General features: G+C 64.6%; 51 protein-coding genes, 1 tRNA gene and 5 pseudogenes (2 of these 57 cut by a window edge). 29 read left to right on the top strand and 28 right to left on the bottom strand.

What is annotated here, in order from left to right; genetic code table 11:
- A protein-coding gene (locus tag EJ069_RS30320; protein ID WP_189476039.1) for a sensor domain-containing diguanylate cyclase crosses the window boundary here: on the bottom strand, positions 1–2100 show its 5' portion. The gene continues 138 nt to the left of window position 1, outside the view; only the first 2100 of its 2238 coding nucleotides appear in the window; the start codon lies at positions 2098–2100; its stop codon lies off the left edge, out of view.
- A gap of 112 nt (positions 2101–2212) precedes the next feature.
- Positions 2213–2365 (bottom strand): hypothetical protein, encoded by a 153-nt coding sequence (locus EJ069_RS32945; RefSeq protein ID WP_189476037.1) that lies wholly within the window; start codon positions 2363–2365, stop codon positions 2213–2215.
- Between the two features lie 356 nt (positions 2366–2721).
- Here EJ069_RS32945 and ubiG point away from each other — a divergent pair, with 356 nt between their 5' ends.
- A complete protein-coding gene (ubiG, locus tag EJ069_RS30310; protein ID WP_126064249.1) occupies positions 2722–3471 on the top strand; it encodes a bifunctional 2-polyprenyl-6-hydroxyphenol methylase/3-demethylubiquinol 3-O-methyltransferase UbiG in 750 nt (249 codons plus the stop codon).
- 12 nt (positions 3472–3483) lie between these two features.
- On the opposite strand, the gene EJ069_RS30305 is transcribed toward ubiG, so the two are convergent.
- Together EJ069_RS30305 and EJ069_RS30300 are read right to left on the bottom strand one after the other, a co-directional pair.
- A complete protein-coding gene (locus EJ069_RS30305) occupies positions 3484–3987 on the bottom strand; it encodes a flavin reductase family protein (RefSeq protein WP_126064248.1) in 504 nt (167 codons plus the stop codon).
- A gap of 146 nt (positions 3988–4133) precedes the next feature.
- Positions 4134–5066 carry a DMT family transporter gene (locus EJ069_RS30300; RefSeq protein WP_126064247.1) on the bottom strand — a complete coding sequence of 311 codons (933 nt, stop codon included), beginning with the start codon at positions 5064–5066 and terminating at the stop codon, positions 4134–4136.
- A 99-nt stretch (positions 5067–5165) separates the two neighbouring features.
- Here EJ069_RS30300 and EJ069_RS30295 point away from each other — a divergent pair, with 99 nt between their 5' ends.
- Positions 5166–5660: a MarR family transcriptional regulator gene (locus EJ069_RS30295; RefSeq protein WP_126064246.1), complete on the top strand. Its 495-nt coding sequence runs from the start codon at positions 5166–5168 to the stop codon at positions 5658–5660.
- On the opposite strand, the gene EJ069_RS30290 is transcribed toward EJ069_RS30295, so the two are convergent.
- From EJ069_RS30290 to EJ069_RS30275, 4 genes are all read right to left on the bottom strand, one after another.
- Positions 5657–6082: a DUF1178 family protein gene (locus EJ069_RS30290; RefSeq protein WP_042647698.1), complete on the bottom strand. Its 426-nt coding sequence runs from the start codon at positions 6080–6082 to the stop codon at positions 5657–5659. The two genes, EJ069_RS30295 and EJ069_RS30290, sit on opposite strands and share 4 nt — an antisense overlap.
- A complete protein-coding gene (locus tag EJ069_RS30285) occupies positions 6079–6945 on the bottom strand; it encodes a carbon-nitrogen hydrolase family protein (protein WP_126064245.1) in 867 nt (288 codons plus the stop codon). Before EJ069_RS30285 ends, EJ069_RS30290 begins: the two co-directional genes overlap by 4 nt.
- A 2-nt stretch (positions 6946–6947) precedes the next feature.
- Positions 6948–7211: a glutaredoxin 3 gene (gene grxC, locus EJ069_RS30280; protein WP_126064244.1), complete on the bottom strand. Its 264-nt coding sequence runs from the start codon at positions 7209–7211 to the stop codon at positions 6948–6950.
- A 75-nt stretch (positions 7212–7286) separates the two neighbouring features.
- Entirely contained in the window at positions 7287–8087 is an 801-nt protein-coding gene (locus EJ069_RS30275; RefSeq protein ID WP_126064243.1) for a ComF family protein, read from the bottom strand.
- Between the two features lie 65 nt (positions 8088–8152).
- Here EJ069_RS30275 and EJ069_RS30270 point away from each other — a divergent pair, with 65 nt between their 5' ends.
- The gene (locus EJ069_RS30270) at positions 8153–9025 is read left to right on the top strand and encodes a methyltransferase domain-containing protein (RefSeq protein ID WP_126064242.1); all 873 of its coding nucleotides are present in this window, start codon (positions 8153–8155) and stop codon (positions 9023–9025) included.
- Between the two features lie 29 nt (positions 9026–9054).
- On the opposite strand, the gene EJ069_RS30265 is transcribed toward EJ069_RS30270, so the two are convergent.
- The 5 genes from EJ069_RS30265 to argJ form a co-directional block, all read right to left on the bottom strand.
- Complete coding sequence (locus tag EJ069_RS30265; protein WP_126064241.1) at positions 9055–9240, bottom strand: Flp family type IVb pilin; 186 nt, start codon at positions 9238–9240, stop codon at positions 9055–9057.
- 104 nt (positions 9241–9344) lie between these two features.
- The gene (locus EJ069_RS30260) at positions 9345–9665 is read right to left on the bottom strand and encodes a hypothetical protein (protein WP_126064240.1); all 321 of its coding nucleotides are present in this window, start codon (positions 9663–9665) and stop codon (positions 9345–9347) included.
- 154 nt (positions 9666–9819) lie between these two features.
- Complete coding sequence (locus tag EJ069_RS30255; RefSeq protein ID WP_126064239.1) at positions 9820–10242, bottom strand: (deoxy)nucleoside triphosphate pyrophosphohydrolase; 423 nt, start codon at positions 10240–10242, stop codon at positions 9820–9822.
- Positions 10239–11018 (bottom strand): GNAT family N-acetyltransferase, encoded by a 780-nt coding sequence (locus EJ069_RS30250; protein WP_189342222.1) that lies wholly within the window; start codon positions 11016–11018, stop codon positions 10239–10241. Before EJ069_RS30250 ends, EJ069_RS30255 begins: the two co-directional genes overlap by 4 nt.
- Positions 11018–12259 (bottom strand): bifunctional glutamate N-acetyltransferase/amino-acid acetyltransferase ArgJ, encoded by a 1242-nt coding sequence (gene argJ, locus EJ069_RS30245; protein ID WP_126064238.1) that lies wholly within the window; start codon positions 12257–12259, stop codon positions 11018–11020. Before argJ ends, EJ069_RS30250 begins: the two co-directional genes overlap by 1 nt.
- 189 nt (positions 12260–12448) lie before the next feature.
- Between argJ and EJ069_RS30240 the strand changes: the two are divergent.
- Positions 12449–13031: pseudogene (locus EJ069_RS30240) on the top strand (TetR/AcrR family transcriptional regulator).
- Positions 13032–13097: 66 nt separating this feature from the next.
- Here the strand turns inward: EJ069_RS30240 and EJ069_RS30235 are convergent.
- A pseudogene (locus tag EJ069_RS30235) lies at positions 13098–14014 on the bottom strand (peptidylprolyl isomerase).
- Positions 14015–14276: 262 nt separating this feature from the next.
- Between EJ069_RS30235 and secA the strand changes: the two are divergent.
- A pseudogene (gene secA / locus EJ069_RS30230) lies at positions 14277–17008 on the top strand (preprotein translocase subunit SecA).
- A gap of 509 nt (positions 17009–17517) precedes the next feature.
- Here the strand turns inward: secA and EJ069_RS30225 are convergent.
- Complete coding sequence (locus EJ069_RS30225; RefSeq protein ID WP_126064919.1) at positions 17518–20103, bottom strand: LuxR family transcriptional regulator; 2586 nt, start codon at positions 20101–20103, stop codon at positions 17518–17520.
- Positions 20104–20428: 325 nt separating this feature from the next.
- Between EJ069_RS30225 and EJ069_RS30220 the strand changes: the two genes are divergently transcribed.
- The 6 genes from EJ069_RS30220 (at position 20429) to EJ069_RS30195 (ending at position 27303) form a co-directional block, all read left to right on the top strand.
- Positions 20429–20701: a DUF4242 domain-containing protein gene (locus tag EJ069_RS30220; RefSeq protein ID WP_126064237.1), complete on the top strand. Its 273-nt coding sequence runs from the start codon at positions 20429–20431 to the stop codon at positions 20699–20701.
- Between the two features lie 440 nt (positions 20702–21141).
- Entirely contained in the window at positions 21142–21588 is a 447-nt protein-coding gene (locus EJ069_RS30215; protein WP_245456726.1) for a hypothetical protein, read from the top strand.
- Between the two features lie 278 nt (positions 21589–21866).
- Positions 21867–23270: a lipopolysaccharide biosynthesis protein gene (locus EJ069_RS30210; protein WP_126064235.1), complete on the top strand. Its 1404-nt coding sequence runs from the start codon at positions 21867–21869 to the stop codon at positions 23268–23270.
- On the top strand, positions 23270–24550 hold the full coding sequence (locus tag EJ069_RS30205) for a GNAT family N-acetyltransferase (RefSeq protein ID WP_126064234.1): 1281 nt from the start codon (positions 23270–23272) through the stop codon (positions 24548–24550). Before EJ069_RS30210 ends, EJ069_RS30205 begins: the two co-directional genes overlap by 1 nt.
- Before the next feature lie 68 nt (positions 24551–24618).
- Positions 24619–25794, top strand: a complete 1176-nt coding sequence (locus tag EJ069_RS30200) for a YncE family protein (protein ID WP_126064233.1) — start codon at positions 24619–24621, stop codon at positions 25792–25794.
- A gap of 483 nt (positions 25795–26277) precedes the next feature.
- Complete coding sequence (locus tag EJ069_RS30195) at positions 26278–27303, top strand: ABC transporter transmembrane domain-containing protein (protein ID WP_126064232.1); 1026 nt, start codon at positions 26278–26280, stop codon at positions 27301–27303.
- Between the two features lie 153 nt (positions 27304–27456).
- On the opposite strand, the gene EJ069_RS30190 is transcribed toward EJ069_RS30195, so the two are convergent.
- Positions 27457–27541 (bottom strand) — tRNA-Leu (locus EJ069_RS30190).
- A gap of 334 nt (positions 27542–27875) precedes the next feature.
- On the opposite strand from EJ069_RS30190, the gene EJ069_RS30185 reads away from it, so the two are divergent.
- On the top strand, positions 27876–28463 hold the full coding sequence (locus EJ069_RS30185) for a YqaA family protein (protein ID WP_042641375.1): 588 nt from the start codon (positions 27876–27878) through the stop codon (positions 28461–28463).
- A gap of 25 nt (positions 28464–28488) precedes the next feature.
- Entirely contained in the window at positions 28489–29007 is a 519-nt protein-coding gene (locus tag EJ069_RS30180; RefSeq protein ID WP_126064231.1) for a disulfide bond formation protein B, read from the top strand.
- A 161-nt stretch (positions 29008–29168) separates the two neighbouring features.
- On the opposite strand, the gene EJ069_RS30175 is transcribed toward EJ069_RS30180, so the two are convergent.
- Positions 29169–29726: an HNH endonuclease gene (locus EJ069_RS30175; protein ID WP_027167440.1), complete on the bottom strand. Its 558-nt coding sequence runs from the start codon at positions 29724–29726 to the stop codon at positions 29169–29171.
- 110 nt (positions 29727–29836) lie between these two features.
- Positions 29837–30496, bottom strand: a complete 660-nt coding sequence (locus EJ069_RS30170; protein ID WP_126064230.1) for a DNA-3-methyladenine glycosylase — start codon at positions 30494–30496, stop codon at positions 29837–29839.
- A 91-nt stretch (positions 30497–30587) separates the two neighbouring features.
- Between EJ069_RS30170 and gluQRS the strand changes: the two genes are divergently transcribed.
- A complete protein-coding gene (gluQRS, locus tag EJ069_RS30165) occupies positions 30588–31460 on the top strand; it encodes a tRNA glutamyl-Q(34) synthetase GluQRS (RefSeq protein WP_126064918.1) in 873 nt (290 codons plus the stop codon).
- Here gluQRS and EJ069_RS30160 read toward each other — a convergent pair.
- Positions 31457–31870 (bottom strand): hypothetical protein, encoded by a 414-nt coding sequence (locus EJ069_RS30160; RefSeq protein ID WP_245456363.1) that lies wholly within the window; start codon positions 31868–31870, stop codon positions 31457–31459. The two genes, gluQRS and EJ069_RS30160, sit on opposite strands and share 4 nt — an antisense overlap.
- Before the next feature lie 29 nt (positions 31871–31899).
- Here EJ069_RS30160 and EJ069_RS30155 point away from each other — a divergent pair, with 29 nt between their 5' ends.
- Positions 31900–32790: a DMT family transporter gene (locus tag EJ069_RS30155; RefSeq protein ID WP_126064229.1), complete on the top strand. Its 891-nt coding sequence runs from the start codon at positions 31900–31902 to the stop codon at positions 32788–32790.
- Positions 32791–32975: 185 nt separating this feature from the next.
- Here the strand turns inward: EJ069_RS30155 and EJ069_RS30150 are convergent, their stop codons facing one another.
- On the bottom strand, positions 32976–33827 hold the full coding sequence (locus EJ069_RS30150) for a YihY/virulence factor BrkB family protein (RefSeq protein ID WP_126064228.1): 852 nt from the start codon (positions 33825–33827) through the stop codon (positions 32976–32978).
- 58 nt (positions 33828–33885) lie between these two features.
- On the opposite strand from EJ069_RS30150, the gene EJ069_RS30145 reads away from it, so the two are divergent.
- The 7 genes and pseudogenes from EJ069_RS30145 (at position 33886) to EJ069_RS30115 (ending at position 39355) form a co-directional block, all read left to right on the top strand.
- A complete protein-coding gene (locus tag EJ069_RS30145; RefSeq protein WP_126064227.1) occupies positions 33886–34752 on the top strand; it encodes an SDR family oxidoreductase in 867 nt (288 codons plus the stop codon).
- Positions 34753–34777: 25 nt separating this feature from the next.
- Positions 34778–34969 carry a twin transmembrane helix small protein gene (locus EJ069_RS30140; RefSeq protein ID WP_042641360.1) on the top strand — a complete coding sequence of 64 codons (192 nt, stop codon included), beginning with the start codon at positions 34778–34780 and terminating at the stop codon, positions 34967–34969.
- Between the two features lie 18 nt (positions 34970–34987).
- The gene (locus EJ069_RS30135) at positions 34988–35569 is read left to right on the top strand and encodes a cob(I)yrinic acid a,c-diamide adenosyltransferase (RefSeq protein WP_126064226.1); all 582 of its coding nucleotides are present in this window, start codon (positions 34988–34990) and stop codon (positions 35567–35569) included.
- Between the two features lie 33 nt (positions 35570–35602).
- Positions 35603–36412 (top strand): rhomboid family intramembrane serine protease, encoded by an 810-nt coding sequence (locus EJ069_RS30130; protein WP_126064225.1) that lies wholly within the window; start codon positions 35603–35605, stop codon positions 36410–36412.
- 162 nt (positions 36413–36574) lie between these two features.
- On the top strand, positions 36575–37324 hold the full coding sequence (locus EJ069_RS30125) for an electron transfer flavoprotein subunit beta/FixA family protein (protein WP_126064224.1): 750 nt from the start codon (positions 36575–36577) through the stop codon (positions 37322–37324).
- A 23-nt stretch (positions 37325–37347) separates the two neighbouring features.
- Positions 37348–38276, top strand: a pseudogene (locus EJ069_RS30120) (electron transfer flavoprotein subunit alpha/FixB family protein).
- A 200-nt stretch (positions 38277–38476) separates the two neighbouring features.
- Entirely contained in the window at positions 38477–39355 is an 879-nt protein-coding gene (locus tag EJ069_RS30115; RefSeq protein ID WP_126064223.1) for a 3-hydroxybutyryl-CoA dehydrogenase, read from the top strand.
- A 30-nt stretch (positions 39356–39385) separates the two neighbouring features.
- Here the strand turns inward: EJ069_RS30115 and EJ069_RS30110 are convergent, their stop codons facing one another.
- The 3 genes from EJ069_RS30110 to EJ069_RS30100 form a co-directional block, all read right to left on the bottom strand.
- Positions 39386–41344 carry a PAS domain S-box protein gene (locus tag EJ069_RS30110; protein WP_245456362.1) on the bottom strand — a complete coding sequence of 653 codons (1959 nt, stop codon included), beginning with the start codon at positions 41342–41344 and terminating at the stop codon, positions 39386–39388.
- A gap of 152 nt (positions 41345–41496) precedes the next feature.
- Positions 41497–42135 (bottom strand): NrsF family protein, encoded by a 639-nt coding sequence (locus tag EJ069_RS30105; RefSeq protein WP_126064221.1) that lies wholly within the window; start codon positions 42133–42135, stop codon positions 41497–41499.
- 1 nt (position 42136) lies between these two features.
- Positions 42137–42673 carry a sigma-70 family RNA polymerase sigma factor gene (locus EJ069_RS30100; RefSeq protein WP_126064220.1) on the bottom strand — a complete coding sequence of 179 codons (537 nt, stop codon included), beginning with the start codon at positions 42671–42673 and terminating at the stop codon, positions 42137–42139.
- 205 nt (positions 42674–42878) lie between these two features.
- Between EJ069_RS30100 and EJ069_RS30095 the strand changes: the two genes are divergently transcribed.
- From EJ069_RS30095 to EJ069_RS30075, 5 genes are all read left to right on the top strand, one after another.
- Positions 42879–43883, top strand: coding sequence for an iron ABC transporter substrate-binding protein (locus EJ069_RS30095; RefSeq protein WP_126064219.1), 1005 nt, complete (start codon positions 42879–42881; stop codon positions 43881–43883).
- A 208-nt stretch (positions 43884–44091) separates the two neighbouring features.
- Positions 44092–45618, top strand: coding sequence for an iron ABC transporter permease (locus EJ069_RS30090; RefSeq protein WP_245456361.1), 1527 nt, complete (start codon positions 44092–44094; stop codon positions 45616–45618).
- Positions 45615–46697: an ABC transporter ATP-binding protein gene (locus EJ069_RS30085; RefSeq protein WP_042641340.1), complete on the top strand. Its 1083-nt coding sequence runs from the start codon at positions 45615–45617 to the stop codon at positions 46695–46697. The genes EJ069_RS30090 and EJ069_RS30085 overlap by 4 nt, the downstream gene beginning before the upstream one ends.
- A gap of 54 nt (positions 46698–46751) precedes the next feature.
- Positions 46752–47027, top strand: coding sequence for an AbrB/MazE/SpoVT family DNA-binding domain-containing protein (locus tag EJ069_RS30080; protein ID WP_126064217.1), 276 nt, complete (start codon positions 46752–46754; stop codon positions 47025–47027).
- The gene (locus EJ069_RS30075) at positions 47024–47422 is read left to right on the top strand and encodes a type II toxin-antitoxin system VapC family toxin (protein WP_126064216.1); all 399 of its coding nucleotides are present in this window, start codon (positions 47024–47026) and stop codon (positions 47420–47422) included. Before EJ069_RS30080 ends, EJ069_RS30075 begins: the two co-directional genes overlap by 4 nt.
- A 1-nt stretch (position 47423) precedes the next feature.
- Here EJ069_RS30075 and EJ069_RS30070 read toward each other — a convergent pair whose 3' ends face one another.
- From EJ069_RS30070 to EJ069_RS30050, 5 genes and pseudogenes are all read right to left on the bottom strand, one after another.
- Entirely contained in the window at positions 47424–48221 is a 798-nt protein-coding gene (locus EJ069_RS30070) for a phosphodiesterase (protein ID WP_126064215.1), read from the bottom strand.
- A gap of 47 nt (positions 48222–48268) precedes the next feature.
- Complete coding sequence (gene ugpC / locus EJ069_RS30065) at positions 48269–49375, bottom strand: sn-glycerol-3-phosphate ABC transporter ATP-binding protein UgpC (RefSeq protein WP_126064214.1); 1107 nt, start codon at positions 49373–49375, stop codon at positions 48269–48271.
- Between the two features lie 12 nt (positions 49376–49387).
- A pseudogene (locus EJ069_RS30060) lies at positions 49388–50301 on the bottom strand (ABC transporter permease subunit).
- Positions 50302–50309: 8 nt separating this feature from the next.
- Complete coding sequence (locus EJ069_RS30055) at positions 50310–51194, bottom strand: ABC transporter permease subunit (protein WP_126064213.1); 885 nt, start codon at positions 51192–51194, stop codon at positions 50310–50312.
- A 106-nt stretch (positions 51195–51300) separates the two neighbouring features.
- Positions 51301–52653, bottom strand: a complete 1353-nt coding sequence (locus EJ069_RS30050) for an extracellular solute-binding protein (RefSeq protein ID WP_126064212.1) — start codon at positions 52651–52653, stop codon at positions 51301–51303.
- Between the two features lie 341 nt (positions 52654–52994).
- On the opposite strand from EJ069_RS30050, the gene EJ069_RS30045 reads away from it, so the two are divergent.
- Both EJ069_RS30045 and EJ069_RS30040 read left to right on the top strand, forming a co-directional pair.
- The gene (locus EJ069_RS30045; RefSeq protein WP_126064211.1) at positions 52995–54035 is read left to right on the top strand and encodes an endonuclease/exonuclease/phosphatase family protein; all 1041 of its coding nucleotides are present in this window, start codon (positions 52995–52997) and stop codon (positions 54033–54035) included.
- A gap of 178 nt (positions 54036–54213) precedes the next feature.
- On the top strand, positions 54214–56637 hold the 5' portion of the coding sequence (locus EJ069_RS30040; protein ID WP_126064210.1) for an EAL domain-containing protein. The gene runs 54 nt beyond the window's last position; 2424 of the gene's 2478 nt are visible here — the first part of the coding sequence; the start codon lies at positions 54214–54216; the stop codon falls past the right edge of the window.

Here is a 56637-nt window from a genome sequence, read left to right as displayed (position 1 = left end):
CCATGAGGAGCCGAGTTCGGGGAAGGCGGATACACCGAACGAGGCGGTAATGGTGCCCAATGTGCGCCCGCGATGCGCCAGATGCAGCTGCTTGACCGCCTTTCTCAGAGCCTCGGCGCGCTCGGCGGCATCGACAAGTGAGGTTCCGGGCATCATCACCGCGAACTCTTCGCCGCCATAGCGCGACACCACGTCGCTTTCCCGGGCATGGTCGAGCAGCGTGCTGGCCACCTGCTTGAGCACGAGATCGCCGGCCTCGTGACCGAATGTGTCGTTGAACTGTTTGAAATGGTCGACGTCGAGCATGATCACCGCCATGGGCTGCCCCGAGCGTTCCAGGCGCCGCAGTTCGCGGCTGCTCGTCTCCTCGAGATAGCGGCGGTTGTAGAGGCCGGTGTTGGGATCACGGATCGATTGCTGCCGCAGCGTCTCGCGCAGCCGTAAATTGGCCAGCGCCAGCGCCAGCGTGTCGACGACACCGCGCAACACCTGTTGCCGCTGGGAGACCCAATCCGGCCTATCGGCAGCGTTGGGCTCGCAGAGATGCACGATGCCCAGCGTTTCGCCCTGAGCCGCCAGCGGCACGCAGAGATAGCCGCGCCCGCCGTTCTCGCTGATGTGGTTGCAACGCGGCGTGAGCATGCCCGGCCCGGCGGCATGCTCCTGGCCGCGGCGCAGGGCCCAGCAGTCTTCAGGCGCGAATTGCCCCACGCTGGACCGGATTTCCCCCCAATGCGCCATCTCCTCGACCAGATTGCGCGAGGCGCTGGTCAGGTGGACGCTTCCGCTCAAGCCGCCGAAAAAGTCCGGCATCGCCGAACCAACCACCGAAAACGCCTCCTGAAAGGTGACGCAGGCCTGGAGCAGTTCACCGAGCTTGACCAGGCGGTTGGTGGCTTCCGTGGTTTGTTTCAGTTCCCGGTTCAGCACCGCCAGTTCCTCGGCACGGTCATTGACCGCCCGCTCGGCGCTGCGCAGTTCGCTGATATCGCTGAGCGTCAGCACGATGCCGCCATCGGCCCGGTTGAGCGGATTGCAGCTGGCGATCACCGGCAGTTGCGAGCCGTCGGGCCTTACCAACCGCACCTCGCCTTGATGCCGCCGGCCGGTGGCAAGGGTCAGTTCGACCGGAGAGGTTCCGGGCGCAAGCTTGTCGCCGGAAGCACTTCGCATATCCAGGATCGAGCGCCACTCCTGCCCCTCGATTCTGCTGGCGTGCCGTCCGGCGAGGTCGGCCGCGGCCGGGTTGACGGATACGACTCGCCCTTCGCCATCGATGACGGCGATGCCTTCGGCGACGGTGCGCACGATATCCTCGATATAGGCCTTCTGGTCGATGAGCTGCAGCCGCGAGGATTCCAGCTCCGACGCCATGCTGTCGAAGCCTTGCGCCAACTGTCCGAACTCATCCCTGGACACGAGTCCGATACGGGCTCCGGCATCGCCACGCGCCAGCGCTTCGATGCCGCGATTGAGGTAGGCAAGACCAGAGCCCAAACGGCTGAGCAACAGGAAGGCGGAGAGCGCGGCAACCAGCATGGCGGCCACGGTGGAAAGGCCGACCAGCCAGAGCATCGCATTGGTGCGGTCCTGGGCGGCCTGCAGCAGGGGCGTGTATTCGTACAGCACGGCGCCAACGATCTCGTCGGGAGCGCCCTCGACCGGCACAACGACCAGGTTGATCGCTTCGGACACGTCGGCGCTGTCTTCGACGAAGCCGCGCGGCTCGCCATCGTCGAGCGTGCGGCCGACTTCATTGCCGCGATCATGCTCGAACACCGTTCCGACATTCCGTTCCTCACCGGGAATATCGGCCAGGATGATCTTGCCGCGATCGACGACGACGAGATCGCGTTTCGACCGGCTGTGCTGCGATGTCACGAACTCGCGCAGCGCGCCGGGTCTCTCGAACACAGGCCGTGGCGCATCGGCAGCCTTGAAGGCTATGGCCTCGGCCAGTTGCCGCCCCGCGCTTATTGCTTCGGCCAGTGCGTCGGACCTGGTCAGGGACATCTGCGAAAATATCGCGATAGCGCCCACCACGCCGATTAGGGCCGCAGCGCTCAGCAGCGTGGCAATGATCTGGGTCTTGATGCGCATCAAGCCCTCTCTCGACACACGGCCGGCAATGTACATGCCAAAGGCCGATCACGTCCTTGGAAATCGTCAACCCAGTAAATTTGATGTTAAAGGCTGCCGAATCCGGCTCGTCTCAGCCTGGGCGCGCCACACTTGTCCACAGGCCGGGACAATCGAGAACCAGATCGATCGGCGAGACATCCAGCACGGCCTCGTAACCGAACATGGGCGCGCTGTAGGCGTAGCGGTTTTCGTCCAGCCGACGATAGGTCTGATCCAGGGGCACAAACTCGAGCTGGGGAAAGCCAGATAGGCGGCTGGCGCGGGCGTCGTCTTGCCGGGACCAGGATCGAGGCACCCGTATTGAAGATTGGTGGCGGGTGTGAAACCGAGGTCGATGTCGACAAGGCCGGCTGCCTCTACGGAACGCCGGGCCGCGCCGCGGGGTTGCCGGTAACACGTGTGGCAGCAACCGAAAAACCCTGCCTTGACTTTTGGCGCCAAGGACCCGACTTCCTAACGCTCTACAGCGCCGCGCGTTCTCTCGGACGCGCAAAGGACGCTGTAGCAGTTTGACTTTGCGCATGATCCTTTTCCGAAAATCGATTCCGATTTTCGGAGTCATGCGCTGGAGACCCGCCTATGCCAGAACCCCGCCGATCGACCATCGATGCCGGAGAAGTCGAACGCTTTTCCGCCCTTGCCGCCGAATGGTGGAACCCGAACGGCAAGTTCCGTCCGCTGCACAAGTTCAATCCGATTCGGCTTGCCTATATCCGCGACCAGGTGGCGGCGCGTTTCGGCCGCGATCCGCGCGCGGCGCGGCCCTTCGAGGGCCTGCGCTTCCTGGATATCGGCTGCGGCGGCGGCTTGCTGTGCGAGCCGATGGCCCGGCTTGGCGCCGAAGTGGTCGGCGCCGACGCTTCGGCGACGAACATCGAAGTGGCCAAGCTGCATGCCGCGGAGGTCGGCGTCAGCATCGATTATCGGGCCACGACGGCCGAGGAACTGGCCGATGCCGGCGAGACCTTCGACGTCATTCTCAACATGGAAGTGGTCGAGCATGTCGCCGATGTCGATCTGTTCGTCGCCAAATGCGGCCAGATGGTCCGCCCGGGCGGCATCATGTTCGTCGCCACGATCAACCGCACGCTGAAGGCGCTCGGGCTCGCCATCATCGGCGCCGAATATGTGCTGCGCTGGCTGCCGCGCGGCACGCATCAGTTCGGCAAACTGGTGCGGCCGGACGAATTGGAAAAGGCGCTGGGCGCCGCAGGCCTCACAGTGATCGACCGCACCGGCGTCATCTATCATCCGCTGGCCGACCGCTGGCAGCGCTCGAAGGACATGGACGTCAACTACATGGTGCTGGCGGAGAAAGCCTCGGTCTGATCGCGTCAGACCTCAGGCTTCCAACGGCCGATAGCCGCCCCGCCAGTAGATCAGAGCCTGCCCAGCGTCCTGGGTTCTGACAGCTTCGACCGAACCGATGACGATCGAATGCGTGCCGCGGTCGATCATCTCGTCGAGGCTGCAGTCGAACGCGGCCACCGCATCGGTGAGCAACGACGCGCCGGTCTTCAGCGTCGTCCATTCGGCGCCTTCATAACGGTCCTTGCCCCTGATGCCGCCGAAGCCGGAGAAGCGCTCGGCCACCCGCTGGTGCTGAGGCCCGAGCGAGTTGACGCCGAAATGCCGGTGGCGCTCGATGATCGGCCAGGTCGACGAGGAGCGGTTGACGCAGGCGATCACCTTCGGCGGTTCCGCCGACACCGACACCACCGAGATGACGACGAGGCCGGTGCGGTCGTCGCCGACGCCGGCCGTGATGACGCTGACATTGCCGACGATGAGCCGCATGGCGGCGCGGAAATCCGCGACGCTGACCGGACCTTCCGCGTTGGCCATGGCTTTCTCCTTTTTCGCCGAAAGCAATCTCACGAAAGATGCGTAGTCGTTCTCTGTCTGGAACAGCGTCAAGGCGAACTTAAAGCATGTCTCCCGAAAATGGGAACCGGTTTCGGGATAAGGACGTGCGCCGCGAGCAAAGAGGATTAGCTGCGGGACGACGCTGGCTCGATGCGAACCGGCGCCGGCGCACCAGCCTGGTTTTGCGCCTTGGTGGTGATGAACACGCCAGCGGTGATGATGGCCGCACCCAGCCAGGTCAAAAACTGGTAGTGCTCGCCGAGGAGGATCGTCCCGGCGAACAAGCCGACGGCCGCCGCCACATAGCCGATCTGGCTGAGATAGACCGGGCCGCCGACGGCCTGCAGGCGGAAGAAGAAGACGAACATTGCCGAGGCCGAGGCGACCTGCCCGACGATCACCAGCGGCACGCTGGCGAGCGGTGCGAAGGCCTGCCAGCCCAAAAGCGTCAGTATGCCGATGAGGAGCAGCGTGGCTGAGGCCAGGTGGCTGCCGACGGCGAGCTCGATCGGGCCGGTGCCTTCCGGCCAGTCGACGGTACGGTAGATGTTGCCGGCGGCAAGACTGACCGGAATGAGCAGACCGATCGCCACCCAGAAATAGTCCGCCGCCTGGCCGGCCTCGCCGCGCGTCAGCGCGACCATCACCGCGCCGACGAAGCCGACGGCGATGCCGATGACGCCGAGCAGGTTCGGACGCCTGACGCCGAGCAGGATCGAGAACACCAGCGTGATCACCGGCGACAGCGTGAACATGATGCCGGTGTAGCCGGCGCCGAGATGCGGGATGGCGGAAAACATCAAAAGATTGGGGATGGCATAGGAAATCGCTGCGGTGACGAAGAAATAGCGCAGCTTGTGCGGCGTCAGCCGGATGCGCTCGCCGCGCAGCAGAAGCGCAAGCAACAGCACGCCGCCGGCGCCGAACGAGATAATGAAAGCCCAGACCATGGCCGGCGCGCCGGCGGCGGTGGCGAGCTTGCCGAAGGGCAGCGTCATGCCGAGCAGGCCGCCGGTCACGACCAGAAGGCCGATCGCCGAATCCCAGAGAAATTTCATCGGGCTGTCCTGTCGCTGCGTGACCGCTTGGCGGCCGGTTCTTCATGCGATAAGATAGCGTGAAGATTCTTTACGTCAAGATACTTTGCGGTAAGCGATATGGATCGGGCGGGCAGGGCTATGGAACAGTGGCGGCGGGAGCGGCCGGATCTCGACGTGTCGCCGATGGGGGTGATCGGACGGCTGAACGAGGCCTCGGCGCTCATTGCGCGCGACCGGCTCGCGCCGGTCTTCGCCCGGTTCGGATTGCAGGCCGGCGAGTTCGACGTGCTGGCGACGTTGCGGCGGTCGGGCTCACCCTATGCGCTGACGCCGACCGAGCTCTATGAGGCGACGATGGTGACGTCAGGCGCCATGACCGCCCGCCTCGATCGCCTGGAAAAGGCCGGTCTGATCCAACGCGCGCCGCACCCGAGCGATCGGCGCGGCGTTGTCGTGCAGCTCACCGCGAAAGGCCGGGAGCTGACCGACACCGCACTCGCCGCTCATGTCGCCAACGAGCACGAAATGCTCGCCGGCCTGACGCGCGAGGACCGGGAAATGCTGGCGAAACTGCTGCAAAAACTGATCGGAAGTTTGAGTTCGCCGTCCTAATTCCGGTCGTCCGGAAAGCTGGGTATCGGCATGAACTCGACGCCGTCCTCGATCAGGCTTTGCGCCTCTTCCGGCGTCGCCTCGCCGTAGATGCCGCGCGGATCGGTCTCGCCGAAGTGGATCTTGCGCGCTTCCTCGGCGAACTTGTCGCCGACATAGTCGGCATTCTCGCGCACCTTCTCGGCCAGCGCCTTCAACTGCGCCAGCGCCTGCTTCTGCGCCTCGCCCATCGCTAGAGCGACCTTCTCCTGCCTGCGCGAGGTCGAAACGGCCGGCGCCATCAGCGCCTTCTCTATCTTGTGCGAACCGCAACTCGGGCAATCGACGAAGCCGCGCTTCTTCTGGGTGTCGAAGTCGTCATTGCTGCGAAACCAGGCTTCGAATTCGTGCTCGTGCTCGCAGATCAGGGAAAAGCGGATCAAGAGGCAGCACCCCTGAGACGTGGCGCTTCGCCTGCGCCGGCATTGACGGTGAAGTCGCGTGCGTTCTTCAGGTTGGGAATCTTGCGGCGCGCCGCAAGCGACTGCACCGGATCGATCTCGGCGACAATCACGCCCGGCTCGTTATGCGCGGCCTCGGCGATGACGCGCCCCCACGGATCGACGATCAGCGAATGGCCATAGGTCTCGCGGCCGTCCTCATGCAGGCCGCCCTGCGCTGCGGCGACGATATAGGCGCCGTTCTCGATGGCGCGGGCGCGCAAAAGCACATGCCAATGCGCCTCGCCGGTCTGGCGCGTGAAGGCGGCGGGCACCGTCAGCACCTCGGCCCCGGCCATAGCCTCGGCGCGGAACAGCTGCGGGAAGCGCAGGTCGTAGCAGACCGCAAAGCCCAGCTTCGTTCCATTGATGTCGGCAACGACCGCTTCCGTTCCCGGTTCGTAGGATGCGGATTCGCGCCAGCTCTCGCCATTGTCGAGGTCGACATCGAACATGTGGATCTTGTCGTAGCCGGCAGTCAGCGTGCCGTCGGGTGAAAACAGGAAGGCGCGGTTGGCGAGCTTGCCGTCGGCGCGACGGATCGCCGTCGAGCCGATATGCAGGTGGATGCCGAGCTCCTTAGCCAGCCTGCGCGCGGTAGCGACGACAATGTCCTTGTCCTCGGTGGTGAAAGCGGCCGCGCCGGCTTCCTTGTCGCGCACCAGCGCACCCGTCATTTCCGGTGTCTGGACATAGGTGGCGCCCTGGCCGGCGGCCTGGCGGACCAGGATTTCCATGTCGGCGGCGTTGCGTTCGGGGCTCGTGCCCGAACGCATCTGCACGGCGGCGGCCTTGAAAACACCCATGATCATCTCCCGTTGGCGAGCATCACATCCAGCCGGCCCTGCGACTCCAAGTCATGGAGATCGTCGCAGCCGCCGACATGCGTGTCGCCGATGAAAATCTGCGGAAAGGTGGTTCGCCCATGCGCCTTGGAAATCATTTCCTGGCGCAGTTCCGGCGAGAACGAGGCATCATGCTCGGTATAGCTCACGCCCTTGCGGTCGAGCAGCCGCTTGGCGGCGCTGCAGTAGCCGCACATCATCCTTGTATAGATCGTCACATCGACCATCGATCACAATCCTGCCAATGCATGTCGCCAATGGTTGTATTGACGCGACCTGCACCAAAAACAACGTTTGAGTTTCTATATAGTCGCGGACTCATCCGCCCGAAAGTCCCCCGGCAGGACTCGGGCGAACGTCAGTACGTCGACCGCTCCGGCGCCGCCCCGCTTCAGTGCCTTGGCGACCGCCCTCACCGTGGCGCCGGTGGTGTAGACATCGTCGACGACCAGCACCCGGCGGCCCGAGATTTCGATCTCGGCCTCCGATGGAACGCGGAAGGCGGCGCGCACATTCTCCTCGCGCTCATGCCGTTCGAGCCCGACCTGCTGGCGCGTCAGCTTCACGCGTTTGATCGCGGATGGCGAGAATGGCAGCCCGCTGAGCTTTGCAACGGCGCGTCCAAGCTCCGCAGACTGGTTGAACTGGCGCCGGAAGAAGCGCCGCCAGTGCAACGGAACCGGCACGACCAGATCGGCCTCGGCAATCAGCTCCGCGCCGGCGCGGAGCATCCAGTTCGCCATCCAGGGCGCCAGGTCCGTCCGGTCCTGGTATTTCAGCCCCTGAACCATCTGCCGGGCGACGCCCGAATAGATGACAGCGGCGCGCGCCCGCTCGAAGGGCGGCGGATCGGCGATCGCCTCCGCCGACAGAAACCCCTCGCCCATGTCGTGGGTGAAGGGCGTGCCCATCACCGGGCACCAGGGCTTCTCCAGCAGCCTGAGCTTCGGCCAGCAGGCGCCGCACAAGACGCCGGGCTGCGACACATGGCGACGGCAGCCGGCGCAAACCGGCGGAAACAACAGACGCGCCGGCCAGGCCAGTGCCTGCCGCGTCATGTCCTGAACCGCGCTGGTCTTGATCTTGTGCACCGGATCGGCCACGTGAAAGGAAACCCCTCGCCACATTAACACCACTCTGGCGGGCGCGGACAACAGGAAGCTTTTGATTGCAGCCTTTGATCGACACTGAGCTCTGGCTCGCGCGCAAGCGCCGGGCCCTCGCCCGCCCCGTCGAGGGTGCCGATTTCCTGATGCGTCGAGCGGCCGAAGACCTTGCCGATCGGCTGGGTGCTGTCGAGCGCCGCTTCGGCAAGGCGGCCGCGCTGTTCTGCCAAACGTCGGCGGCGGCCGACGTGCTCGCCGCCAGCGGCAACGTCGGCGAGATCGTGCGCGTCGAGATGGACGAAGCGCTTCTGGCCGGCGGCCCGGGCCTGGTGGCGCCGCCGGAAACCGTGCCGTTCGAGGACGGCAGCCTCGATCTTGTCGTCTCCCTGCTCTCGCTGCACGCGATGAACGACATTCCCGGCGTGCTGGCGCAAATCCGCCGGGCGCTGAAACCGGACGGGCTTTTCCTTGGCGCTCTTGCCGGCGCGGGTACGCTGGCCGAGTTGCGCGAAAGCATGCTGACGGCCGAGACGGAGCTTTACGGCGGCGCGAGCCCGCGCATTCTTCCCTTCACCGACGTGCGCGATGCGGGCGCTTTGCTGCAGCGCGCCGGCCTGGCATTGCCTGTCGCCGATGTCGAAGCGGTCGCCGTGCGCTACGATACGCTCTTCGATCTCGCCGCCGACCTGCGCGCCATGGGCGAGACCAGCCCGCTCATCGACCGCAGCCGGCGACCCGGCAGCAGGCGTTTGTTTGCCCACGCGGCCGAAATCTATGCCGAACGGTTCTCAGACCCGGATGGCCGCATCCGCGCAAGCTTTTCGATTGTCTGGATGTCCGGCTGGGCGCCTGACGCCTCGCAGCAGAAGCCGCTCAAGCCTGGATCAGCCAAGGTATCGCTGAAGGCGATCCTGGAGAATCCGCCGAAGGGCTGACTGCGTCTCTGATTGCCCGATCGGTTTCGTCAGTGGGAGAAGGCCTGGACCAGCCTGCTGTTGTTGTCGCTGAACAGCCATTGGAGCGCATCCGCTGCCCTGCCTACGCCGCCGATGATGGTAAGCGACAGCACGGTAACGATCAGGCCATATTCGATGGCCGTGGCGCCGGTCTCATCCCTTACGAATTGCTGCAGCAGGTTTTTCATGGCCATCCATCCCTTATGCAGAAATTCTAGTGTCCTACCCGTTAAGAAAGGTTAACGGTGAAAGCTTAACGGCGAGTGAAATGCCGGTGTCCCAAAAATCATTAACCATGTCAGCACTCGCCGCTGCGGCTGCCGTCATTGCGGATGACGCAGATTGAACTGGGCATCGGCTGCAGCACACTGCGGCGCACCGTGTATGTATTTGTGCGATGGCCGATCGACCCGGTCGCTGTCATGTCGAGCCCGACAGGCAAGCCGTCGCGGGTGCCCTGCGATCGCGTCTGGCTGTCCAGGAAAGGCGTTGCGATCAGCGCCAGCGCCACGGCGGCCGAGCCGAAGAGAAGCGTTACTCGCAGGATGCCCATGCCGGCATCCGCGGCGCGGAAGCCTCGGTCAGGCCGGATCGAGTCCCACTCTCTTTCAAGACTCATGCCGTTGTTCCCGGTCATCAACGATGTTGCCGCGCGAAACGGCCTCCCGCAATTTTTCACGTCGAGATAAATCTTCCATTAACGCTGGCTAAAGCAGCTCCGGAAAACGACGCTTTCGGCAAACGGTGAACGGCCGCGAAGACAGGTCGCGAAATTACAGCAGATCGATCAGGAACTGGATCAGCGGCGCGTCGGCCGGCGGCATCGGATAGTCGCGCATCTGCCGCGGCCTGACCCATTTCAGCCCCTGCCCTTCCCTGGGCTGCGCGATCCCGCGAAAGCGGCGGCAGACATAAAGCGGCATCAGCAGATGGAAATCGTCATAGGAATGGCTGGCGAAGGTGAGCGGCGCCAGGCACGGAATCTCCGTCTCGATGCCGAGTTCCTCATGCAGCTCGCGAACCAGGCACTCCTCAGGCGTCTCGCCGGGCTCGACCTTGCCGCCAGGAAACTCCCATAGGCCGGCAAGCTGCTTGCCCTCCGGGCGCTGCGCCAGGAGCACGCGTCGGTCGGCATCGACCAGCGCGCAGGCGGCGACCAGCAGCAGGCGCTTTCCGGCTGGCTTCACCTCGCTCATGCGCCCGGCGGCCGTCGATAGTGGTAGCGGTAGACTTCCTCGAAGCCGAGCGACCGGTAGAGCGAGAGCGCCGGTAGATTGCCGGCCTCGACCTGCAGCCAGGCTTCGCGCGCGCCGCGCAGCCGCGCCCATTTCAGCGCCGACAGGATGAGATTGCGACCATGGCCCTGTTTGCGGGCCGATTTTTCGGTGGCGACCTCGAACAGGCCGGCGAGATCGCCATCATGGACGCAGATCAGCGTCGCCAGCGGCTCGTTGCCGTCCTCCAGCGCGAACAGCCCAGCTTCGGGCTGAATGGCGCCGATGACCTCCGACAGGCCGGGCCGCAGCGAGGCGTCCGAGCCGCTGGTCCTCAGCGACGCGCCGATGAAGCGGCTGATGTCCTTGAGCGGTATCTGGTCCATGGCCGCGCCGAGCTCGAGGTCCTTGAGCGGCAGCCGCATGACCATGGATTCGTCGAACCTGTTCCAGCCGGCCTTGTCGAGATGCGTGGACAGCACCTGTCCCGACAGCGGCGACATGCGAAAGGTCAGCGGCCTGCCATAGGCATCGAAGCGGCGCGCGGCGCGGCCGATGCGCTCCTCGATGGCGTGCGTGTCGCCCGGATCGAGCGGATTGACCGAGTTCAGGCGCTTGGCCGGATGCCCGGCGGTCAGCCGCACCACCCAGGTCCCGTCATAATGGACGGCCGCCGCCGGCCAGGCGCGAAAGCCCGCCGCCTCGTAGCGGCGCACGACCGCCAGCACGCTTGCCGGATGCCTGGACACCGGCGCCATCAGCTCCGGTAGTCGCCGTTGATGGCGACATATTCCTTGGTGAGGTCGCAGGTCCACACCGTCGCCTTGCCGCGGCCGATGCCGATATCGGCGCGGATGCGGATGTCGTCGCGCTTCATATAGGCAGACGTCGCTTCCTCCGAATAGGCCGGATCGCGCTCGCCCTCATGCGCGAGGCGATTGTCGCCGAACCAGATCGACAGCCGGTCGCGGTCGGCCGGCTCGCCGGCCTTGCCGACGGCCATGACGACGCGGCCCCAATTGGCGTCCTCGCCGGCGACGGCCGTCTTGACCAGCGGCGAATTGGCGATCGAAAGCGCGATGCGCTTGGCCGAACGCGCCGATTTGGCGCCGGTCACCGTGACCTCGACCAGCTTGCGCGCGCCCTCGCCGTCGCGCACCACTTGCAGCGCCAGCGACTTCAACACCTTGCCGAGCGCCCGACGGAACGCGCCAAGCCGCGCGTCCTTGGCATCGCTGATCACCGGCGCGCCGCGCGCGGCGGCCTTGCCGGTGGCGAAGATGAGCAGAGTGTCGCTGGTCGAGGTGTCGCTGTCGACGGTCACCGCGTTGAAGGTCTTGGCCGTGCCGCGCGACAACAGGTCCTGCAGCACGGGCGCGGCGATCGGCGCGTCGGTGGCGATGAAGGAAAGCATCGTCGCCATGTCGGGCGCGATCATGCCGGCGCCCTTGGCGATGCCGTTGATCGTCACGTCGGCGTCGCCGAGCTTGACCGTCGCCGTCGCCACCTTCGGATAGCTGTCGGTGGTCATGATGGCCTTTGCCGCCTCGGTCCACAGATCGGGCTTTCCGTCCTTGACCAGGCCGGCGAGCAGATGGCTGAATTTGGTGGTGTCGAGCGGCTCGCCGATGACGCCGGTCGAGGCCAGGAATACCTCGCTTTCGGAACATCCTGCGGCCTTCGCCGCCGCCTCGCCGGTCAGCGCGGTCGAGACCTTGCCCTTCTTGCCGGTGAAGGCGTTGGCATTGCCGGAATTGACCACCAGCACGCGCGCCTTGCCAGCAGGCAGGTTCTGGCGGCAGAAGTCGACCGGCGCCGACGGGCATTTCGACCTGGTGAACACGCCGGCGACAGCCGTGCCCGGATCGAAGACCATGGCGAGCAGGTCGGTTCTATTCCGGTATTTGATGCCCGCTTCGGCGGTCGCGATGCGCACACCCTCGATGACCGGCATCTTGGGATATTTCTTCGGTGCGAGCGGCGAGATCGTAGCGGACATCGGAACCCCGGAACGGCAATGAAGCGAAAGGAAGGCCGGTTTGCCCGATAGCGCGTCCCGGCGCAAGGGGCGTTCTGGCCACGCCTGATCGCCCCAGCCGAAGCACTCGCGGTCTGGAAACGGATCGTTTCGTTTCGCTCGCGAAGCCAATATGATCGTCCCTAGATTCACCGGCTAAGGAAGACATCGATGGGCGAAGCCGCCGCTCGCGGGCGCAAGTCGATCGGCGCGAAACGAAATCCCGAGAGCGCCGATGCCATCATCGAGGCGGCCGAGGCCGTGTTGCGCGAGGCGGGCTATGCCGGCTTCTCGATCGAGGCCGTCGCCCGGCGGGCGCGGGCGGGAAAGCCGACCATCTATCGCTGGTGGCCGAGCAAGGCGGCGCTGCTGATCGAGATCTACCAGAGGCAGAAGCATGTCGAGACACCCGACACCGGAAACGTCAAGGACGACCTGGCCGGCTTTCTCGAAAATCTCTTCGCCCATTGGCGCGACACCCGTCGGGCAACATCTACCGCTCGCTGATCGCGGAGGCACAGTCGGACGAGGCAGCCGCGACCGTGCTTGCCGAGTATTCGAGGGAACGCCGCAGCCATACCGGCCGGATCATCGAGCGCGCCAAGGCGCGGGCGAGGTGGCGGCCGATGTCGATGCCGGGATCGTCGCCGATCTGATCGCGTCCTACGCCTGGCGGCATCTGCTGACCGGACGGCTCGACGAGGACGAGGCGGCGATCCGCGCCGCCGTCGGCTACATCACGCGGGGATTCTGACCGCCTGAGCCAAAAGCAAAAGGGCGCCGGTTGGCGCCCTTTCAGGATAACCAGGCCGACAGCGGATTACTTGCCCGCTTCCAGCGTGTCGACGTCCTTCTTGAGCTTCTCGTCCGGGATCTCGACCTTGGCGGCGGCGCGCAGGTCCTTCACCATGGCGAAATACTTGTCGCGGATTACCGCCTGCTTGGCCTGGTCCTTGACGTCGTCGAAAGCCGGCGGCTGCTTGGCGCGCTTGTCCTCGAGCTTGATGACGTGCCAGCCGAACTGCGTCTGCACCGGCTCCTTGGTGTACTTGCCGACGTCGAGCGCGAAGGCCGCCTTGTCGAATTCCGGCACCATCTGGCCCGGTCCGAACCAGCCGAGATCGCCGCCACTGGTCTTGCCCGAGGGTCGTTGGTGTGTTCGTTGGCGAGCTTCTGGAAATCGGCGCCGCCGTCGAGCTGCTTGATGATCGCCTCGGCCTCTTCCTTCGTCTTCACGAGGATGTGACGCGCATGCACTTCGTTGACTGGCGGCGTGTTGGCGATCTCCTGGTCGTAGCGGGCGCGCACTTCGGCGTCCGTGACCTTGTCGACCACTTCCTTCTCGACGACTTCGCCATGCAGCGCGCGCGCCTGCAGGAAAGCCATGCGGCGCTGGAAGTCGGCGTCCTTGTCGAGGCCGCTGTCGACCGCCTTCTTGGCCATGACGCGGATTTCGATCGCCGCCGAAAGGGCGGCCGCGCGGCGCTGATCGGGCGGCAGCTGCGCGAACTGCTGCGAGAGTTCGCCTTCGGCGAGCTGAAGATCGGCCTCGGTCAGCTTTTCGCCATTGATGGTGGCAACCACGGCATTGGGATCGACCGGCGCGGCGGGAGCGGCAGGCGCGGTGGCATCCGCGGGCTTGGTCTCCTGCGCCATCAGCGGCGACAGGCAGAGAGCCGAGAGCCCGAAGGCCAGACCGAGGCTGGCGAGCGAGGCGCGGCGGAACGACAGGGACATCAAGATAACTCCAATGGGATTGCCAATGAGGATCGCGTGAGCGGAAGGGTTCCAGATCAGTCGGATTGTGGCGGAATTTGGCGCTGCCCATAGGGCTAACGCGGCGTTGACATCGATTGAGCCCCCTCTTATCTGTCCAACGACTTGGCGTCCAGAACCGTTTTCCGGGCGCTTTTTGCGTTTGTCCGCATTCACGCGGATTTGATGGGCCCGCCAGGCGCCTGTCGCAAACGGCCAAAATTGCTATCGAAAGGACCATTGGATGGTCAGTCTCGGCGGTCTCGCCCGTAAGGTTTTCGGTTCTTCCAACGACCGGCGCGTCAAGTCGACCCGGCCCAGGGTCGAGGCCATCAACGCCATGGAAAACGAGATGCGGGCGCTTTCCGACGCCGAACTCGCTGGGCGCACGGAAAAATTCCGCCAGGATCTTGCCAACGGCGCTTCGCTCGACGACCTGCTGGTTCCGGCCTTCGCCACGGTGCGCGAGGCGGCCCGCCGCGTGCTCGGCATGCGGCCTTTCGACGTCCAGTTGATCGGCGGCATGGTGCTGCACAATGGCGGCATCGCCGAGATGCGCACCGGCGAGGGCAAGACCCTGGTCGCCACCTTGCCGGTCTATCTCAACGCGCTCGCCGGCAAGGGCGTGCATGTCGTCACCGTCAACGACTACCTCGCCAAGCGCGACGCCGAATGGATGGGCCGCGTCTACAAATTCCTCGGCCTGACCGTCGGCATCATCGTCCACGGCCTTTCCGACGACGAGCGCCGCGAGGCCTATGCTTCCGACGTCACCTACGCCACCAACAACGAGCTCGGCTTCGACTATCTGCGCGACAACATGAAGTATGAGCGCTCGCAGATGGTGCAGCGCGGCCACTCCTACGCCATCGTCGACGAGGTCGATTCCATCCTGGTGGACGAGGCGCGCACGCCGCTGATCATCTCCGGTCCGCTCGAGGACCGCTCGGAAATGTACAACACCATCGACGCCTTCATGCTGAGGCTCGGCCCGGCGGACTACGAGGTCGACGAGAAGCAGAAGACGACGATCTTCACCGAGGAGGGAACCGAGAAGCTCGAAAACATGCTGACAGCGGCGGGCTTGCTCAAGGGCGAGTCGCTCTACGACGTCGAGAACGTCGCCATCGTCCACCACGTCAACAACGCGCTGAAGGCGCATCTGCTGTTCCAGAAGGATCGCGATTACATCGTGCGCAATGGCGAGATCGTCATCATCGACGAGTTCACCGGCCGCATGATGCCCGGACGCCGCTATTCGGAAGGCCTGCACCAGGCGCTCGAGGCCAAGGAGCATGTGCAGATCCAGCCGGAGAACCAGACGCTGGCCTCCGTCACCTTCCAGAACTATTTCCGCCTCTACAAGAAGCTCGCCGGCATGACCGGCACGGCGCTGACCGAGGCCGAGGAATTCGCCAACATCTACAATCTCGAAGTCACCGAGATCCCGACCAACCTGCCGGTCGCCCGCAAGGACGAGGACGACGAGGTCTACCGTACAGTCGACGAGAAATACAAGGCGATCGTCAAGGAAATCAAGGACGCGCGCGACCGCGGCCAGCCGATCCTGGTCGGCACCACCTCGATCGAGAAATCCGAGCTACTGGCCGAGCGCCTGCGCAAGGAAGGCATCAAGGACTTCGAAGTGCTGAACGCTCGCCACCATGAGCGCGAGGCGTCCATCGTCGCCCAGGCCGGCAAGCCCGGCGCCATCACCATCGCCACCAACATGGCCGGCCGCGGCACCGACATCAAGCTCGGCGGCAATGCCGAGATGCGCATCGCCGAGGAGCTTGGCGACATGCCGGCCGGCCCCGAGCGCGAGGCCCGGGAGAAGGCCATCATCGACGATGTCGAGCGCCTGAAGGAAAAGGCGCTGGCCGCCGGCGGCCTTTACGTTCTGGCCACCGAGCGCCACGAATCGCGCCGCATCGACAACCAGCTGCGCGGCCGCTCCGGCCGTCAGGGCGATCCGGGCCGCTCGAAATTCTTCTTGTCGCTGCAGGATGACCTGATGCGCATCTTCGGCTCCGAGCGCATGGACGGCATGCTGCAGAAGCTCGGCCTCAAGGAAGACGAGGCGATCATCCATCCCTGGATCAACAAGGCGCTGGAGAAGGCGCAGAAGAAGGTCGAGGCGCGCAACTTCGACATCCGCAAGAATCTGTTGAAGTATGACGACGTCTCGAACGACCAGCGCAAGGTGGTGTTCGAGCAGCGCATCGAGCTGATGGACGGCGAAGGCCTGTCTGAGACGATCGCCGAGATGCGTGAAGGCGTCATCGAGGAGATCGTCGCCAAGAACATCCCTGAAAACGCCTATGCCGAGCAATGGAACGTCGCTGGCCTCAAGGAAGAGGTGGGGCAATACCTCAACCTGGACCTGCCGATCGAGGAATGGGTCAAGGAAGAGGGCATCGCCGAGGACGACATCCGCGAGCGGATCACCGCCGCGGCCGACGCCGCCGCCAAGGAGCGCGCCGACCGCTTCGGCCCCGACGTGATGAATTATGTCGAGCGTTCGGTGGTGTTGCAGACGCTCGATCATCTGTGGCGCGAGCATATCGTCAATCTCGATCATCTGCGCTCGGTCGTCGGCTTCCGCGGCTACGCCCAGCGCGACCCGCTGCAGGAATACAAGGCGAAGCCTTCGAGCTGTTCCAGGGCATGCTGGGCAATTTGCGCCAAGCGGTCACCGCGCAGCTGATGCGCGTCGAGCTGGTACGCGAGGCTGCGGACGCGCCGCCGCCCGAGGCGCCCGAGATGTTCGGCAGCCATATCGACGGCTCCACCGGCGAGGACGATTTCCAGGGCGGCGAAACCGCGCTTCTCCTGCGCCAGGATTCGAATACCGTTGTCGCTCCGGAAAACCGCGACCCGAAGAACCCTGCGACCTGGGGCAAGGTCGGCCGCAATGAAGCCTGCCCCTGCGGCTCCGGCAAGAAATACAAGCACTGCCACGGCGCCTTCGCCTGACGCAGTCTTCCTTCTCCCCGTCACTATACGGGGAGAAGGTGCCCGAAGGGCGGATGAGGGGCAGCGCCGGCGTTCCGCGATCCGGTGGAACGCCGAGTTAGGCTTCCCCAGCAACTAATTCCCGAGCACAGGGATTTTGACCGGTCGGCTCTGTCTGCGTCGGCAGGCGGCATCGTGGGAGATTGGCCGAAACGCCCATCGCGATCGTCATTCCAGGGCGGAGCAGGAGCGAAGCTCCGTCGCGTAGACCCTGGAATCCATGCCGTTACCTTCGCCAAGGCGTGCAACGGAGCAGAATTCTGCACCGTGGCGGCGCTTCCAAGTCACGGCATGGATTCTATGGTCTGCGCCGCGTCGCTTCGCTCCTTGCTCCGCCATAGAATGACGAGGTTGGGGCGGCTTCAGTCAATCCCCGGCGTTTGCGCTGATTTCATGCAAATGAACGCAAAATCTACACCAAGACAAACGGCAACTTTTCAAAATCCTTGTGTCGGGGAACGCACCAACCGTCACACCAGCCCCGACGCGCGCGCCGCGGCCGCTGCTTCGCCGCGCGAGACGGCTTCCAGTTTCCCGAGCACCGCCGAAACGTGGTGATCGACCGTCTTCGGCGAGATCGCCATATGCGCGGCGATCTTTTTGTTGGAGAAGCCTCGTTCGATCAACTGCAGGACCTCCATCTGGCGCTGCGTGAGGCCGGCCTGGTTGGCGCGCGTCGCCTGCCTAGGACCCCTGGCAATGCCGCTCACGCCGCTCTGCCGCAGCAGGCCGCGCACATGCTGCGCTACTGGTCTTGCGCCGAGCGCCTCGAAAATATCCAGCGCCTCACGCTGCGCTGCCTCGTCGCCCTGCAGCAAGGCGAGCGCCCGTTCGAAAGGGGCGCCCATCCTCGCCCAAAACGCAGCGGCGGCGCGCCAGTCGCCGATCAATTGCAAGCGATGCGGCTCGGCCATGCCGTCGGTCTCGCCGGGATCGCTTTCCGGCGACAAAAGCTGCCGCCAGGCCGCCAGCCCGCCGAACACCGCCCGCGTCGGCGCGAGGCCTTCGGCAAGGGCGATCAGATGCAGCGCTTCATCCCTGTCGCCCTCGCCCAGCCACGCCAGCTCGGCCATCACCTCGGCAAAAGGCACAAGCCGTTGCAGTTCCATGCCCTTGTCCAGGAACCGCCTCATCTCTTCCACGATCGGCTCGGCCGACGGGTCGCCGCGGCGGATACGCAATCTGGCCAGGGCCACCAGCGACGGATAGCGCACCAACGGCGTCGTTGCTTCATCATCGACAACCTCATGCGCCACCGCCGCGGCGTCGTCCCAGAGGCCGAGCCTCAGCAGAAGCTGCGCCTGCACGCCGCGCATGTAGTCGCGCCATGTCGCAAGATCGTTCTCGACGCAGTAGCCGATGCCGCGCTCCAGCAACGAGGACGCCTCCTTGAAGTTGAGCCTGTTCATCTCGACGCAGGCGCAGTTGGTGAAGGCGCGCGCCGCATGTTCCTGGAAGTTGCCCGACAATGCGATTCCCAAGCTGCGGGCGAGATCGCGCCGCCCTTTGGCGAAGTCCAGCCATTGCCCAGCGGCGCCGACATTGTTGAGGGCGTGGCAGAGGATGTCGGGCCGGTTGAGCCGCTCCGCCAGCTCCACGGCCTTGCCGCCGAGCATGAGCGTGTCCTCGAGCCGTTCGGCGAGCATCGCCAGCTGCGAGAGGTTGGAATAAGCCATGGCGAGTTCGGGACCGTCGGGCGCTGTCTCCAGAAGCTCCACGGCCTGTGCTCCGAACCTGTCCGCGGTCTCGCGATCGCCGAGCAGGTAGGCAAAGCGCGACAGGCAGCGTAGACCGTCGCCCTCCTTGACCCGATCGCCTAGCGCTTGGCGCAGCAGGCGCGCCTGCTCCTGCGCCTCCATGGCCGCCTCGACGCGGCCGATCAAGTGGCACTCGAAAGCATGGCCCTCATAGAGCTCGGCTCGCTTCTCGACCGGCAGCATATCCGCGTAGCGCAGGGCAACCTCGTAATAACCCACCGCGTCGCGATGCGCGCCGACCCGCGAAGCCTCGCGCGCCGCGGTCGGCGCGAGCTCGCGCACCACGTCCAGGTTCTGCGCTTCCACGGCATGATGCACCAGCCTGGCGGTGGCCACTTGCGGGTTTTCGCGCAAGGCCGACAAGGCGCGTTCATTGTATTCGCGCCGTTTGCTCGGCGTCAGCGCCATCTCGATTGCCGTACGGGCGATCTCGTGCCGGAAGGCATAGCCGTCGCCGAAATCCTCGAGCAGGCCGTTGGCGACGCATTCGGCGAGCTGGCCGGCGGCGGCAATCCCGCAAAGGCCGCTCAGCGCCCAGGCGTCGGCGCGGCGTGGAAACACCGAGACGGCGTCGAGCATCGAGCGCGCGCCGGGCGACAGTTTTTCGGCGCGCGCCAGCACGGCGTCGCGCACGCTTGCCGGCAAGGCGCCATCGCCTGCGGCAGCGAGCAGCTCGGTGACGAAGAAGGCGTTGCCGGCGCTTGCCCGGTAGATCGCCTCGCCGTCGCGCTCGGCGGTTGCGGCCAGCGACAGCACGGCGCTTTCGCTGAGCAGCGGCACGTCGATACGCACGACATTGCCGGCCGGGATCTCGCCGAGCGCCCGGCGCACGCGCATCTGCCCTTCGCTGCGATCGGTCCGCGCCGTGATCAGGAGCAGGATGCGGGTGTTTGCGATGCGCCGGCCGAGGAAGCGCACGAAATCGAGTGTCGCGTCGTCGGCCCAGTGCAGATCCTCGATGACGAGCGGGCACGGGCCTTTCGCCTCGAAGACGTCGAGCGCCTCGGAAAACAACGGCAGCCGCTGCACCTGGCGGTCGTCCATCGCCCGCGGCAGTTCCCACCGCGCGTCGCGGGCCAGATCATAAAGCGGCCCCAGCGGATCCGGGATGGACAGATCCTCGCAGGCGCTGCGAAGCATTGTCAGGCCATCATCCAGTCGGCTCGCGAACGCCTCGACCAGCGCCGTCTTGCCGGCGCCCGCCTCGCCCAAGACGACCACGACGCGGCCGCGGCCCCCGATTGCGTCCGCCAACAGGGCATCCATCTGCTGCAGCTGCGGCTGCCGTTCCAGAAGCATCATCGCTCTCTCGCGAAATTGGAATTCCATCGTGGCGGATCGCCGCCGCGATAGCGTGGGAGACACGCCCTGAAATGTGACCTTCCACACATTCAAGTGCCATCTTCCACATAAAACGTTCCAAAGATAGGGAATCGTCCCGGGCGATATGGGGAATGGCTCCGATGCATGGGCTTTCCCGAAATGGTGGTATCCGCCTTGCTCGAAACGAGCACCGGGCAATTCCGGGAAAACTGCGTAGCTGTTGGGCTCGGCGACTTCGCCGTGGCTTTCCGTCCGGAATTGCGTGGAAACTTGCAATCCAATCACGAAAGGAAAGACGATCGTGCCACGTTATCTCGTTGAACGCACCTTCCCGGACGGCCTGCATGTGCCGATGAACGATGCCGGCGCCACCGCGATGGGCGGCGTCATCGCCCGCAACGCCGAGAAAGGCGTCACCTGGGTGCAATCCTTCGTCTCGCCCGACAAGGGCAAGAGTTTCTGCATCTACGACGCGCCCTCGCCGGAGGCGATCCGCAGCACCGCGCAAAAGAATGCGCTTCCTGTCGACAAGATCACGGAGGTGCGGGTCCTCGACCCCTACTTTTATCGCTGACGGGGAAGACCGTGTCGGGCAGACCATACCCGTCGCCGGCGGACCTGACGCCGTGCCGGACAGCGAGAGTGTATCCGCCGCGGCGGATAACCTCCCGCCACGGCGCGGCATCATGCGACGGGCCTTGTCGGCGCTGCTTTCGCCGTTGCGAAACCGCCGCCGCCTTCTGCCGCCTCGGGACGATTACCTGAGACGCGACATCGGCCTCGATGAGCGGGAGATGCCGCGCGAATACTGGGAATATTGGTTGCTTCACCACTGATCCCGCAGCGTCCGGACCAGCGACCATCCTTTTTACCGAGAGACGCCGCCGGCCTGCGGAGTTGGCTTTGACCGGCCGACTCCCACCGCTCGCGCACCGCAACTCAATGGAGAGACAAATGAACATTCAGACCTCACCCAGATGCGCCATCGGCGCCTCCGCCTCGATCATCCTGCTGATGGCGGGCGCCGCTACCGCGCAAACCGTCAACCCGCTCGCCGAAAAGGTGCGGGCGCTCGACAGCCGCTTCGAGGACGTCGCGGTGGCGAAGGCCGAAGGCTATGCGCCGATCCCCTGCGCCAGCGGCCTCACCGGCGGCGCCATGGGCATCCACTACGTCAATGCCGCCTATCTGAAGGACGATGCGGTCGACGTCGCCAAGCCGGAAGCCGTCATGTACGAGCCGATGGCTGACGGCACGCTGAAGCTGATCGCCGTCGAATACATCACGTCGAAGGGCCCAGCCTCGCTCGAAGGCCATCTGTTCAACTTCAACACCGCGCCCAACCGCTACGGCCTCGGCCCGTTCTACGAGTTGCATGTCTGGGCCTGGAAGCAGAACCCGACGGGCGCCTTCGCCGACATGAACCCGAACGTCTCGTGCGATGCGATGAAGGGGATGTGAGGGGCGCTTCTTCCTTCTCCCCTTGTGGGAGAAGGTGGATCGGCGCGCAGCGCCGAGACGGATGAGGGGTGCTCCAGCGGAGTGCGACCTCCAAGATTGAAGGAATCCCGGTGCTCAATCTGCTGCGCCGCGATCCTTCCAAACCCCTCATCCGGCCGCTTCGCGGCCACCTTCTCCCACAAGGGGAGAAGGAGGAGCCGCGCTCTCCACCCACCCTTTCTTAAGGTGTTTCGGATAGACCCGAACCCTGGAAAAAGGCGGAAAACGGAGAGTTCTGGGTGCGCTTTTCCGCGGCAACGACTGCCGGGCGGTTCTTGCCGCAGCGCTGGGCGCTGCGCATCACGCCGCTGCTTGGCCGCATCGATGCCATCCTCTTCACCGCCGATGCGCGCGGCGAAGCCGGGCGCATGTCGCTGATCGCCTTTTCCATCCGCATCATCAGCGCCTTGATCGCCTTTGTCAGCCAGGTGCTGATGGCGCGCTGGATGGGGTCGTTCGAATACGGCATCTCGGTGCTGGTCTGGGTGACGATGGTCATCGTCGGCAATCTCGCCTGCCTTGGCTTCCACACCTCGGTCATCCGCTTCATTCCGGAGTATCGCGAGCGCGGCATGCTGGCCGAGCTGCGCGGCATCGTGCTTGCCAGCCGCCTGTTCGTGCTCGTCGCCTCGACGCTGATCGCCGGTCTCGGCGCCCTTGGCGTGTGGCTGGCCTCGGACTGGATCGAGAACTACTACGTCATTCCTTTCATCCTCGGCGTCATCTGCCTGCCGATGATCGCGCTCGGCGATCTCGTGCAAGGGCTGGCGCGCGCCAATTCCTGGGCGCTGCTGGCGCTGTCGCCGACCTATCTGGTGCGGCCGGTGCTGATCCTGGCTTTCATGGCGCTGATGCTTGGCCTGCACTACCTGCCCGACGCCAAGACCGCGATCTTCGCCTCGATCGCCGCCACCTATGTCACGACGCTCGGCCAGCTGATGGCCGTCACCTCGCGCATGGACAAGAAGGTCCCGCCCGGGCCGATGACAGTGCATTTCGGCCAATGGATCCTCGTCTCGCTGCCGATCTTCCTGGTCGAGAGCTTCTTCTTCCTGCTCACCAATGCCGATGTGCTGATGGTGGGCGCCTACCTCCCGCCCAACGATGTCGCCGTCTATTTCGCGACCGTGAAGACGCTGGCGCTGGTGCATTTCGTTTATTTCGCGGTCAAGGCCGGCGTTGCCCAGCGCTACGCCCAGTTCACCCATGGCGAACCGGACAGGCTTGCCGCCTTCGCCCGCGAAACCGTCTCCTGGACCTTCTGGCCTTCGCTTTTGATGGCGCTGCTGGTGCTGGCGCTGGGCGAGCCGATGCTGGTGCTGTTCGGCCCCGAATTCACCGCCGGCTATCCGCTGCTCTTCCTGCTGGTGCTGGGCGTCGTGGCGCGCGCCGCCGTCGGCCCCTGCGAAAGCCTGCTCACCATGAGCGGCAACCAGAACATCTGCGCCGCCGTCTATGCCATGACGCTCGCCCTCAACATCGGCCTCAACGTGCTGCTGATCCCGCTATTCGGCCTCTGGGGCGCGGCGATGGCCACAAGCCTTGCCATGGTCTTCGAGGCCAGCGCGCTCTCCTTCACCGTCTGGCGCAAGCTTGGCATCGTGATGGCGATCTTCGTGCCTGCAAAGAAGGAAATTGCCTGATGGCCGCCGTCCCGTTGCTCGAAGAGACCAGCGGCGGCCCGGCCGGCGCCATGGTCTCCAACCTTGCAGGCCTGGCGCGCGAGGTCGACCCCGCCCATATCGAGCTCTTCGCCAGCAACAGGCCCGAACGCAAGCTCGCCATCTACCCGGCCTCGGCCGGTTTCGACCTCGTCGAGGAACTCGACTATCTCAGCGCCCGCACGGTCGAGCCGAATGTCTTCTTCAACCCGCGCTTCCTGGCCCCGGCGATGCCCCGGCTGGAAGACCGCGAGGTGCGGCTGGCCGTCATCCGCGACGGCGACGAATACCGCAACCGGCTGCGTCTTCTGGTGCCCTTCTCGGTCGAGCGGCCGGCGATCCCGCTTGGCGTTCCGGTGATGCGCACATGGTCGAGCCCGTTCGGCCCGCTCGGCACGCCGCTGGTCGACCGCGACGATCCGATCGGCGTCATCGAGGATTTCTTCTCGATGCTGTCGCGGCCGCATCTCAAGCTGCCAAAAGTCTTCGTGCTGCCCGACATGCGCCTCGACGGTCCGGTCGCGAGCCTGCTCACCTCGTTTGCCGACAGCCGCGGCCTGACCCTGGTGACCACCGGCAAGCTCGAGCGCCCGGTGCTTGAAAGCGACGCCGACGGCGAGGACTACCTCAAGGCATCGCTGCGCGCGCACCATTACCGCGAATTCCGCCGACTGAAGCGCCGCATCGCCGACCTCGGCAAGCTCGAGCACGTCGTTGCGCGCGGGCCGGACGAGATCCGCCACGCCATCGAAAGCTTCCTGACGCTGGAGGCCGCCGGCTGGAAAGGCCGCGAGCGCACCGCCATGGCGATCGACCGCTACCGCGCCGCCTTCGCCCGCGAGGCCGTGCACCGGCTGGCCGAGCAGGACATGTGCCGCATCCATCTCTTGACGCTCGACGGCCGCGCCATTGCCTGCCTGGTCGTCTTCGTCGAGGCCGGCGTGGCCTACACCTGGAAGACGGCCTATGACGAGACGCTCTCCGCCTATTCGCCGGGCACGCTGCTGATGATCGAGGTGACCAAGCAGCATCTCGACGATCCCAACATCGTCATGACCGACTCCTGCGCGGTTCCGGACCATCCTGTGATGAGCCGCCTGTGGAGCGAGCGCAAGCCGATGGGCACGCTGGTGGTCGGGCTGACGCCGGACGCCGACCGGCTGGCCCGCCAGGCGGCCTCGCAACTGCACCTCTACCGCGAGACCCGCAACATGGCGCGCCTGCTGCGCAACCGCATGCGGAGCCTGTTGAAAAGGCGCTAGATCAACGGCGGGACACCAGCTATGGGTCCGGGCGGGAACTCGGGCCGGGCCTTCACGAAACCATCCAGATGATCAGAAGTCTTTTGCGTCACACCAGTCTTCGTGCGGCCCTGCTGCTGATTGCGCTGTCGTCTGTCCCAGCCTGGCCTGCTCGAGCCTGGGCCGATACCTGCCCCGAGGACTGCAGCGAACCGCCGCCGCCCGCCGTCAACATCTACAAACACACCGCCGCCGGTCATCTCAGCCCCGTGACGACCGGGTCGCTACCGCGCGTCTATGTGCCCAACCGCTCCTCCAACAGCGTCTCGGTGATCGACAGCGTAACGCTCAAGGAAGTCGACCGCTTCAATGTCGGCAGCAAGCCGCAGCACGTCGTGCCGTCCTGGGATTTGAAGACGCTATGGGTCGCCAACAACGGCACCGGCAAAAACGGCAGCCTGACGCCGATCGACCCGATGACGGCCAAGCCCGGCCAGCAGGTCCCGGTCGACGATCCCTACAACCTCTATTTCATGCCGGACGGCAGCGCGGCAATCGTCGTCGACGAGGCATTGCAGCAGCTCGATTTCCGCGACCCGCACACCATGGCGCTGAAATCGAGCCTGCCGACGCCGACCTGCCTTGGCATCAACCATGCCGATTTCTCGGTCGACGGCTCCTATGCGATCTTCACCTGCGAATATGGCAATGGCGGCCTGGCCAAGATCGACCTGAAGAACCAGAAGGTGCTCGGCCATCTCGACCTCTCCAGGATGGGCATGCCGCAGGACATCCGCCTGTCGCCCGACGGCAAGGTCTTTTACGTCGCCGACATGATGAATGACGGCGTATTCCTGGTCAACGGCGACAGTTTCAAGGAAATCGGCTTCATCCCCACCGGCATCGGCACGCACGGCTTCGTCGTCAGCCGCGACGGCAAGCGGCTCTATGTCTCGAACCGCGGCTCGCACAAGATGGAGCAGGGCAAGGCCAAGGGTCCGGGCAGCGTGACCGTGATCGACTTCGCCACCCGCGCCGTCGTCGCGCAATGGCCGATCCCCGGCGGCGGCAGCCCCGACATGGGCAATGTCAGCGCCGACGGCAAGCAGCTATGGCTCTCCGGCCGCTTCGACAGCGACGTCTATATGATCGACACGGTGAGCGGCGCGGTGACGAAAATCCGCGTCGGTGTCGAGCCGCATGGGCTCACCGTATGGCCGCAGCCCGGACGGTATTCGCAGGGGCATACGGGAAATATGCGGTAGGGAGGCTGGACGCCGCTAATAGACTCAACGCAGCCGGCATTGTGTAGTCGACCTGCACGATCCTTTGAACGTCACGCCTGCCACTTTGCAGAGGGTCCGAATGTCGGGGAGCGGGAATTGCAGCGATGTGCGCGCCAATGCCTGCCACGCTCGCGCCGATCGTTCCAAGCCTGAAACGCATACTTCAAAATATCGACACGGACGGCTCTGAGCTCTCCAGCGTATCTATCGCGCAGCCTGCCTGGTTCAGCTCGGATCGTAAATTCCCCTGGCCTTGATGCCGATCAAAGGGGCTCGCGGCCTTCTTCGCTATCAAACCGTGAAGATAGAGAACTCAGCCTTCTTATGTGGCGTGGGCTGGCAAAAGGCATGACCGGGCGGCAGTCCCGGGCCTGACAGAGGCTGCCTGTCAGCAGGTCACCGACAGGGTGCGTTGCTCTGATCGGTTGGACCGGAAATGGATACGACGGAGGCGCACCGAAGGTGAGCGGAATTTTCGCGACAATTGCGCGGCGCTTCACCCCGTTTGAGCCGGTGGCCGACGCGATGCGCCCTGGCGAGAAGTTTCCCAGTTTTGTCCGGCGCGCCAGCGGCATGCAACAGGTCTATGTCAGCGTGATCGCAATTTCGGTTGCCTTGGCCAACTTTCTACCCATCGACCTGCAGAGACGGGTCGTCGATGTGGCAATTGCCGACAAGGACGTACGGGGGCTGCTGATGCTCGGCGGCCTTTATCTTGGGGCTATACTCCTGCATGCGGGCCTGAAATACGCACTGATCGTCTATCAAGGCTGGGTCGGAGAGAGCGTGGTGAAGACGGCCCGCGACCAGCTCGCTCTCGTCGCCACGCAAAGGTCCGCGCGCGAGCACGCAAGGAGTGGTCAGACCGCCGGCATCATCGGCAACGAGATCGACTATGTTGGCGGATTTGTCGGCACCAGCATCTCTGATTGCGTGGTCAACGTCACGCTGATGGTCTGCGTCGCATCTTACATGACCTACATGCAGCCGGTGATCGCTCTGGTCAGCGGCGTGTCACTCCTGCCGCAAATCCTGCTTGCGCTTTACATGCAGAAGGACCTGAACACACTCGTGGAACGGCAGGTCGCGCTGGTCCGAAAGCTTGGCAACCAAGCAGTCAATTCCTTCGCCAGCCACTCGACGAAGCGCCGAGCCGCCTTTCGCACCATACGCACGATCTTCAGCACCCGCATCGAATTCTATTTGTTGAAATTCGGGCTGAAGACGTTGCTGAATATAGCCAACGCGGCGGGGTCCCTGGTGGTCCTGATCGTTGGCGGCTATCTTGTGATCCGCGGGCAGACGACGATCGGCACGGTCGTCGCCTTTATTTCGGGCTTCCAACGCTTGTCGGAACCCACAGGGGAACTTCTCGACTTCTATCGCTCCTATTCGCAAGCGAAAGTGCAATTCCGGATGATCGTCCAGTGGGTTGACGGCGATCATCCCACGCAAACCGGACATTCCGCGCACGGAATTGATCGATGATCTTGCCAGCCTGTTGCCGGACCGGGTGCTCCGCAAGCGCAAGCCGATGGTTGGTGAACCTATTGGCGCCCGTGGGTGACGGTCTTGCTTTTGTTAAGCGCCCAGCGCCGGTCGACCCGACGGTAAAATACGTCAACACCTGCATGAAGGTGGTGGTGCCCCTAGCCGGGATCGAACCAGCACTCCTTGCGGAACTCGATTTTGAGTCGAGCGCGTCTACCAATTCCGCCATAGGGGCTCAGGCCGGGCGGCCTGGATGGGCGCGGACTATACGGGCGGATGGGTGTTCGTCAACTGGCCTGTTGCGGATTTGCCCGCGCAACCGGCGGCATCGCCCACCCTTCGGCCTCGTGGCGACGCAGACATTGTGCGGCGCGGAAAATCTTTCTAGACAGGCGAAGCGTTGAGCGCCTCGCATCCGCAAGCTGGATGCGGCGCTTTGGGTCCTTGTCTTCCTGCCTGCCGTTGCCCAAAACCGCCAAGCGTCCCGGGTGACATTGATCAGAGCAATTCCAGGAAATGCGCGCTGCGGTTTTCCGTCCGGAATTGTGTCGACCGCATTAGGAGAGCCGATGCTTCGCGGACTTTACGACTGGACCCTGTCGCTGGCGGCGCGCAAATCCGCCGAATGGTGGCTGGCCTTCATCGCTTTCGTCGAAAGCTCCGTGTTCTTCATACCGGCCGACGTGCTGTTCCTGCCCATGGCGTTGGCGCGGCCCGATCGCGCCTATCGCTATGCCCTGACCGCCACGGTTGCCTCCGTGCTGGGCGGCATTGCCGGCTGGCTGATCGGCTATTATGCCTATGACACGATAGCGCGGCCGATCCTGGAGCATTTCGGCGGCCTCGACACGTTCGAGAGGTGGCAGTCCTCCGGCACCGGGCTGATGCTGGTGCTGCTCGTCACCTCCGGCGCTGCGCACCTGCCGCCGATCAAGGTGGTCACCATTCTGGCCGGCGCGCTTCACGTCAACATTCTTGTCTTCGTCGTCTCGGCCATTGTGGCGCGCGGCGCCCGCTTCCTGCTGCTGGCCTGGCTGTTGCGCCGCTATGGCGAATCGATCCGGGAGTTCATCGAAAAGCGCTTGGGATTGATCGTCGGCGCCGGCGCGGCTGCCCTGATTTTGCTCTATATCCTCGTCAGATACGCCCACGGATAGCGACGCAACCAACGGACCCGATTAGATGACAGCGACCATGAATGCCGATACCGGACGCCAGCGCACGCGCGCGGCGCTGTTTCTCGCCGTCGCCATGGCCGCGACCGTCGGCTCGGCGCTGGCTTTCCAATATATCGGCGGCTACATCCCCTGCCATCTCTGCCTCGAGCAGCGCACGCCCTATTATGTCGGCGCGCCGCTGATGCTGCTGGCGGTGATCGCCTCGATGCTTCATGCGCCGGCCTGGGCGACGCGCGGCCTGCTGGCGATCGGCGGCTTGCTGATGCTCTACGGCCTCTATCTCGGCGTCTACCACTCCGGCGTCGAATGGCATTGGTGGGCCGGTCCGACCGACTGCACGGCGGGCGCCGGCCCGGTCGACACCGGCGGCAAGGGCGTGCTCGACGCGCTCGACAAATTCGTGCCGCCTTCCTGCGACAAGGCGGCGCTGCGCATCCTCGGCCTCTCGCTCGCCGGCTGGAACGCCATCGCCAGCCTCTTGCTGGCCGCCGTCGCCTTCCGCAGCGCGCTTGCGCGGGACTAATCCCAATCGAGCGGCACAACGCTGAGTTCGTCCAGAAATTCGCCAGCCCGGATTGGCTGGCGCGGCTTTCGAGAACCGGAGCGGAGCGTATTTAAGTACGTGAGCGCCGGAAGCGCAGAAAGCTGTGGCAGACGGCCGGGCTCGCGGATTTCTGCCGAACTCTAAGGTTCCAGCTCGACATCCCAGTAGAGATAATCCATCCAGCTTTCATGCAGATGGTTGGGCGGGAACAGGCGGCCGTTGTTGTGCAGGTCGTGCACCGTCGGCTGGTACGGCTTCTGCAGCGGCCACATCTTGGCCTGGGCCGGCATCATGCCGCCCTTGCGAAGATTGCAGGGCGAGCAGGCGGCGACGACATTCTCCCAGGTCGTCGCCCCGCCGCGATGGCGCGGGATGACATGGTCGAACGTCAGATCCTCCGGCGTGCCGCAATACTGGCACTGGAAACGGTCGCGCAGGAACACGTTGAAGCGGGTGAAGGCGGGATGCCGCGACGGCTTCACATAGGCTTTCAGGCTCACCACGCTCGGCAGCTTCATCGAGAAGGTCGGCGAGGAGACCGCGTGCTCGTATTCTGCGACGATGTTGACCCGGTCGAGGAAGACAGCCTTGATGGCGTCCTGCCACGACCAGAGCGACAGGGGGTAATAGCTGAGCGGGCGGTAGTCCGCATTCAGCACCAGCGCGGGAAGCCCATCCGGAGATACGGCAACCGTCACGTCCTTCGCCTCCTACATTCCAAACCGAACGGCGCGGATACTGTAAGCCCGACATGACAGGGATGTGAAGCGGATTGTCTCTCGCCGAAACTCTCAAAAACGCATGATTTTCATGCTTTTTTGGCCATTTCGACTGGAGGCGCCGCGTCCCTGCCCTTCAGTTCACGATAGTAGGCCCAAAAAAGCCGCGACGCGACACCCCGCCAGGGGCTCCATGATTCGGCCAGCCGGATAAGCATTTTTTCCGGCGGACGCGGGTCGATGCCGAGCGCATGGCCGACCGCTGTCTGCAGCGCGACATCGCGCGCGGGGAAGACGTCCGGATGGCCAGCGGCGAACAACAGATAGCATTCGGCCGTCCATGGGCCGATCCCGGGCACTACCGTCATCGCCGCGATCGCTTCGCCGGCATCCAGGGTGCACAGGTGATCGAGATCGAGCCCGCCGGCCACCGCTTCGGCCACGGCGAGCAGCCCGCGCTGCTTCGGCCGCGACAGCCCGGCCTCGCGAAACACGTTTTCGCCGGCGGCCAGGATTGCCTGTGGCGTCAGCGGATCGACCAGCTTGACCAGCCGCCCGAAGATCGCATCGGCGCTGGCGCGGGAAACCTGCTGCGAAACGATGATCGAGGCCAGGCTTCGAAACCCCGGTTCCGACAGCCGAAGCGGCACCTCGCCCGCCTTGCCGCGCACCGTCTCCAGCCGCGGATCGATCCGGCAGAGCGCGTCGAGCCCTGCCGCAATGTCGTCGAGCGAGGCGATGCGTTGCACGTTGCTTGTTCCCAGGGCGCTCGCGAAATGGCAATGGATGGCTAACTATCAACCGACGAAAGCACCTGACAACCCGAATGCCGTCTCGAAGATGACGCTCCTGACATTCCGCTTCGCGCCGAGCCCGAACGGCGAATTGCATCTCGGCCATGCCTATTCCGCCTTGCTCAACCAGCGGATGGCGGCGCAAGCGGACGGACGGCTGCTGCTGCGCATCGAGGATATCGACATCACCCGCTGCACGCCGCAATTCGAGGCAGGCATTTTCCGCGACCTCGAATGGCTGGGATTGCGCTGGGAACAGCCGGTGCGTCGCCAGTCGGAACATTTTGCCGAATACCAGGCGGTGCTCGACCGATTGGTCGCTGAGGAACTGGTCTATCCGGCCTTCATGAGCCGGGGCGAGATCCGCGCCTTCATCGCCGAGAGAGGCGGCCGCGACTGGCCGCGCGATCCTGACGGCGTGCCGCTCTACCCGCCGCTCGACAAGGCCCTGCCGGCCAGGGAGCGCAAGCGGCGGATCGCCGAGAACATGCCCTTCGCCTGGCGGCTCGACGTCGAAGCGGCAAGGATGCGCGTCACCGCCGACCTGTCATGGACCGAATTCACCGATGAGACGATGTCGGCAACACGAGCGATCGAAGCGCAACCGCAGGCCTGGGGCGACGTCATCGTCGCCCGCCGCGACATCCCGACCAGCTATCATCTCGCCGTCATCCTCGACGACGCGCTGCAGGGCGTCAGCCATGTCGTGCGCGGCCAGGATCTCTATGCGGCAACCGGCGTGCAGCGCCTGCTGCAGGAACTGCTTGGCCTCCCCCAGCCGCGCTATTTCCACCACCGCCTGATCCTCGGCCCGGACGGCAGAAAACTGTCCAAGAGCTTCAAGGACACCGGTCTTGCCGCGCTTCGCGAGGCAGGCATGTCGCAGCAAGACGTCAGGCGGCTTGTCGAGTTTGATTAAAGTCGCGCCATCCCGGCCTTGATCAGCGCCAGCGCGCTGATGAAGGCAAAGGCGCCGCCGAGCCCACAGGCAACCGCCAGCCTGAGATCGCTCAGGCTGATGCCATGCTTGTGGGCTATCACCATCGCGGCAAAAAAACCGAAGATGAACAGCAGCGTGTTGCCGGTCGGGCCAAACCCGCTCTCCTTCATGATCGCGTCGAGCGCCGTGCCGAAGAAGAAACCGAAGCCAGCGATGATCAAGAAGGCGAACAACAGCCAGGTCGTGTCGAGATGCAAAAACATGCCCACCCATGGCGCGCTGACGCGCCATGCCCCTCTTGGCACGGTTTGTTGAATTCGACTTAGCTTATGGATCAACCGTTTCGTTTTGCTTGCCGGATTGAACGGCATTAGAGCAATTGCTGTCATCAACCGTTCACCCCGGCAGCCTCCCACCCATGCAGAGCATCAAGCGGTTCATTCCCGCCTCCTTCGTCGTATTGTGGGCGACAGGCTTCATCGGCGCGCGCTACGCCATGCCTTGGGCCGAGCCCTTCACCTTCCTTGCCATCCGCTTCGTGATCGCGGCGATCCTGTTTGCCGGCCTCGCCGTGCTGCTGGGCTCGCGCAAGGCGACGCGCGACGAGGCGTTGCATTCGACGATGGCGGGCGTCCTCATGCATGGCGTCTATCTCGGCGCCGTTTTCTGGGCGATCCACCGGGGCATGCCGGCGGGGTTTTCGGCATTGATCGTCGGCCTGCAGCCGCTGATCACCGCCGTGCTCGCCGGCAGGTTCCTCGGCGAGGCGATCCTGCCCCGCCACTGGGCCGGGCTCGCTGTCGGGCTTGTGGGCGTCGTCATTGTGCTGTGGCCGAAGCTCGGAATGGTCGGCGGAGGCGTGACCGCGGCAACATTGACCGCCTCGCTTGTCTCGGTGCTCGCCATGAGCGCCGGCACCATCTGGCAGAAGCGCTATGCTTCCGGCGGCGATCTGGTGTCGGCGACGATGTGGCAGTATGTCGGCGGCTCCGTCGTGATGATCCTGGGCTCGCTCGCCTTCGAGACGCGCGCCGTCACCGTCAATGGCGAGCTGATCTTTGCCATGGCCTGGCTGGTCTTGGTGCTGTCGGTCGGCGCCATCTTCCTGTTGATGGTGATGATCAGGGACGGCGAGATGTCGAAGGTCGCTTCGCTGTTCTACCTCGTGCCCGCCGTGACCGCGGTCATCGCCTGGATGCTTTTCGACGAGCAGCTCAACCTGCTGCAGATCGCCGGCATGGCGATCGCGACCCTTGGCGTAGGCCTGGCGACGGCGGGGCAGGCTAGGGGAAGGGAATTGAAGAATTGAAGAATTGAAGAATTGAAGAACTGAAGAACTGAGGAACTGAGGAGCTGAGGAACCGAGGAAACGCGGCAACAACTGGCGCTGTGTTTTTCTTCATTTCTTCAATTCTTCATTTCTTCAATTCTTCAATTCTTCAATTCCCCAGTTCTTCAGTTCCCCAGTTCCCCTTCCCCTTCTCCCGGCGCAACTCACCCGACCCGCGCACGCGCGTCCAGATAACGGCTGATCGCGGCGTTGAGCTCGCCGCCGAGGATGAAGATCGCCGAGATGATGTAGAGGAAAACCACCGCGATCATGATCGAGGCGAGCCCCGCATAGGTCGTCACGTAGGACGAGAAATGATCGAGATAGGTGGCGAAGATGGTTGAGCCGGCGAGCCAGGCGATCAGCGTGAAGACGATGCCGGGTATGATCGAGACAAAGCGGCGCTTGCCGGCCGGCAGCCAGATATGCACCGAGAACAGCCCGATGACGATGACGGTGGAGGCGACGACGTAACGCCACAGCGTGATGGTGCCCATATAGGGCTTGATCCATTCGAGATGCGCCTCCGCCAGCCTGGCCAGCAGAGGGGCGAACACCAGAAGCACGCTGACGGCCAGGAAACAGGCCGTGGCGATCAGCACGAAAATGATGCTTTGCACCCTGCGGTGGATGATGCCGCGCGTTTCGGTGACGCGATAGGCCCGGTTGAGCGAGGTGCGCAGCGCCTCGATGCCGTTCGACGCGAAATAGGCGGCAAGCACGACGCCGTAGGTCAAAAGGTCGGTTCGCCTGACGGTGAGAACGTTCTGCACCTCGCGCGCGATCGGCTTGGCGATCTGCTCCGGCCAGGTGTCGAAGACGAGATGCACCGCCGTGTCCGCGAACGCCTGCGCGCCGAGGAAGCTGGCCAGTGTCGTGGCGAAGATCAGGAACGGAAACAACGCCATCAGCGAGGTGATGGCGAGATGGCTGGCCATCGCCCAGCCGTCGTCATTGGTGAAATGGCCGATCGCATCGTAGAGCACGCGTTTGACGGCGACGATATTCCTGAGCAAGGACCCGCGCTCCGCTCGATTGTGTCGACGCCGCGAATATGGGAAGTGATTGCGGCAAATGGCAACCCCAGGTCAGACAACGTCCACCGTCGCGAAAGAGTTGCGCACCGTCATCGTCACCGGGGCCTCCTCCGGCATCGGCGCCTATTGCGCGCGGGCGCTGAAGGCGGAAGGCTGGCGGGTCTTCGCCACGGCGCGCAAGCCGGCTGACATCGCCGTGCTCGAGGCCGACGGCCTGGAGGCCTTCTATCTCGATTATCGTGAGCCCGAATCCATCGCCGCGCTGGTCGAGGCGGTGCTTGAACGCACCGGCGGCAGGCTTGACGCGCTGTTCAACAACGGCGCCTACGCTCAGCCCGGCGCCGTCGAGGACCTGCCGGTCGCAGCGCTGCGCGAGCAGTTCGAGGCCAATTTCTTCGGCTGGCATGATCTCACCCGGCGCGTCATGCCGGTCATGCGGCGCCAGGGGCACGGCCGTCTCGTCCATTGCTCCTCGATCCTCGGACTGGCGCCGGTCCGCTTTCGCGGCGCCTATTCGGCGTCCAAACATGCCATAGAAGGCCTGATGCTGTGCATGCGCCAGGAGCTCGAAGGCAGCGGCATCCATCTCTCGCTGATCGAGCCGGGACCGGTGACGTCGAAGATCGCCAGCAATGGCCTGTCCTGGTTCCTGAAGAACATCGACGTCGACAATTCCGTCCACCGCGCCGATTATCAGGCGCAGCTCGCCCGGCTGCAGGCCGGCGGCAGCGTGTCGAAGCTGAAGCCGGGGCCGGAGGTCGTGCACAAGGCGCTCCGTCACGCGCTTCTGTCACAGCGCCCGCGCCCGCACTATGTGGTAACGGTGCCGGCCAGGATCGGCGCAGCACTCAAACGCATCCTGCCGGCGTCCCTGCTCTATCGCGTGCTCGCCGGGCGCGCCTGACCGAAACTGAACCGGAGCCAGCCAGATGGTCATCGTCTTGAAGATTCTCGCCGTCATCGCGATGGCGGCCGTGCTGATCGTGCTGGTCCGCGGGCTCATCAACATGATGCGCGGCGGCTCCGGCGTCACCTCGAACAAGCTGATGCAAGCCCGTGTGATGCTGCAGGCCGTGGCGTTGGCGCTGCTGTTGCTGGTGGTCTATTTCACGCGCAAATAGAGGTCTTTTGGGGACGTTATGGTCAAGCTCAACAAGATCTACACCCGCACCGGCGATAACGGCACCACCGGGCTCGGCACCGGCGAGCGGCGGCCGAAATCCGATCTGCGCGTCGATGCCTATGGCACGGTCGACGAGGCCAATGCCTGCATCGGCATGGCCCGCATCCATACCGCCGGCCAACATCCTGCGATCGACGCCATGCTGTCGCGCATCCAGAACGATCTGTTCGATCTGGGAGCCGACCTCGCCGTGCCCGACGACGGCAAGCCCCTGGAATACGAGCCGCTGCGTATCGTCGCCGCCCAGACCGGCCGCGTCGAACAGGACATCGACCTCCTCAACAAGGACCTGCAGCCGCTGAAATCCTTCGTGCTGAACGGCGGCACGCCGGCCGCGGCCGCGCTCCATCTGGCCCGCACCGTGGCGCGCCGGGCCGAGCGCCTGATCGTGGCGCTGGCGCAGGATCCGGCCGAGCATGTCAACCGCGAGGCGCTCAAATACATCAACCGCGTCTCGGATTTCCTGTTCGTTGCCGCCCGTGCGGTCAATGACAATGGAAAGGCCGACGTGCTATGGGTGCCCGGCAAGAACCGCTGAATGAACCGCTGAATTCGGGGGCGGGAGGGTCCGATGTTCATCCCGCTTTACGACACCAACAGGCTGCGCCATATCCGCCTGCAATATGTGACGATCGGCCTGATCGTGGTGAATGCGCTGGTCTATCTGGCAACCACGCTTGGCGGTGAGAACTTCACCAATGCCGCGGTTCTCGGCCTCGGCTTCATCCCCTCGGTGGTCCACGACAAGGTCGAGCTGTCGCCCGAATTCGTCGTCATCCCCGAAAGCCTCAGCTATCTCACCTATTCCTTCCTACACGCCGACATTTTCCATCTCGGCGGCAACATGCTGTTCCTGTGGGTGTTCGGCGACAATGTCGAGGATGCGCTCGGCCACATCCGCTACCTAATCTTCTACTTGGCCTGTGCTGTCGCCGGCGCTTTCTTCCAGGGGCTGGTGGCCTGGGATTCGCAGGTGCCGCTGATCGGCGCGTCGGGCGCCATTGCCGGCGTCGTCACCGCCTATTTGATTCTCTACCCTCGCGTGAAAGTCTGGGTGCTGGCCTTTGCCCGCATCCCCTTGCGCATTCCGGCCTTCATCCCGCTGATCCTCTGGATCCTGTTCCAGATCGTGATGTTCGCCGCCGGCGGCGAGGACCGGATCTCCTGGGCCTGCCATATCGGCGGCATCATCGCCGGATTCGTGCTGGTGCTGGTGCTGCGCAGCCGCGGCGTGCCGCTGCTGGCCGGCGCCGACGGCGAGCCTGACCCGACGCCGAACATCCAGCAGCCGCCTGTTCCCGTCGAGCCCGCCGCGAGCGACGGCACCCCGGCGCAGCCGGGGTCGCAATGGGGCCGTGGAGCAGCGACGCCTCGGGACTGAACCGATTTGGGTGCGTCGTGGGATATTGACGCGCGGATTTGCCGCCACTACGGAAACGGCACCGCTGGGCGGATATTCCGCCGCTAATGTCGGCTTTCGACAACTCTGACAGGGCGTACGCTGCTATAGCGCCCCGACTATCTCAGGAGAGGTGACAGGAAAATGAAGATCCTTGTGCCCGTGAAGCGGGTTGTGGACGCCAACGTCAAGGTCCGGGTGAAAGCCGACGGACTGGGCGTCGAACTCGCCAACGTCAAGATGGCGATGAACCCGTTCGACGAGATCGCGGTCGAGGAAGCGATCCGCATCAAGGAAGCCGGCAAGGCGGAAGAGATCATCGTCGTCTCGGTCGGCCCGCAGCAGGCGCAGGAGACGCTGCGCACCGCGCTCGCCATGGGCGCCGACCGCGCCATCCTGGTCAAGACCGACGAGCAGACTGAGCCGCTCGGCGTCGCCAAGGTGCTGAAGGGCGTCGTCGAGGCGGAGAAGCCCGGCCTTGTCATCCTCGGCAAGCAGGCGATCGACGACGATTCGAACCAGACCGGCCAGATGCTGGCCGCGCTGCTTGGTTGGTCGCAGGGCACCTTCGCCTCCAAGGTCGAGCTCGCCGGCGATCATGCCAAGGTAACGCGCGAGGTCGACGGCGGTCTGCAGACGGTCGAACTGAAGATGCCGGCGATCGTCACCGCCGACCTTCGCCTCAACCAGCCGCGTTATGCCTCGCTGCCCAACATCATGAAGGCCAAGAAGAAGCCGCTCGACGAGAAGAGCCCGGCCGACTTCGGCGCAGACGTCAGGCCGCGCCTCAAGGTGATCAAGACCGAGGAGCCGGGCGGCCGCAAGGCTGGCGTCAAGGTGAAGTCGGTGGCCGAGCTCGTCGAGAAGCTGAAGAACGAAGCCGGCGTGCTCTAAGCGATCGGGAAAGGACAAAGACAATGGCAATTCTCCTCATCGCCGAACACGACAACGCAAGCCTTTCCGACCAGACCGCCAAGGCGCTGTCGGCGGCGCTCCAGATCGGCTCGGATGTCGACGTGCTGGTGGCCGGCAAGGCCGCCAAGGGCGCGGCCGACGCCGCCGCCAAGCTGAAAGGTGTTCGGAAAGTGCTGCTGGCCGAAGCCGACGAACTTTCCGAGCGCTTGGCCGAGCCGACTGCGGCTCTCGTCGTGTCGCTTGCGGGCGGCTATGACACGATCATCGCGCCGGCCACCTCCGCCGGCAAGAACATAGCGCCGCGCGTCGCCGCCCTGCTCGACGTCGCCCAGGTGTCGGAAATCATCGAAGTGGTCTCGCCTGACACCTTCAAGCGGCCGATCTATGCCGGCAACGCCATCCAGACTGTACAGTCGACCGACGCCAAGAAGGTCATCACGGTGCGCACCGCCTCGTTCGCGGCAGCGCCGGAAGGTGGTTCGGCCGCGATCGAGACGGTCGGCGCCGCCGCCAACCCCGGCCTGTCGTCCTTCGTCGAGAACAAGCTCTCGGAGAACGATCGTCCGGAACTGACCTCGGCCAAAATCATCATCTCCGGCGGCCGCGCGCTCGGCTCCTCGGAGAAGTTCCAGGAAGTCATCCTGCCGGTCGCCGACAAGCTCGGCGCCGCGGTTGGCGCCTCCCGCGCCGCAGTCGACGCCGGCTATGCCCGAACGACTGGCAGGTCGGCCAGACCGGCAAGGTGGTCGCGCCCGACCTCTACATTGCCGTTGGCATCTCCGGCGCCATCCAGCACCTGGCCGGCATGAAGGACTCCAAGGTGATCGTCGCCATCAACAAGGACGAGGAAGCCCCGATCTTCCAGGTTGCCGATTACGGCTTGGTCGGCGATCTCTTCGTCATTTTGCCGGAGCTGCAAAAGGCACTTTGACGCCGTCCGTTCCGGCATATTAAAATCCGAAGGGTGGGGTAGACGAAGTCGCCCCGCCCTTTTAGTTTGCACTGCACAAAAAGCGGGCCATCAAGGCCCGGAGCCAATCCGGCGGTTCGCCTCCGGATTGCGGGAAACAAACAAGCAGGAGCGTCTTTGTACTTCAAGGAAGTGCGGGCGTTCCGGACGGGATCGGGGTCATGAGCAAGATCGAGACGATCGGCATTGTCGGCGCGGGTCAGATGGGTGGCGGTATCGCCCATGTCTCGGCGCTGGGTGGCTACAAGGTCCTGATCCACGACATATCGGCCGACCGGATCGAGAAGGGCATCGCCACCATCAGCGGCAACATGGCCCGCCAAGTCGGTTCCGGCAAGCTCGAGGAAAACGCGCGCAACGAAGCGATGGCGCGAATCTCCGCCGCTCCGGCCATGGCCGACCTCGCCGCCGCCGACCTCGTGATCGAGGCTGCGACCGAGGACGAGACGGTCAAGCGCAAGATCTACGCGCAGCTCTGCCCGCAGCTCAATCCGGAAGCGATTCTGGCGACCAACACCTCGTCCATCTCGATCACCCGGCTTGCCGCCCAGACCGACCGCCCCGAGCGCTTCATCGGCATCCACTTCATGAATCCTGTGCCGGTGATGAAGCTGGTCGAGCTGGTGCGCGGCATCGCCACCGAGGACCAGACCTTCGAGGCAGCCAAGACCTATGTGAAGCATCTCGACAAGACGATCACCGTCTCGGAGGATTTCCCGGCCTTCATCGTCAACCGCATCCTTTTGCCGATGATCAACGAGGCGATCTACACGCTCTATGAGGGCGTCGGCACGGTCGACGCCATCGACACCGCCATGCGGCTCGGCGCCAACCATCCGATGGGCCCGCTGCAGCTCGCCGACTTCATCGGTCTCGACACCTGCCTGTCGATCATGCAGGTGCTGCATGAGGGCCTGTCGGACTCGAAATATCGCCCCTGCCCGCTGCTGGTGAAATATGTCGAGGCGGGCTGGCTCGGCCGCAAGACCGGCCGCGGCTTCTACGACTATCGCGGCGACCATCCGGTGCCGACGCGCTGATCTTCCGCGGCTGGACCCTACCGACGCGGCTCAGGACGCCGCGGCGAGCGGCATGGGCGGCACATCTCTCGAAGCTTCGTCCGGTGCTGCGGAAACGCAGCCGCGGCCTGCCGCCTTGGCATCGTAGCAGGCGGCGTCGGCGCGGGCGATGATCTCATCCACCTCGCCGCAACCGGCGCGGATCGGCGCGAGCCCGATGCTGGCGCCTATCGAATGCGGGCGGCCGTCCCAGCTGAAATTGAGGTTGCGGATTGCATCGATGATCGAGCGCGCCGCGATCGGCCCGCGCGCCGCGTCGCCCGATTTGAGGATGACGGCGAACTCATCGCCGCCGAGCCGCGCGACGATCTCTTCCGGGCCAAGCACATTGCGCAAGGTGTCGGCCACGCGCCTGAGCAGCGCGTCGCCGGCGGCATGGCCGCCGGTGTCATTGACAGCCTTGAAATGGTCGAGGTCGACGAACATGAACTGGTGCTCGCCGCCATTGAGGCGGCACTGGTCGACCAGTTCCTCCATAGTGCGCATGAAGCTCGAACGGTTGGCGAGCCCGGTCAGCGCGTCATGGGCGGCGGCATAGGCCAGCTGACGCTGTAGGGCGCGCGCGTCGGTGAAGTCCTGGAAGACGATGACCAGGCCGCAGAACTGCTCGCGGTCGTTCATGATCGGCGACACCACCTGGCGGATGCTGCAGCGCGTGTCGTCGCGCCGCACGAGAACCGCGCGCGTGTTCTGGTCGCAGCGAGGCCGTTCGCTCGCCGAAGGACGCGTCAGGGCGATTCTCTGCCCGCTTTCCTCGTCGACCGCCCAATAGACATGGCCGAGCACCTTTCCAAGGGCTTCGCCGACGTCAACGCCGGTGAGCTTTTCCGCGACCGGGTTCATGAAGGTGATGCGGTTGGCGGCATCGGTGCAGATCACCGCGTCGCCGATCGACTGCAGCGTGACCCTCAGACGCTCCTTCTCGTCGGCCAGCATCGCCGCCGAAACCATCAGCCGCGTCTCGGCCTCCTTGCGCTGCGTGATATCGGTCAAGCTGCCGATGGCGCGGATCACCCGGCCCTCGGCATCGCGCTCGATCGTCTTGCCACGGTCGAGGATCCAGACCCAGTGGCCGTCCTTGTGCCGCATCCGGAACTCGGCTTCGAAAAAGGGCGTCTCGCCGGCAAGGTGCGCGCGATCCGCCTCGGCGACGCGTGCCTGATCGTCGGGATGGATCATGGTCAGCCAACGGTCCGGGTCGCCGTCGAGCTCGCGATCGGCATAGCCCAGCATCTTCGCCCAGGTTTCAGAATAGGTTGTGCCGCCCTTGCGCATATCGAGGCTCCAGACGCCCTGTCCGGTGCTGGTGAGCGCGAAATTCCAACGGGTCTCGGCCTCGGCGATGCGCGCCTCCGCCTGCTTGCGGGCGTCGATGTCCTCGATCTGCGACACCAGATAAAGCGGCTTGCCGGTGTCCTCGTCGAGGATGACCGACCCGGCAAGTTGCGCCCAGACTGGAGTCCCGTCCTTCCTGAGGTAGCGTTTTTCGAAATGGTAGGAGTTGATCCTGCCTTCCTTCACGTTCAGCATCGTCTCGCGGCCGATCGGCAGGTCGTCCGGATGCGTGATCTGCGGGAAGGTCAGCGCCTCGATCTCGGCGCGGCTATAGCCCAGCATGTCGGCGAAAGCGGGGTTGGCCCGCTGGATGCGTCCGTCGAGGCCGACAATGGCGACGCCGATCGCCGAATCCTCCATGGCGCGGCGGAAGCGCTGCTCGCTCTCGGCGATCTGCCGGCGGTCGTCGACGATGCGGTGAATGAACATGGCCGACAGGAACAGCGTCGCGGCCGTGATGGCGACGGAAATCTGCAGGCTGAGCCTCAGCGCGTCGGCGCCAAAGTCGAGGCGCGGCAGCAGGATCGACACAGCGGTGGCAGCCAGGCCGATTGCCAGCAAACCCTGCGCGGCGTGCCTGTCGGCACGAAGCCCTATCCAGTTCAACCACGCCACGATGCGATCCACCCCACCACGCAACTGCACGTTGCCACAACCCTGGCGGATCGGTTTTAAGGAATGGTTGCGCAGATGATGGCGATCGCTCCGCTAACCGGCAAACAATTGCCGGCATGATTAAGGGACTGTTTCGAAATAGCCCCGGCGGGCTACCAGCGCACGAAAAGCCGCCCGCCGATAGCCCCGAGCAGCGTCAGGAAGGCGATGGCGATCGTGTACCAGGTGGCGACGAAGAGCGGCGAATCGTCGAAACAATGCGCGGCGTAGAAGGTTGCCGCGAGCCCGCCCGCGAGCAGCCCGGCCACCGCGCCCGCCAGCACCGGCCGCGTCGGCGCGCCGTAGCGCAGCATGCCGAGGAAGACCGCTAGCGGGCCGATGCCGATCAGCGGGATGAAAGTCATGCAGATCATCATGTTCGAGCCGACGAGCCGCTTGCCCCAATCGGCCTGGGGCACGACGAAAAGCTCGAGGACCACCGCCAGCACGACCAGAAGCGGCGCGGCGAGCATCCAGGCCATCCTCCGCCTGGTCGAAGCGCCCGGCACCGACAGCGCGCGGATCAGCGCGAAGGCGCTGGCCGCAAGCACCAGCGTGAACACGAATTTCGACATGAAGCGCATCGTGTGCATGGCCGGCATGATGTCGGGACGCGGCCCGATGGTCGTAAAGAACACGGCTGCCGCGATCGCCACGGCAACGCCGACCGCCAGCCACCAGGCCCCGCCCATCGGCATGGCCTTCTTGCCGGCATCCGCGTCGAGCGCTTTGATCAGATCCTCTGTCCTCATGTCACTGTCGCCCGAATCTTTTGGCGATCGCGGCGAGGCCGCGATGCAGCGACACGCGCACCGCCGTTTCGCTGACGCCGAGCTTGGCGGCGGTCTCGCCGATCGAATGGCCGTCGACCGAGATTGACGAGACGACCGAGCGTTGCGTCGGCGGCAGTCCCTCGAGCGCCCGGCTGATATCGCGCTCGCTGACCGTCTCCGTCTCCGGTTCGGCGAAGGTCTCGGCGATCTGGTCGATCTCGACCTCGATGCGGCGCCCTCGCCGGCGAAACGCGTCGATAAGCTTGAAGCGGGCGATCGCGTAGACCCAGGGCAGCACCGGCGCATCCGGCCGCCAGGTGTGGCGTTTCACGTGAATGGCCAGCAAGGTTTCCTGCACGACATCCTCGGGGTCGACCCCGCCCTGAACGACCTTGCGCCGGACAAAACCGCGAACGAGGGCGGCGATGCGGTGCAGAAAGTCGGCATAAGCCCTTTCGTCTCCCGCGATCGCGGCCCTGAGCAGCCCGGAGAGCTCTGCCTCGTCCTTGCCGGTCACAAGAGTTTACCCCCGAAGTTCGCGTCTCGGCCCTGGTTTGTTACGTGCCCGGCGAAATAATGTCCAAGCCAAACTGCCGCAAAATCACGAAAGTTTGCGGCATGGCGACGGATTGAAGCAGGGTCACAATCTTGACTACAATAATCAGGTATTGGTAGGTGAACCGAGCCTGAACCCCTGTCTCTAAATTCGAGGACGATGCCCCATGAAGATTGCCCTTTCCACGCTCGCCGGCGCTGCGATGGCGCTCGGCCTGATCGCCGGCCCGGCCATGGCGGAGGATCAAGGCATCGTCGTCTACAATGCCCAGCATGAGAGCCTCGCCAAGGAATGGGCTGCCGGCTTCACCAAGGAGACCGGCATCAAGGTCACGCTGCGCAATGGCGGCGACAGCGATTTCTCCAACCAGATCGTCGCCGAGGCCGCGGCCTCGCCGGCCGACGTGTTCCTGACCGAGAATTCGCCGGCCATGGCGCTGGTCGAGGCGGCCGGCCTGTTCGCCCCGGTCGACGCCGGCACCCTCGCCCAGGTTCCCCAGGAATACCAGCCGTCGAGCGGCAAGTGGGTCGGCGTCGCGGCCCGCAGCACCGTCTTTGCCTACAACAAGGACAAGCTGAAGGAAGACCAGCTCCCCAAGTCGCTGCTGAACCTCGCCGATCCGAGCTGGAAAGGCCGCTGGGCCGCCTCGCCGTCGGGCGCCGACTTCCAGGCCATCGTCAGCGCCCTGCTCCAGCTGAAGGGCGAGGCCGCGACCGCCGACTGGCTGAAGGCGATGAAGGAGAATTTCACCGCCTACAAGGGCAACAGCACTGTCATGAAGGCGGTCAATGCCGGCGAGATCGATGGCGGCGTGATCTACCACTATTACTGGTTCGGCGATCAGGCCAAGACCGGCGAGAACAGCAAGAATGTCGGCCTGCACTATTTCAAGAACCAGGACCCGGGCGCCTTCGTTTCGGTGTCGGGCGGCGGCGTGCTGGCCTCCAGCAAGCATCAGAAGGAAGCCCAGGCGTTCCTGAAATGGGTGACCGGCAAGGGCGGCCAGGACGTGCTGAAAACGGGCACGTCGTATGAATATGCGGTCGGCAAGGATGCCCAGTCCAACCCGAAGCTGGTGCCGCTGGCCGACCTGCAGGCGCCGAAAATCGATCCGGCGACGCTGAATTCCAAGAAGGTCATCGACCTGATGACGCAAGCCGGCTTGCTTTAGTTCGCGTTCGTCCTAAAAGGGCAAACGACCGTGCTCCCGCGGGAACTCGCTTCCGTGGGAGCGCTTTTGTTTTGGAGATGGCCTCGTCGATGACGATCATCTGCGTTTGCGGCCCCGGCCGCGGTTCATCACGTCGCTTCCGGGCGGCCTATTCCGACTGATGGCGTCCGCGATCCACCTCACGGCTTCCGCGCTGCCGGCGGCCGGAATGAAGAAGCGCCGGGCCATGTCGTGGATCACGCTCGCCGCGGCTTTGATCTCGCTCATCGCACTGCTGCCTCTCGCCTTCATCGTCTGGATGGCGATCCAGACCGGCTGGGATACGGTGGTGGCGCTGATCTTCCGCCCGCGCGTCGGCGAGCTGCTGATCAACACCGTGCTCCTTGTCATCGTCACCGTGCCGATCGCCATCACGCTGTCGGTGGCGCTGGCTTGGCTGACCGAACGCAGCGACCTGCCTGGCAGTCGGCTGTGCTCGTGGCTGTCGGTGGCGCCGCTCGCCATCCCTGCTTTCGTGCACTCCTATGCCTGGATCAGCTTTGTCCCTGGCCTGCACGGGCTCTGGGCCGGCGTGCTGGTCTCCGTCATCGCCTATTTCCCTTTCCTCTATCTTCCGATCTCCGCCGCGTTGCGCCGTCTCGATCCAGCGCTGGAGGATGCGGCGGCGGCGCTTGGCCTTGGCCCGTGGCGGGTTTTCGCGCGCGTCGTGCTGCCGCAGTTGAGACTTGCCATCTGCGGAGGCTCGCTGCTGGTCGGCCTGCATCTTCTGGCCGAATATGGCCTCTATGTCTTCATCCGCTTCGACACCTTCACCACCGCGATCGTCGACCAGTTCCAGTCGACCTTCAACGGCCCGGCCGCCAACATGCTGGCCGCCGTGCTTGTGGCTTGCTGCCTTTTCCTGCTCGCCCTCGAGGTGATGATACGCGGCGAGGAGCGCTATGCGCGTGTCGGTTCCGGCGCCGCGCGCAAGCAGCAGCGTGCCCGCCTCGGCCGCGCCACCCTGCCCTGCCTGCTTTTGCCGGCCGCCGTCGCACTGCTGTCGCTCGGCGTGCCCTTCGTCACTGTCGGCCGCTGGCTGCTCGCCGGGGGCGCGGATGTCTGGCGCTGGGACGAGATCGGCCTGGCGCTCGGCCAGACGATGTTCCTCGCCCTCGTCGGCGCCGTGCTCGCGACGGTTGCCGCCATGCCGATGGCCTGGATCTCGATCCGCGCGCCGGGCCGGCTGCAGCGCCTGCTCGAGGGCTGCAACTACATCGTCGGCGCCTTGCCGGGCGTGGTCATTGCGCTGGCGCTGGTGACGATCACCGTGCGCGTTGCGCTTCCGCTCTACCAGACGCTGTTCACCATCCTGTTCGGCTATGCGCTGATGTTCCTGCCGCGCGCGCTGATAAGCCTGCGCGCTTCGATCGCGCAGGCTCCGGTGGAGCTGGAGCGCGCCGCCTCCAGCCTCGGCCGGCCGCCGGTCAAGGCGCTGTGGGCGACGACCATCCGCCTGTCGGCGCCCGGCGCCGCGGCCGGCATGGCGATGGTGGCGCTCGGCATCACCAACGAGCTCACCGCCACCCAGATGTTGGCGCCCAACGGCACCCGCACCCTGGCGATGGCCTTCTGGTCCTACAGCGGCGAGATCGACTACGCCTCCGCCGCTCCTTACGCGCTGATCATGGTGGCGATGTCGCTGCCGATGACCTGGTGGCTCTACGTCCAGTCGAAGCGGATGGCCGGACGATGAGCTTTCTCGAACTCAGCGATGTCGCCAAGAACTATGGTCCGGTGACGGCGCTGGCCGGCGTCGACCTTCGGGTGGAAAGCGGCAGCCGCACCGCGATCGTCGGACCGTCCGGCTGCGGCAAGACCACCTTGCTCAGGCTGATCGCCGGCTTCGAGGCGCCGGACCGCGGCCGCATCGCGCTTGACGGCAAGGTGCTCGCCAATGGCGACGCGGCCGTGCCGGCGCATCGCCGCGGCATCGGCGTGGTGGCCCAGGATGGTGCCCTGTTCCCGCATCTTAGCATCGCCGACAATATCGGTTTCGGCATCGCGCGGAATGCCGACAAGCGGGCCGAGCATATCGTCGAGCTTGCCTATATCGTCGGGCTGGACAAGGCGGTCCTGAAACGCCGGCCGCATGAGCTTTCCGGCGGCCAGCAGCAGCGCGTCGCGCTTGCGCGCGCCATGGCGATGAAGCCGCGGCTGATGCTGCTCGACGAACCCTTCTCGGCGCTCGACACCGGGCTTCGCGCTTCGATGCGCAAGGCGGTGGCAGAGCTTCTGGAGGAGGCCGGCATCACCACCATCCTGGTCACGCACGATCAGGCCGAGGCGCTGTCCTTCGCCAGCCAGGTGGCGGTGATGCGCGACGGCCTGTTCTCGCAGGTCGGCACGCCGCGTGAGCTCTATTTCCAGCCCAAGGACAGGATGGTCGCTGAATTCCTTGGCGACGCCATCATCGTGCCCGCCAGGATCGCGGACGGTTTCGCCGTGTCGCGGCTCGGCCGCATCGCTGTCGATACGAAGGAACGGCGCGATGTCGCACGCATCATGCTGCGGCCCGAGCAGATTCTGCTCAAGCTCACCTCCCGCGAAGGCATGTCGGGCACGCCGGACATGCTGTTCGGCGAGGTGACGGACTGCGAGTTCGCGGGCGCCGTCTGCACCGTGGCGGTACGGCTGCTCAACAGCCCTGATCCGCCGGACGCGGCCGCCATCGGCAACACGCCGCTCGTCTTGCGCAGGACAGGCATGGACGCGCCGTCCGTCGGCGAGATCGTGCGGCTGACCGTCACCGGCAAGGCACACGTATTCGCCTAATCTCTGCCTTGAAATAATGCAGTTTTGCATTATTTTTAGCGCTGGAGGCTACATATGACGACATTGACGGTTACCGCACGGGGTCAGGTCACGTTCCGGAAGGACGTACTCAAGCACCTCGGCATCCAGCCCGGCGACAAGATCAGGCTTGATCTTCTGCCTGGTGGGAGGGCGGAGCTGAAAGCCGACCAGGGCAAGGGCTCCTGGCAAGAGCTGAGCGGGATGCTCAAGGGCAAGACGAACGGCGCACGGCTTTCGATCGAGGAGATCAACGATGCGATCGCCGACGCCGGCGCTTCAAACGGGATGCGCGGAATCGAGCGCAAGTGAAGGTCAGTCTCGACACCAATGTGCTGTTGCGCCTCATTGTCGGTGACGACGAAGCGCAGCAGCAGACCGCAGCCGAGACCCTGGAAAGGGCCGGACTGGTCGCGATCAGCGTTCAAGCGCTCTGCGAGTTCGTTTGGGTGCTGGACAGAAGTTACCGGGTCGCGCGGCCCGACATATCAGCCTCGATCCGTCGCATCCTCGATATGCGCAACGTCGTAGCCAACCGACCAACGATCGAGGCCGGCCTGGCCGTGCTCGACGCCGGCGGAGATTTCGCCGACGGCGTGATAGCGTTCGACGGTCAGTGGCTCGGCGGCGAAACCTTCGTGTCCTTCGATAGGAAAGCGGCAAAGCTGGTCGAAGGACAGGGAACGCCCACACTGCTGCTCGGGTGATCTACCGCACGCGCTGTCCCGTCGCCGGCGACCAGAGCGGCCATTGCTCGAGAAAGTCGTGGCTGTGGATGACGACGCGCTGCCCGTCGATCAGGATGATCGAATAGGCGGGCGGCGCCTGCTCCACCATCTCGTCGCCGACAACGTCGAGCATGAAGCGGGCATGCAGGCCGCGTTGCACCGAGAACGGAATGCCTGCGACGGTGCCGGCTATGTCGCGGTGGACATGGCCGAAGAAGATGTAACGGACATTGCCGTGGCGCGTCAGCACGTCGATGAGCCCCTGCGGCTGCTCGAGCCCGAGCGGGTCGAGCAGCGTAAGCCCGAGCTCGACCGGCGGATGGTGCAGGAAGACATAGGCCGCCTTGCCCGCCGCCTCGGCGAGCCTGGCATCGAGCCAGCCGAGCCGGTCGTCGCACAACTCACCGGTGACGCGGCCTTCCGCCAGGCTGTCGAGGAAAATGAGCCGCCCTTCCGGCGTGTCGAAAACCGACTGCACGAAACCGTTGCCGTCGGTCCCGTTTTCCGGGAAGGCGGCGATGAGGTTGGCGCGCCGGTCGTGGTTTCCAGGCAGCAGCCGGTAAGGCACGGCAAGCCGGCTCAGCGCCGCTCTCAGGTCGGTATAGCTGTCGGCCTCGCCGTCGTCGGTCAGGTCGCCGGTGAAGATGCAGAGCGCCGCATCGCTGTGGCGCTGATTGATATGGTCGATGCAACGATCGAGCCGCTCATTCAGGTTCGCGCCATATTGTATCTCGCGCAGACGGCCGAGATGGACGTCGGTAACCTGGATGATCTTCATGCCCTGAACCCTCAATCAAAATGTTCGCAAAAACCGACGGAAAGGGATCACCCTTGTAGCGCCGGCTCCGGCACAGAAGCCTTGAACACCTCCAGCCTACCGCCTGTCTCCGAGGAGAAGAAGTGCAGGTCCGATTCGGCGAACTGCAGGCCGATCGTGCTGCCCGGTTCGGGGTGGACGGCCTCAGACGTCACGACGGAGAATGGCGCGCCGTCGAGATCGACATAGATGACGCGGCCGGCGCCCAATTCCTCGATGAGGTCGACCGTCGCCGCGAGCGCTCCGGGCGTCCCCGGCGCCACCATGCGCACCGCTTCCGGCCGGACGCCGACCGCGACCTTCGAGCCCACCGCTAGCCCGGCCCGCGACACGTTGAGCTTGCGGCTGCCGCCAAGCAGCGAAATGCCGTCGAGCGTTACCGTGCCTTCGAGCATGTTCATCGCCGGCGCGCCGACGAAGGTGGCGACGAAGCGGCTTGCCGGCCGGCCATAAACTTCCGCCGGCGTGCCGACCTGCTCGACGCGGCCGCCATTCATCACCACCAGCCGGTCGGCCAGCGTCATTGCCTCGACCTGATCATGCGTGACGAAGACGGATGTGGCATTGAGCCGCCGGTGCAGCTTGCGGATTTCCGAACGCATTTGCACGCGCAGCTTGGCGTCGAGGTTTGAGAGTGGCTCGTCGAACAGGAACACCTTCGGCTCCCGGATCATGGCACGGCCCATGGCAACGCGCTGGCGCTGGCCGCCGGACAGCGCCATCGGCTTGCGGTCAAGCAGGTGCTCCAGCTCCAGGACGCGCGCCACCGCCTGGATGCGCTGGGTCCGTTTGGCCGACGGAACGCCGGCCACTTTCAGCGAATAGCCGATGTTCTGCGCCACGCTCATATGCGGGTAGAGGGCGTAATTCTGGAACACCATGGCGCAGCCGCGCTCGCGCGGCTCGAGCTTGTTGACGATCGTGCCGTCGATGGCGATCGTGCCGTCGGAAATCTCTTCCAGCCCTGCGATCATCCTGAGCAGCGTGGACTTGCCGCAGCCCGACGGCCCGAGAATGACGACGAATTCGCCCGAGGCGAAGTCAAGGTCGACGCCGTGCACGACCTGCGTCTTGGCGTAGTTCTTCTTGACGCCGCGGATGGTGATGGAGGCCATTTTATCGTCTCCCTATTTTTCGGTGGCGATCAGGCCGCGCACGAACCAGCGCTGCATCAGCACCACGACGATCATAGGCGGCAGCATGATGATCAGCGTGCCAGCCATGGCGATATGCCATTCCGGCGCGCCGCCGACATTGGGAATGAGCTGCTTCAGCTCGGTCACCGCCATCGCATGCGACTGGTCCGTGGTGATAAGCAGCGGCCACAGATACTGGTTCCAGGCCCACAGGAACATGATGGTGCCGAGCGCCGCCATGTTGTTGCGCGACAGCGGCAGAAGGATATCGACGAAGAAGCGCAGCGCGCCGGCGCCGTCCATGCGCGCCGCCTCGGTCAACTCGTCCGGCACGGTCAGGAAGAACTGGCGGTAGAGGAAAGTGCCGGTGGCGGTCGCGACCAGCGGCAGGATCAGGCCGCTATAGGAATTGAGCAGCCCCAGGCTGAGCTGGACCTGAACCCCGATATCTTCTCGATCAGCCAGGACAGCCCCGTCAGGTCCATGATCGTCTGATAGGGCTCGAGCACGTTGGCGACCACCGCATAGGTCGGCACGATGCGCACTTCGAGCGGCAGCATCAGCGTGATGAAGATCAGCCAGAAGATCAGCATGCGGCCGGGATAGCGGAAATAGACGATCGAGAAGGCGGTGAGCGCCGAGATGATCACTTTGCCGGCGGCAACCCCAAACGCCATGATGAAGGAATTGAGCAGCTTCGGGCCGAGATCGGCCGTCGCCCATGCCGTCTTGATGTTGACCCAGAAGTCGCTGCCCGGCAGCAGCGACATCGGCACGTCGTTGACGTCCTTCAGATTGTGCGAGGCGGCGATCGCCACGATGACGAACGGCGCCACGCAGAAGACGAAGCCGGCGAACAGGATCAGATGCGTGAAGAAATTGAGGATCGGAGTGCGCTCGACCATGGCCCGCCTCAACGATAATGCACGCGCCGCTCGATGAAGCGGAACTGGACGATGGTGAGCGCGATGATCAAGAGCATCAGGATGATGCTCTGCGCGGCCGCGCCGGAGTAATCCAGGCCTTTGAAGCCGTCGGAATAGATCTTGTAGACCATCAGATTGGTGGCGTTGGCCGGCCCGCCGGCAGTCATGATGTCGACGATGCCGAAGGAATCCTGGAAACTCTCGGTGATGTTGATGACCAGCAGGAAGAAGATCGTTGGCGTGATCAGCGGGAACTGGATGTCCCAGAACCGCCGGATGACGCCGGAGCCGTCCATCGCCGCCGCCTCGATCAGCGAACGCGGGATCGCCTGCAAGGCAGCGAGGAAGAAGATGAAGTTGTAGCCGACATACTTCCAGGAAAAGGCGATGATGACGGATGCCATCGCGTCGGCGCCGTCGAGGCCGGGGTCCCAGAAGCCGGGCCAGACCTTGTTGACGACGGCCATGAAGCCGGCCTCCGGCGCCAGGATGAAACGAAATGCCAGCGCCAGCGCCGGCGCGGCGATGCCGTAAGGCCAGATCAGCACCACGCGATAGAGCCACGAGCCGGCAAGCTGCCGGTCGGTCAGGGCGGCGAGCACCAGCGCGATGACCATCGCCAGGCTCGTGCTGATGCCGGCGAAGATCATGCTGGCGGTGATGGAATTCCAGTAGTCGGCGTTGCCGAGGATCGAGCGGAAATTGTCGAGCCCGACCCAGATGTTGCCGCCGCCCCAGGGCTGCTGCAGCGTCAGCGACCAGTAGACCGCCTGGCCGGCCGGCCAGTAGAAGAAGGTGAAGATCAGGATGAGCTGCGGCACCGCGAACAGGATGCCGATCGTCCATCTGCCGAAAGTGACGCGTTTTTCCATCGATCCGCCGATGCAGTGGAACCCATCAGCCCGCCTTCGCGGACAAACTAGATTATGAAATGGCCGCCCGTCGAATCTCGACGGGCGGCCATTGCGCTATCCGGGATCAAGGCAGGGTCTTACCCGGATAGGTCTGCTGGAAGCGCTCGAGGATGGCGTCGCCGTTCTTGACCAGCGCGTCGAGGCCTTCCTGCACGCTGACCTTGTTGGCGAAGATCGCCTGCATCTGCGTGCCGAACTCGGCGCGGATCTGGGTGAAGTTGCCGAGGCGGATGCCGCGGGTGATCTCGGTCGGCTCCGACGCGGTCAGGCTGGCGATGGCCACCTCGCGGCCCTTATAGGGTGCCTTGTCGTAGAAGCCGTTGGATTTCATGAAATCGAAGCCCGATTTCGTCACCGGAATGTAGCCGGTGTTGGTCGACCAGAACAAAGCGGTCTTGGGGTCGTGGATGAAGTTGAGGAAGGCGGCCGCGCCCTTGTATTCGGCGTCCGACTTGCCGGACAGCACCCACAGCGAGGCGCCGCCGACCAGCGAGTTCTTGCGCTCGGTGCCGGCATAGACCGGCAGCTCGGCGACATCCCACTTCATGCCTTCCTTCTGGGTGCGGCCGACCGTGCCGTGGTCGCCGACCGAGGTCAGGATGAGCTGGCAGGTGCCGGTGGCGAAGGCCTGCACCATATCCTGGCCGAGGTCCTTGGATTTGATCTTGATGAGACCTGCGTCATACCACTTCTTCAAGTCGGTGACGTATTGGACGAACTTGGTCTTGTTGACTTCCAGACGCGCGTCGAGGCCGTCATAGCCGTTGTTCTTGGTGGCGATCGGCTGGTTGTGCAGCGCCGAGAACTGCTCCATCAGCTGCCAGCTTTCATTGGCCGAGATGTTGATCGCCATCGGGCAATCATAGCCGGCGTCCTTCAGCGCCTTGAGATCGGCGCCGACATCTTCCCAGGTCTTCGGCGCCTCGGTCTTGCCGATCTTGGCGAAGGCGTCCTTGTTCCAGTACATAAGCGCCGTCGAGGAGTTGAACGGGAAGGACAGCATCTCGCCCTTCGACGTCGCGTAGTAGCGCGCGATGCCCGGGAAATAGTCGCTGTAGTCGATCTTGTAGCCGTTCTCCTCCATCAGCTTGTCGGCGGGCTTGTAGGCGCCCGACAGCATCATCGTGGCGGTGCCGACGTCATAGACCTGGACGACGGTGGGCTGCTTGCCGGCGCGGAAGGCGGCGATCGTGTTCTGCAGCGTGGCGTCGTAGTTGCCCTGGCTGGTGCAGACGACCTCGTAATCCTTCTGCGAAGCGTTGAAGTTCTTGCACAGCGTGTCGACGACGCGGGCGAGATCACCCGAAAGACCGAACCAGAAATCGAATTTGACCGGCTCGGCAATAGCAGGAACCGCAAACGCGGTGCTGAGCGCGCCGGCGGCAAGGGCAGCGAAGCCCCGCTTGATGATCGTCATGGTTTTCCCTCTTGAGTGGCAGTGTGACAAGGGTTTTGCGCAAGTCCTTGCCCGCTCTCATAGAGAAGGTATGTGACAGTTCTGTTGTGGGCCCGAAGCCCCTGAGGACAGCCAGTCTCTCCTCCCCTGGCAGCGGCAGCGCCGGCATGAAAACGTCACATCGGCGCTCTAGAGCATGATCCCGAAAAGTCGGAACCGGTTTTCGGACAAGATCATGCTCCAACAAAGAATTGGATCAGGATGGCGATTCAACGAAACGTCATCCTGATCCAGGAAGCTAGGGCGCCGCCAGGCGGCGAAAAGACCTCTTTGATTAACCGGCTAACTGGATGAGAAGAGACATGCTGGTTTCGCAGCTCACGCACGTGCCGGTCGCCGTCCGCAACGCCATGCGGGATGGGCCGCGCGACAGCGCCACTCATCTGCGCCACGCCGCCGCCGTTCCCGCCCTCGGCGAGATCGAGATCGGCGGCAAGGCTTCGCGTGAAAGCGCCGGCGAGAGCCTGACCGTCATGGCCTGGAATGTCGAGCGGCTGCGCCACGTCGATGCCATCGCCGAAACGATCGCCGGCCAGGCGCCACACGTCGTGCTGCTGTCGGAAGTCGACAAGGGCATGGCGCGCTCCGGCAACGGCCATCTTTTGAGCCGGCTTGCCGATCGCCTGGGCCATTCCTACGCATATGGCGTCGAGTTCCTCGAACTCGGCACCGGCAATGAGGTGGAACAGGCGGCAAATGGCGCCGCCGAGAATGCGGAGGGCTTTCACGGCAACGCCATAACCAGCGCCGTTCCGCTGCTGCGGCCTTTTCTCGTTCGCTTCGACGCCGCCGGCGCCTGGTTCCTGCCGGAGCACGGCCAGCCGCGCATCGGCGGCCGCATGGCGCTCGGCGGCCAGGTGATGCTAGGCGACCGCCGGATCACTGTCGTTTCGGTGCATCTCGAAAACCGCACCACGCCGGCAGGCCGCGCCGACCAGACGCGTCATCTGCTCGACGCCGTCGACAGTTATGACGCGGAAGCGCCGGTTCTCATCGGCGGCGACTTCAACACGCTCACCGCCACCTATCCCGAACGCAATGACGACCCGGCCGCGTGGCGAAAGCGCGTCGCCGCCGAACCGGACCGGCTGATGCGTCCGGACCGCCACGAGCCCCTCTTCGCGGTCATGGCCGAGCGTGGCTACGACTGGCGCGACGCCAACGCCTTCGACAAGCCGACGCAGCGACGCGCGGCCGGCGACTTGACGCCCACCGGCCATATTGACTGGTTCTTCACCCGCGGCCTTTCGGCAAGCGCGCCGGCGACGCTGCCGGCGGTGCTGCCGGACGGCAGCCCGAGCGCCGACCATGAGGCGCTGGTGGTCACGGTGCGGGTGAAGTGACGGCCTTCAGGATCGACCAATTCCCGCTGGCTCGGCCCAATGATTCCAGGCGTAGCCTCCCTGACAGATACAACCTGGGAGGCACGCAGTGGTTGCGGGCGGCATAACCGATTCTTCAGCTGCCGGGCCCTAATCAATTCCGTTGCCTTGATTGAGCGGGAAGATCAGGTGAAGCAAGATGTTGACCGTCTATAATTGTATCGTGAACGAGCACGATCTGAGACTGGTCGCATTGGCCGCGCTGATTTGTGGAATTTCTTGTTTCACCGCTGTCAATCTGCTCCGTCATGTCGTGCAATCGACCAGCCGGAACCGTTATGCCTGGCTGCTGATTGCCGCCGCTTCGACCGGCTTTGGCATCTGGGCGACGCATTTCATCGCCATGATCGCCTTCACGCCGGGAATACCCAACGCCTACAACGCCGAGCTTTCGGTCGCTTCGCTGGCGGTTTCCGTTCTTCTGACGGCCGCTGGGATATGGATCGCAACCGTGCGCAGCGGCATCGACCACTATCTCGTCGGTGGCGCAGTGCTCGGCATCGGCATTGCGGCGATGCACTATACCGGCATGGCGGCTTTCGAGGTCGAAGGCCGGATCGTCTGGAACCAGCTGCTGGTCGCGGCATCGCTGGTCTCGGGTATATCACTTGCCGCGCTTTCGCTGTTTGTCGTGCTGCGTCGCCCGTCGACCCTGGCGACAGTCGCCGGTGCCGTCCTGCTGACGCTGGCGATCTGCACGCTGCATTTCATCGCCATGGCCGCCGTCTCGATCTATCCGGATTCCTCGATCGAGATCTCGAAATTCACGATCGCTCCGATGTCGCAGGCTTTCGCAGCCGCGACGGCAAGCCTCGTCATCCTGGTGCTGGCGGCCACCGCGCTGTGGATCGATCTGCGCTTCCGCCGTCACAGGATCGAGGCGGAGCGCATGCACGGCCTCGCCAATGCTGCCGTCGAAGGCCTCATCGTCTGCGACGGCAACCGCATCGTCAGCGCCAATGACAGCATCGCGGCGCTGAGCGGCATCGCCGCCGGCACGCTGAACACGATGAGGCTGGGCGAGCTGTTCGGCGAACGAATTGCGTCGGCCGTTGCCACCGGCAACGGCCAGGCGCAGGAAGCCGACCTCCGCGGTCAGGACGACAGCCGGATACCGGTGGAGCTGATCGCCAGGAGAATCGATTATTGCGGCAAGCCGCATCTGGTCGTGGCCGTGCGCGACATACGCGAACGCAGGAAGGCCGAACAGGAGATCATGCGGCTTGCGAATTACGACCCGCTCACCGGCCTTGCCAACCGCCGTAGCTTCACCAGCCGCCTGGAAGCCGAGATCGCCGCGTCCGCGCCAGATGGCAAAAGCAGTGGCAAAGGTAGCCAGCTGGCGCTCATGCTGCTCGACCTCGACCGGTTCAAGGAAGTGAACGACCTCTTCGGCCACGCCGCTGGCGACGCCGTGCTGCAAAAGGTGGCTCACTGCGCCTCCAGCGTGCTGCGCCACGGTCAGATGCTGGCCCGGCTTGGCGGCGACGAATTCGCCATCATCGCCCCCAACCTTCCTGACCCGCAGGCGGCGGGCCGCATAGCCGAGGCGGTGCTTTCGGCGCTGCGCCAGGAAAACCGGTTGTCGCCCGGCGGCATGGTGTCGGCCAGCATCGGCATCGCGCTTTATCCGCTCGATGCCGACGAACAGGCGGCGCTGGTCAGCCATGCTGACACCGCGCTTTATCGCGCCAAGGCCGAAGGCAAGGACACCTTCCGCTATTTCGAGGCCTCCATGGGTGCGGAAGCGCGCGACCGGCGCAGCCTGGAGCAGGATCTGCGCCAGGCAGTGGCGCGCGGCGAATTCCGGCTCGTCTACCAGCCGCAGAAGGAAATCAGCAGCGGCAGGCTGATCGGCTTCGAAGCCCTGCTCCGCTGGCAGCATCCCGACCGCGGTGAGGTCCCGCCTTCGGTGTTCATCCCGGTGGCCGAGGATAGCGGTTCGATTGCCCAGATCGGCGAGTGGGTGCTGTCGACCGCCTGCGAGGAGGCCGCGACGTGGAAGAACCCGCTGACGGTCGCTGTCAACGTCTCGGCGGTGCAGCTTCACAGTCCCGATTTCAGCCGCAAGGTGCATGAGGTGCTGCTTCGCACCGGCCTGGCGGCGGGCCGGCTCGAACTCGAGATCACCGAGACGGCGTTGGTGAAGGACATGCCGCGCGCGCTGGCCACCTTGCGTCAGATCAAGGCGCTGGGCGTACGCGTGGCGATGGATGATTTCGGCACCGGCTATTCCTCGCTGTCCAACCTGCGCGCCTTCCCCTTCGACAAGATCAAGATCGACGGGTCCTTCATCAAGCAGGTCGACCGCAACGGCCAGGTCGCGACCATCGTGCGCGCCGTGCTCGGCCTGGGGCGCGGCCTCGGCCTGCCGGTCCTGGCCGAAGGCGTCGAGACGCTCGACGAATTGCGCTTCCTCGATGCCGAGGATTGCGACATCGGTCAGGGATATTTTCTGGGCAGGCCCGGCCCGATCGAGGCGTTCAGCGAGCTCACGGGTGTTCCGGCGGCCGATGACCGCGTCAACGAAGACGACGCGGCAACCGCCAAGGTCGAAAATGTC

This window comes from Mesorhizobium sp. M2A.F.Ca.ET.043.05.1.1 (assembly GCF_003952445.1).
Classification (GTDB): Bacteria; Pseudomonadota; Alphaproteobacteria; order Rhizobiales; family Rhizobiaceae; genus Mesorhizobium.
This window is presented reverse-complemented; position numbering and strand designations above follow the sequence as displayed.

Coding starts and splice junctions, on each gene's coding strand:
- ugpC (WP_126064214.1), bottom strand. CDS start 49,375: ATGGCCTCCATCACCATCCGCGGCGTCAAGAAGAACTACGCCAAGACG.
- EJ069_RS30285 (WP_126064245.1), bottom strand. CDS start 6,945: ATGGGTGTTTTCAAGGCCGCCGCCGTGCAGATGCGTTCGGGCACGAGC.
- EJ069_RS30200 (WP_126064233.1), top strand. CDS start 24,619: ATGATCAGAAGTCTTTTGCGTCACACCAGTCTTCGTGCGGCCCTGCTG.
- EJ069_RS30205 (WP_126064234.1), top strand. CDS start 23,270: ATGGCCGCCGTCCCGTTGCTCGAAGAGACCAGCGGCGGCCCGGCCGGC.
- EJ069_RS30255 (WP_126064239.1), bottom strand. CDS start 10,242: ATGAGCGAGGTGAAGCCAGCCGGAAAGCGCCTGCTGCTGGTCGCCGCC.
- EJ069_RS30295 (WP_126064246.1), top strand. CDS start 5,166: ATGGATCGGGCGGGCAGGGCTATGGAACAGTGGCGGCGGGAGCGGCCG.
- argJ (WP_126064238.1), bottom strand. CDS start 12,259: ATGTCCGCTACGATCTCGCCGCTCGCACCGAAGAAATATCCCAAGATG.
- EJ069_RS30080 (WP_126064217.1), top strand. CDS start 46,752: ATGACGACATTGACGGTTACCGCACGGGGTCAGGTCACGTTCCGGAAG.
- EJ069_RS30070 (WP_126064215.1), bottom strand. CDS start 48,221: ATGAAGATCATCCAGGTTACCGACGTCCATCTCGGCCGTCTGCGCGAG.
- EJ069_RS30115 (WP_126064223.1), top strand. CDS start 38,477: ATGAGCAAGATCGAGACGATCGGCATTGTCGGCGCGGGTCAGATGGGT.
- EJ069_RS30145 (WP_126064227.1), top strand. CDS start 33,886: ATGGCAACCCCAGGTCAGACAACGTCCACCGTCGCGAAAGAGTTGCGC.
- EJ069_RS30140 (WP_042641360.1), top strand. CDS start 34,778: ATGGTCATCGTCTTGAAGATTCTCGCCGTCATCGCGATGGCGGCCGTG.
- EJ069_RS30055 (WP_126064213.1), bottom strand. CDS start 51,194: ATGGAAAAACGCGTCACTTTCGGCAGATGGACGATCGGCATCCTGTTC.
- grxC (WP_126064244.1), bottom strand. CDS start 7,211: ATGGTCGATGTGACGATCTATACAAGGATGATGTGCGGCTACTGCAGC.
- EJ069_RS30045 (WP_126064211.1), top strand. CDS start 52,995: ATGCTGGTTTCGCAGCTCACGCACGTGCCGGTCGCCGTCCGCAACGCC.
- gluQRS (WP_126064918.1), top strand. CDS start 30,588: ATGACGCTCCTGACATTCCGCTTCGCGCCGAGCCCGAACGGCGAATTG.
- EJ069_RS30090 (WP_245456361.1), top strand. CDS start 44,092: ATGAAGAAGCGCCGGGCCATGTCGTGGATCACGCTCGCCGCGGCTTTG.
- EJ069_RS30265 (WP_126064241.1), bottom strand. CDS start 9,240: ATGGCCATGAAAAACCTGCTGCAGCAATTCGTAAGGGATGAGACCGGC.
- ubiG (WP_126064249.1), top strand. CDS start 2,722: ATGCCAGAACCCCGCCGATCGACCATCGATGCCGGAGAAGTCGAACGC.
- EJ069_RS30135 (WP_126064226.1), top strand. CDS start 34,988: ATGGTCAAGCTCAACAAGATCTACACCCGCACCGGCGATAACGGCACC.
- EJ069_RS30260 (WP_126064240.1), bottom strand. CDS start 9,665: ATGAGTCTTGAAAGAGAGTGGGACTCGATCCGGCCTGACCGAGGCTTC.
- EJ069_RS30105 (WP_126064221.1), bottom strand. CDS start 42,135: ATGAGGACAGAGGATCTGATCAAAGCGCTCGACGCGGATGCCGGCAAG.
- EJ069_RS30225 (WP_126064919.1), bottom strand. CDS start 20,103: ATGCTTCTGGAACGGCAGCCGCAGCTGCAGCAGATGGATGCCCTGTTG.
- EJ069_RS30155 (WP_126064229.1), top strand. CDS start 31,900: ATGCAGAGCATCAAGCGGTTCATTCCCGCCTCCTTCGTCGTATTGTGG.
- EJ069_RS30095 (WP_126064219.1), top strand. CDS start 42,879: ATGAAGATTGCCCTTTCCACGCTCGCCGGCGCTGCGATGGCGCTCGGC.
- EJ069_RS30180 (WP_126064231.1), top strand. CDS start 28,489: ATGACAGCGACCATGAATGCCGATACCGGACGCCAGCGCACGCGCGCG.
- EJ069_RS30130 (WP_126064225.1), top strand. CDS start 35,603: ATGTTCATCCCGCTTTACGACACCAACAGGCTGCGCCATATCCGCCTG.
- EJ069_RS30160 (WP_245456363.1), bottom strand. CDS start 31,870: ATGACAGCAATTGCTCTAATGCCGTTCAATCCGGCAAGCAAAACGAAA.
- EJ069_RS30305 (WP_126064248.1), bottom strand. CDS start 3,987: ATGGCCAACGCGGAAGGTCCGGTCAGCGTCGCGGATTTCCGCGCCGCC.
- EJ069_RS30250 (WP_189342222.1), bottom strand. CDS start 11,018: ATGGCGCCGGTGTCCAGGCATCCGGCAAGCGTGCTGGCGGTCGTGCGC.
- EJ069_RS30050 (WP_126064212.1), bottom strand. CDS start 52,653: ATGACGATCATCAAGCGGGGCTTCGCTGCCCTTGCCGCCGGCGCGCTC.
- EJ069_RS30300 (WP_126064247.1), bottom strand. CDS start 5,066: ATGAAATTTCTCTGGGATTCGGCGATCGGCCTTCTGGTCGTGACCGGC.
- EJ069_RS30215 (WP_245456726.1), top strand. CDS start 21,142: ATGGCGGGCGCCGCTACCGCGCAAACCGTCAACCCGCTCGCCGAAAAG.
- EJ069_RS30085 (WP_042641340.1), top strand. CDS start 45,615: ATGAGCTTTCTCGAACTCAGCGATGTCGCCAAGAACTATGGTCCGGTG.
- EJ069_RS30125 (WP_126064224.1), top strand. CDS start 36,575: ATGAAGATCCTTGTGCCCGTGAAGCGGGTTGTGGACGCCAACGTCAAG.
- EJ069_RS30185 (WP_042641375.1), top strand. CDS start 27,876: ATGCTTCGCGGACTTTACGACTGGACCCTGTCGCTGGCGGCGCGCAAA.